This window comes from Geodermatophilus nigrescens (assembly GCF_900129495.1).
In the GTDB taxonomy this organism is placed as follows: Bacteria; Actinomycetota; Actinomycetes; order Mycobacteriales; family Geodermatophilaceae; genus Geodermatophilus; species Geodermatophilus nigrescens.
Genome location: NZ_FQVX01000001.1, coordinates 342,263 through 397,160, shown reverse-complemented (window position 1 = coordinate 397,160; position 54,898 = coordinate 342,263). Strand labels below are relative to the sequence as shown.

The 54,898-nt window shown below is 76.9% G+C and carries 59 protein-coding genes and 2 riboswitches (2 of these 61 cut by a window edge); of the genes, 30 read left to right on the top strand and 29 right to left on the bottom strand.

Annotated features, from left to right (window positions below; all coding sequences use genetic code 11):
* Window positions 1–488, top strand: the 3' portion of a protein-coding gene (locus BUE37_RS01905; protein ID WP_073418302.1) for an HAD family hydrolase. 364 nt of this gene lie to the left of the window's left edge; the window shows 488 of its 852 coding nt (coding positions 365–852); the start codon falls outside the window, past its left edge; its stop codon occupies window positions 486–488.
* 2 nt (window positions 489–490) lie between these two features.
* Here BUE37_RS01905 and BUE37_RS01900 read toward each other — a convergent pair whose 3' ends face one another.
* Entirely contained in the window at window positions 491–1,459 is a 969-nt protein-coding gene (locus tag BUE37_RS01900) for an aldo/keto reductase (protein WP_073418300.1), read from the bottom strand.
* A gap of 42 nt (window positions 1,460–1,501) precedes the next feature.
* Complete coding sequence (locus tag BUE37_RS01895; RefSeq protein ID WP_073419465.1) at window positions 1,502–2,293, bottom strand: Fic family protein; 792 nt, start codon at window positions 2,291–2,293, stop codon at window positions 1,502–1,504.
* A 64-nt stretch (window positions 2,294–2,357) separates the two neighbouring features.
* On the opposite strand from BUE37_RS01895, the gene BUE37_RS01890 reads away from it, so the two are divergent.
* The 3 genes from BUE37_RS01890 to BUE37_RS01880 are packed head-to-tail and all read left to right on the top strand — an operon-like array spanning window position 2,358 to window position 4,233.
* Entirely contained in the window at window positions 2,358–2,921 is a 564-nt protein-coding gene (locus BUE37_RS01890) for a histidine phosphatase family protein (protein WP_073418298.1), read from the top strand.
* Complete coding sequence (cobU, locus tag BUE37_RS01885) at window positions 2,918–3,439, top strand: bifunctional adenosylcobinamide kinase/adenosylcobinamide-phosphate guanylyltransferase (protein WP_073418296.1); 522 nt, start codon at window positions 2,918–2,920, stop codon at window positions 3,437–3,439. The genes BUE37_RS01890 and cobU overlap by 4 nt, the downstream gene beginning before the upstream one ends.
* Window positions 3,436–4,233: an adenosylcobinamide-GDP ribazoletransferase gene (locus BUE37_RS01880; RefSeq protein WP_139252789.1), complete on the top strand. Its 798-nt coding sequence runs from the start codon at window positions 3,436–3,438 to the stop codon at window positions 4,231–4,233. Before cobU ends, BUE37_RS01880 begins: the two co-directional genes overlap by 4 nt.
* A 71-nt stretch (window positions 4,234–4,304) precedes the next feature.
* Here BUE37_RS01880 and BUE37_RS24265 read toward each other — a convergent pair whose 3' ends face one another.
* From BUE37_RS24265 to BUE37_RS01860, 4 genes are all read right to left on the bottom strand, one after another.
* On the bottom strand, window positions 4,305–4,442 hold the full coding sequence (locus BUE37_RS24265; protein ID WP_245794239.1) for a hypothetical protein: 138 nt from the start codon (window positions 4,440–4,442) through the stop codon (window positions 4,305–4,307).
* A gap of 187 nt (window positions 4,443–4,629) precedes the next feature.
* Entirely contained in the window at window positions 4,630–8,247 is a 3,618-nt protein-coding gene (gene cobN, locus BUE37_RS01870) for a cobaltochelatase subunit CobN (RefSeq protein ID WP_073418294.1), read from the bottom strand.
* Between the two features lie 52 nt (window positions 8,248–8,299).
* Window positions 8,300–8,367: riboswitch (cobalamin riboswitch) on the bottom strand.
* Between the two features lie 52 nt (window positions 8,368–8,419).
* On the bottom strand, window positions 8,420–8,809 hold the full coding sequence (locus tag BUE37_RS01865) for a YunG family protein (protein WP_217651095.1): 390 nt from the start codon (window positions 8,807–8,809) through the stop codon (window positions 8,420–8,422).
* Between the two features lie 43 nt (window positions 8,810–8,852).
* Window positions 8,853–9,482 (bottom strand): TetR/AcrR family transcriptional regulator, encoded by a 630-nt coding sequence (locus tag BUE37_RS01860; protein WP_073418291.1) that lies wholly within the window; start codon window positions 9,480–9,482, stop codon window positions 8,853–8,855.
* Window positions 9,483–9,540: 58 nt separating this feature from the next.
* Between BUE37_RS01860 and BUE37_RS01855 the strand changes: the two genes are divergently transcribed.
* A complete protein-coding gene (locus BUE37_RS01855; protein ID WP_073418289.1) occupies window positions 9,541–10,242 on the top strand; it encodes a hemerythrin domain-containing protein in 702 nt (233 codons plus the stop codon).
* Window positions 10,239–10,691: a nitroreductase family deazaflavin-dependent oxidoreductase gene (locus tag BUE37_RS01850; protein WP_083628166.1), complete on the top strand. Its 453-nt coding sequence runs from the start codon at window positions 10,239–10,241 to the stop codon at window positions 10,689–10,691. Before BUE37_RS01855 ends, BUE37_RS01850 begins: the two co-directional genes overlap by 4 nt.
* A gap of 4 nt (window positions 10,692–10,695) precedes the next feature.
* On the opposite strand, the gene BUE37_RS01845 is transcribed toward BUE37_RS01850, so the two are convergent.
* On the bottom strand, window positions 10,696–12,561 hold the full coding sequence (locus tag BUE37_RS01845) for an ABC transporter ATP-binding protein (protein ID WP_217651149.1): 1,866 nt from the start codon (window positions 12,559–12,561) through the stop codon (window positions 10,696–10,698).
* A 95-nt stretch (window positions 12,562–12,656) separates the two neighbouring features.
* Window positions 12,657–12,986, bottom strand: a complete 330-nt coding sequence (locus BUE37_RS01840; RefSeq protein WP_245794238.1) for a tetratricopeptide repeat protein — start codon at window positions 12,984–12,986, stop codon at window positions 12,657–12,659.
* Window positions 12,987–13,138: 152 nt separating this feature from the next.
* Between BUE37_RS01840 and BUE37_RS01835 the strand changes: the two genes are divergently transcribed.
* From BUE37_RS01835 to cobG, 3 genes are read left to right on the top strand one after another with little or no spacing between them, the layout of a single operon-like run.
* Window positions 13,139–13,867, top strand: a complete 729-nt coding sequence (locus BUE37_RS01835; protein ID WP_073418285.1) for a DUF4383 domain-containing protein — start codon at window positions 13,139–13,141, stop codon at window positions 13,865–13,867.
* Between the two features lie 27 nt (window positions 13,868–13,894).
* Complete coding sequence (locus tag BUE37_RS01830; RefSeq protein WP_073418283.1) at window positions 13,895–14,836, top strand: pyridoxal-phosphate dependent enzyme; 942 nt, start codon at window positions 13,895–13,897, stop codon at window positions 14,834–14,836.
* 13 nt (window positions 14,837–14,849) lie between these two features.
* Window positions 14,850–16,007, top strand: a complete 1,158-nt coding sequence (gene cobG / locus BUE37_RS01825) for a precorrin-3B synthase (protein WP_073418281.1) — start codon at window positions 14,850–14,852, stop codon at window positions 16,005–16,007.
* Window positions 16,008–16,031: 24 nt separating this feature from the next.
* Here the strand turns inward: cobG and BUE37_RS01820 are convergent, their stop codons facing one another.
* Window positions 16,032–17,210, bottom strand: a complete 1,179-nt coding sequence (locus BUE37_RS01820) for a glucose-1-phosphate adenylyltransferase family protein (RefSeq protein WP_073418279.1) — start codon at window positions 17,208–17,210, stop codon at window positions 16,032–16,034.
* A gap of 44 nt (window positions 17,211–17,254) precedes the next feature.
* On the opposite strand from BUE37_RS01820, the gene BUE37_RS01815 reads away from it, so the two are divergent.
* Both BUE37_RS01815 and BUE37_RS01810 read left to right on the top strand, forming a co-directional pair.
* Window positions 17,255–17,875, top strand: coding sequence for a precorrin-8X methylmutase (locus BUE37_RS01815; protein WP_073418277.1), 621 nt, complete (start codon window positions 17,255–17,257; stop codon window positions 17,873–17,875).
* Entirely contained in the window at window positions 17,872–19,368 is a 1,497-nt protein-coding gene (locus BUE37_RS01810) for a precorrin-2 C(20)-methyltransferase (RefSeq protein WP_073418275.1), read from the top strand. The genes BUE37_RS01815 and BUE37_RS01810 overlap by 4 nt, the downstream gene beginning before the upstream one ends.
* Here BUE37_RS01810 and BUE37_RS22995 read toward each other — a convergent pair.
* Entirely contained in the window at window positions 19,356–21,062 is a 1,707-nt protein-coding gene (locus BUE37_RS22995) for an AAA family ATPase (protein ID WP_083628164.1), read from the bottom strand. The two genes, BUE37_RS01810 and BUE37_RS22995, sit on opposite strands and share 13 nt — an antisense overlap.
* 262 nt (window positions 21,063–21,324) lie before the next feature.
* On the opposite strand from BUE37_RS22995, the gene BUE37_RS01800 reads away from it, so the two are divergent.
* The gene (locus BUE37_RS01800) at window positions 21,325–22,563 is read left to right on the top strand and encodes an MFS transporter (RefSeq protein ID WP_245794237.1); all 1,239 of its coding nucleotides are present in this window, start codon (window positions 21,325–21,327) and stop codon (window positions 22,561–22,563) included.
* Between the two features lie 66 nt (window positions 22,564–22,629).
* On the opposite strand, the gene BUE37_RS01795 is transcribed toward BUE37_RS01800, so the two are convergent.
* The 6 genes from BUE37_RS01795 to BUE37_RS01770 are packed head-to-tail and all read right to left on the bottom strand — an operon-like array spanning window position 22,630 to window position 29,206.
* On the bottom strand, window positions 22,630–23,247 hold the full coding sequence (locus tag BUE37_RS01795; protein WP_073418269.1) for a flavodoxin family protein: 618 nt from the start codon (window positions 23,245–23,247) through the stop codon (window positions 22,630–22,632).
* A 37-nt stretch (window positions 23,248–23,284) separates the two neighbouring features.
* A complete protein-coding gene (locus BUE37_RS01790) occupies window positions 23,285–24,883 on the bottom strand; it encodes a GTPase (protein WP_139252788.1) in 1,599 nt (532 codons plus the stop codon).
* On the bottom strand, window positions 24,880–26,577 hold the full coding sequence (locus BUE37_RS01785; RefSeq protein WP_073418267.1) for a GTPase family protein: 1,698 nt from the start codon (window positions 26,575–26,577) through the stop codon (window positions 24,880–24,882). Before BUE37_RS01785 ends, BUE37_RS01790 begins: the two co-directional genes overlap by 4 nt.
* A gap of 29 nt (window positions 26,578–26,606) precedes the next feature.
* Window positions 26,607–27,269 (bottom strand): HAD hydrolase-like protein, encoded by a 663-nt coding sequence (locus BUE37_RS01780; RefSeq protein WP_073418265.1) that lies wholly within the window; start codon window positions 27,267–27,269, stop codon window positions 26,607–26,609.
* Between the two features lie 25 nt (window positions 27,270–27,294).
* The gene (locus BUE37_RS01775) at window positions 27,295–28,143 is read right to left on the bottom strand and encodes a CPBP family intramembrane glutamic endopeptidase (RefSeq protein ID WP_073418263.1); all 849 of its coding nucleotides are present in this window, start codon (window positions 28,141–28,143) and stop codon (window positions 27,295–27,297) included.
* A 37-nt stretch (window positions 28,144–28,180) separates the two neighbouring features.
* A complete protein-coding gene (locus BUE37_RS01770; RefSeq protein WP_073419459.1) occupies window positions 28,181–29,206 on the bottom strand; it encodes a helix-turn-helix transcriptional regulator in 1,026 nt (341 codons plus the stop codon).
* A gap of 103 nt (window positions 29,207–29,309) precedes the next feature.
* Here BUE37_RS01770 and BUE37_RS01765 point away from each other — a divergent pair, with 103 nt between their 5' ends.
* Window positions 29,310–29,777: a VOC family protein gene (locus BUE37_RS01765; protein ID WP_073418261.1), complete on the top strand. Its 468-nt coding sequence runs from the start codon at window positions 29,310–29,312 to the stop codon at window positions 29,775–29,777.
* A gap of 49 nt (window positions 29,778–29,826) precedes the next feature.
* On the opposite strand, the gene BUE37_RS01760 is transcribed toward BUE37_RS01765, so the two are convergent.
* From BUE37_RS01760 to BUE37_RS01745, 4 genes are read right to left on the bottom strand one after another with little or no spacing between them, the layout of a single operon-like run.
* Window positions 29,827–30,186, bottom strand: a complete 360-nt coding sequence (locus tag BUE37_RS01760; RefSeq protein WP_073418260.1) for a VOC family protein — start codon at window positions 30,184–30,186, stop codon at window positions 29,827–29,829.
* A 35-nt stretch (window positions 30,187–30,221) separates the two neighbouring features.
* The gene (locus BUE37_RS01755; RefSeq protein WP_073418258.1) at window positions 30,222–30,860 is read right to left on the bottom strand and encodes a LysE family translocator; all 639 of its coding nucleotides are present in this window, start codon (window positions 30,858–30,860) and stop codon (window positions 30,222–30,224) included.
* A gap of 42 nt (window positions 30,861–30,902) precedes the next feature.
* A complete protein-coding gene (locus BUE37_RS01750; RefSeq protein WP_073418257.1) occupies window positions 30,903–31,385 on the bottom strand; it encodes an FBP domain-containing protein in 483 nt (160 codons plus the stop codon).
* On the bottom strand, window positions 31,382–32,158 hold the full coding sequence (locus BUE37_RS01745) for a cobalt-precorrin-6A reductase (protein WP_073418255.1): 777 nt from the start codon (window positions 32,156–32,158) through the stop codon (window positions 31,382–31,384). The genes BUE37_RS01750 and BUE37_RS01745 overlap by 4 nt, the downstream gene beginning before the upstream one ends.
* Before the next feature lie 103 nt (window positions 32,159–32,261).
* Between BUE37_RS01745 and BUE37_RS01740 the strand changes: the two genes are divergently transcribed.
* Window positions 32,262–33,344 (top strand): cobalt-precorrin-5B (C(1))-methyltransferase, encoded by a 1,083-nt coding sequence (locus BUE37_RS01740; RefSeq protein WP_073418253.1) that lies wholly within the window; start codon window positions 32,262–32,264, stop codon window positions 33,342–33,344.
* Here BUE37_RS01740 and cobM read toward each other — a convergent pair.
* Genes cobM through def form a run of 3 tightly spaced genes read right to left on the bottom strand, consistent with a single transcriptional unit; the run spans window position 33,341 to window position 35,887 of the window.
* A complete protein-coding gene (gene cobM / locus BUE37_RS01735; RefSeq protein WP_073418251.1) occupies window positions 33,341–34,081 on the bottom strand; it encodes a precorrin-4 C(11)-methyltransferase in 741 nt (246 codons plus the stop codon). The genes BUE37_RS01740 and cobM overlap by 4 nt on opposite strands.
* Before the next feature lie 28 nt (window positions 34,082–34,109).
* Window positions 34,110–35,333 carry a precorrin-6y C5,15-methyltransferase (decarboxylating) subunit CbiE gene (cbiE, locus tag BUE37_RS01730; protein ID WP_083628162.1) on the bottom strand — a complete coding sequence of 408 codons (1,224 nt, stop codon included), beginning with the start codon at window positions 35,331–35,333 and terminating at the stop codon, window positions 34,110–34,112.
* Window positions 35,330–35,887 (bottom strand): peptide deformylase, encoded by a 558-nt coding sequence (def, locus tag BUE37_RS01725; protein ID WP_073418249.1) that lies wholly within the window; start codon window positions 35,885–35,887, stop codon window positions 35,330–35,332. The genes cbiE and def overlap by 4 nt, the downstream gene beginning before the upstream one ends.
* A gap of 40 nt (window positions 35,888–35,927) precedes the next feature.
* Here def and BUE37_RS01720 point away from each other — a divergent pair, with 40 nt between their 5' ends.
* The 7 genes from BUE37_RS01720 (at window position 35,928) to BUE37_RS01690 (ending at window position 42,893) form a co-directional block, all read left to right on the top strand.
* Window positions 35,928–36,875 carry a cobalamin biosynthesis protein gene (locus BUE37_RS01720; RefSeq protein WP_245794236.1) on the top strand — a complete coding sequence of 316 codons (948 nt, stop codon included), beginning with the start codon at window positions 35,928–35,930 and terminating at the stop codon, window positions 36,873–36,875.
* Between the two features lie 261 nt (window positions 36,876–37,136).
* Entirely contained in the window at window positions 37,137–38,588 is a 1,452-nt protein-coding gene (yczR, locus tag BUE37_RS01715; protein WP_073419457.1) for a MocR-like transcription factor YczR, read from the top strand.
* 170 nt (window positions 38,589–38,758) lie between these two features.
* Window positions 38,759–39,511, top strand: coding sequence for an ANTAR domain-containing protein (locus tag BUE37_RS01710; protein ID WP_073418245.1), 753 nt, complete (start codon window positions 38,759–38,761; stop codon window positions 39,509–39,511).
* A gap of 123 nt (window positions 39,512–39,634) precedes the next feature.
* Window positions 39,635–40,294, top strand: coding sequence for a lysophospholipid acyltransferase family protein (locus BUE37_RS01705; RefSeq protein WP_073418243.1), 660 nt, complete (start codon window positions 39,635–39,637; stop codon window positions 40,292–40,294).
* Window positions 40,291–41,799 carry a cobyric acid synthase gene (locus tag BUE37_RS01700; protein ID WP_073418241.1) on the top strand — a complete coding sequence of 503 codons (1,509 nt, stop codon included), beginning with the start codon at window positions 40,291–40,293 and terminating at the stop codon, window positions 41,797–41,799. Before BUE37_RS01705 ends, BUE37_RS01700 begins: the two co-directional genes overlap by 4 nt.
* 32 nt (window positions 41,800–41,831) lie before the next feature.
* Window positions 41,832–42,428 carry an MSMEG_1061 family FMN-dependent PPOX-type flavoprotein gene (locus BUE37_RS01695; protein WP_073418240.1) on the top strand — a complete coding sequence of 199 codons (597 nt, stop codon included), beginning with the start codon at window positions 41,832–41,834 and terminating at the stop codon, window positions 42,426–42,428.
* Window positions 42,429–42,467: 39 nt separating this feature from the next.
* Entirely contained in the window at window positions 42,468–42,893 is a 426-nt protein-coding gene (locus tag BUE37_RS01690; protein ID WP_073418238.1) for a VOC family protein, read from the top strand.
* A 2-nt stretch (window positions 42,894–42,895) separates the two neighbouring features.
* Here BUE37_RS01690 and BUE37_RS01685 read toward each other — a convergent pair whose 3' ends face one another.
* A complete protein-coding gene (locus tag BUE37_RS01685) occupies window positions 42,896–43,090 on the bottom strand; it encodes a hypothetical protein (protein ID WP_073418236.1) in 195 nt (64 codons plus the stop codon).
* A gap of 152 nt (window positions 43,091–43,242) precedes the next feature.
* Here BUE37_RS01685 and BUE37_RS01680 point away from each other — a divergent pair, with 152 nt between their 5' ends.
* The gene (locus BUE37_RS01680; RefSeq protein WP_073419456.1) at window positions 43,243–43,788 is read left to right on the top strand and encodes a type II toxin-antitoxin system PemK/MazF family toxin; all 546 of its coding nucleotides are present in this window, start codon (window positions 43,243–43,245) and stop codon (window positions 43,786–43,788) included.
* Between the two features lie 4 nt (window positions 43,789–43,792).
* On the opposite strand, the gene BUE37_RS01675 is transcribed toward BUE37_RS01680, so the two are convergent.
* The 5 genes from BUE37_RS01675 to BUE37_RS01655 form a co-directional block, all read right to left on the bottom strand.
* A complete protein-coding gene (locus tag BUE37_RS01675; RefSeq protein WP_073418234.1) occupies window positions 43,793–44,536 on the bottom strand; it encodes a maleylpyruvate isomerase family mycothiol-dependent enzyme in 744 nt (247 codons plus the stop codon).
* Between the two features lie 106 nt (window positions 44,537–44,642).
* A complete protein-coding gene (locus BUE37_RS01670) occupies window positions 44,643–44,927 on the bottom strand; it encodes a hypothetical protein (protein WP_245794235.1) in 285 nt (94 codons plus the stop codon).
* 58 nt (window positions 44,928–44,985) lie between these two features.
* Window positions 44,986–46,047, bottom strand: coding sequence for an AbrB family transcriptional regulator (locus BUE37_RS01665; protein WP_073418232.1), 1,062 nt, complete (start codon window positions 46,045–46,047; stop codon window positions 44,986–44,988).
* Window positions 46,044–46,337, bottom strand: coding sequence for a transcriptional regulator (locus BUE37_RS01660; protein WP_073418230.1), 294 nt, complete (start codon window positions 46,335–46,337; stop codon window positions 46,044–46,046). Before BUE37_RS01660 ends, BUE37_RS01665 begins: the two co-directional genes overlap by 4 nt.
* The gene (locus BUE37_RS01655; protein WP_073418229.1) at window positions 46,334–46,786 is read right to left on the bottom strand and encodes a hypothetical protein; all 453 of its coding nucleotides are present in this window, start codon (window positions 46,784–46,786) and stop codon (window positions 46,334–46,336) included. Before BUE37_RS01655 ends, BUE37_RS01660 begins: the two co-directional genes overlap by 4 nt.
* A 104-nt stretch (window positions 46,787–46,890) precedes the next feature.
* Window positions 46,891–46,974, top strand: a riboswitch (cobalamin riboswitch).
* Window positions 46,975–47,035: 61 nt separating this feature from the next.
* On the opposite strand from BUE37_RS01655, the gene BUE37_RS01650 reads away from it, so the two are divergent.
* The 8 genes in view from BUE37_RS01650 to cobC are tightly spaced (each overlapping or abutting the next) and all read left to right on the top strand, a layout consistent with a single transcriptional unit that may run on beyond the window.
* The gene (locus tag BUE37_RS01650; RefSeq protein ID WP_073418227.1) at window positions 47,036–49,063 is read left to right on the top strand and encodes a putative cobaltochelatase; all 2,028 of its coding nucleotides are present in this window, start codon (window positions 47,036–47,038) and stop codon (window positions 49,061–49,063) included.
* The gene (cobO, locus tag BUE37_RS01645) at window positions 49,063–49,677 is read left to right on the top strand and encodes a cob(I)yrinic acid a,c-diamide adenosyltransferase (protein WP_073418225.1); all 615 of its coding nucleotides are present in this window, start codon (window positions 49,063–49,065) and stop codon (window positions 49,675–49,677) included. Before BUE37_RS01650 ends, cobO begins: the two co-directional genes overlap by 1 nt.
* Window positions 49,674–51,065, top strand: a complete 1,392-nt coding sequence (locus BUE37_RS01640; protein ID WP_073418223.1) for a cobyrinic acid a,c-diamide synthase CobB — start codon at window positions 49,674–49,676, stop codon at window positions 51,063–51,065. Before cobO ends, BUE37_RS01640 begins: the two co-directional genes overlap by 4 nt.
* Window positions 51,052–51,744 carry an energy-coupling factor ABC transporter permease gene (locus BUE37_RS01635; protein ID WP_073418221.1) on the top strand — a complete coding sequence of 231 codons (693 nt, stop codon included), beginning with the start codon at window positions 51,052–51,054 and terminating at the stop codon, window positions 51,742–51,744. The genes BUE37_RS01640 and BUE37_RS01635 overlap by 14 nt, the downstream gene beginning before the upstream one ends.
* Window positions 51,741–52,049 carry an energy-coupling factor ABC transporter substrate-binding protein gene (locus BUE37_RS01630; protein ID WP_073418219.1) on the top strand — a complete coding sequence of 103 codons (309 nt, stop codon included), beginning with the start codon at window positions 51,741–51,743 and terminating at the stop codon, window positions 52,047–52,049. The genes BUE37_RS01635 and BUE37_RS01630 overlap by 4 nt, the downstream gene beginning before the upstream one ends.
* The gene (cbiQ, locus tag BUE37_RS01625) at window positions 52,046–52,783 is read left to right on the top strand and encodes a cobalt ECF transporter T component CbiQ (RefSeq protein WP_073418216.1); all 738 of its coding nucleotides are present in this window, start codon (window positions 52,046–52,048) and stop codon (window positions 52,781–52,783) included. The genes BUE37_RS01630 and cbiQ overlap by 4 nt, the downstream gene beginning before the upstream one ends.
* Entirely contained in the window at window positions 52,780–53,634 is an 855-nt protein-coding gene (locus tag BUE37_RS01620) for an energy-coupling factor ABC transporter ATP-binding protein (protein ID WP_073418214.1), read from the top strand. Before cbiQ ends, BUE37_RS01620 begins: the two co-directional genes overlap by 4 nt.
* Window positions 53,625–54,898, top strand: the 5' portion of a protein-coding gene (cobC, locus tag BUE37_RS01615; RefSeq protein WP_073418212.1) for an Rv2231c family histidinol phosphate aminotransferase CobC. It continues 247 nt past the right edge of the window; only the first 1,274 of its 1,521 coding nucleotides appear in the window; the start codon lies at window positions 53,625–53,627; the stop codon falls past the right edge of the window. Before BUE37_RS01620 ends, cobC begins: the two co-directional genes overlap by 10 nt.

Here is a 54,898-nt window from a genome sequence, read left to right as displayed (position 1 = left end):
TCGGGCCGATCGGCGAGATGCTCGGCGCCGACCGGGTGGTGGCCACCCGCATGGTGCGGGCCGAGGGCCGCTACACCGGGGAGATCGAGTTCTACGCCTACGGCGAGAACAAGGCCGAGGCGATGCGGCAGGTGGCCGCCGAGAGCGGCTACGACCTCGCCGACTGCTACGCCTACAGCGACTCGGTCACCGATCTGCCGATGCTCGCCGCCGTCGGGCACCCCACGGCCGTCAACCCCGACCGCGCGCTGCGGAAGGTGGCGGCCGAGCGCGGCTGGCCGGTGCTGGAGTTCACCCGGCCGGTGTCGATGCGCAGCCGCTTCGCCGTGCCGCCGGTTCCCGTGGTCACCGGCGCGGCGATGGGCGTGGGCGCCGCGGTGGCGGGGATCGCCTGGTACGCCCGCCGGCGCGCGCTGCGCGTCGTCGAGACCACGGCGGCCGTCGCGGCCCCGGTCCCGCCCGGACGCCGGCGTCGCCGCGGCGCCTGAGGTCAGACGCCCAGCCGCTCCCGCACGCCGTCGACGAGGGTCCGCGTGCCCGACACCGGGGTGAACGCCCGCGCCGCGGACGTCAGGGCCTCGCGCTCGTCCGCGCGCAGCTCGATCTCGCCGGCCGCCGCGTTCGCCTCCACCTGCTCCACGCTCGACGCCCCGGGGATCACCACGACCTGCGGCAGCGACACCAGCCAGGCCAGCGCGATCGTCCCGGGCCGCACGCCGTGGGCACCGGCGACCTCGCGCAGCACGTCGAGCAGCGGCTGCACGCGGCGCAGGTTCTCCGTGCCGAACAGCGGGTTGGCCGCCCGCACCCCGCCGGGCCGGTTCTCGGGTCCGTAGCGGCCGCCGAGCAGCCCCTGCGCCAGCGGGCTGTAGGCGATGACCACGCGCCCCTCGCGCTCGGCGAAGGGCACGAGGTCGTCGAGCGCGCCGGGCTTCGCCAGCGAGAAGTGCACCTGGTTGCTGATGACCGGCCGGCCGAGCGCGGCGTCGGCGGCCCGCCAGCGGTCCAGGGAGTAGTTGGAGACGCCGACGGCGCCGATCCGGCCCTCGTCGAGCAACGACCGCAGGCCCGTCATGGTGACGGTGTCGGGGACCAGCGGGTTGGGCTGGTGCACCTGGTACAGCGGCAGCCTCTCCAGCCCGAGCCGCCGGGCGCTGCCGGCCAGCCGGTTGCGCACGACGGGCGCGAAGGGCGCGACGGGGAAGAGCTTGGAGGCGACGACGACGTCGCCGCGCCGGTCGCCCAGCGCCTCGCCGAGGATCCGCTCGCTGCGGCCGAAGCCGTACACCTCGGCGGTGTCGAAGAGCGTGACGCCGAGCTCGAGTGCCCGGCGCACGATCTGTCCCGCCGCACCCGAGGCGTAGCCCTCGCCGTAGCCCCACTCGCGGGAGCCGAACTGCCAGGTGCCCAGACCGATGCGGCCGACCGGGCCCAGGCCGTCGACGTCGAGGGTGCGCATGCCGCCACTGTCCCCCGGCACCGCGGCGGCCGCAGGCGGAGCTCAGCCGCGCAGGATCGCCTCGGCGATCGCCAGGCCCTCCCGGGCGCCGAGCTCGGTGGCCCGGCAGCAGTGCACCAGCCACGCGGCGACGCCGTCGGGCCCGCCGGAGGCGTAGCCGGCGACCGCGTCGCGGTGGGCGTCGACGCCGAGCTCGAGGAAGCCGACCTCGGGCACCGACACCGCCTTGGGGTCCAGACCCCGGCCGATGGTGGTGAGCCGGCCGGCCGCGCGGGCGACCACGCCGTCGGCCGTGCCGAAGGGGGCCAGCGCCGCGAGCTCCCCGTGCACCAGCCCGGCGATCAGCACCGCCGGCACCGTCGACGTGCCGGTGACCAGTTGGAACAGCCCGTTCAGCCGCGGTCCCGCGTGCGGGGCGGGCCGGCCGAGCGCGGCACGGTCGGCGAGGTCGGCGGCGGCCAGCACGTGCAGCCGGGCGAGCACCTGCCCGGGCGCCCGGGCCCAGGTGTCGACCATCGCGCCGAGCCCGACCGACACCCGCAGCGACCCCTGCACCACCGGGTCCTCGACCGAGCCCGCGCGCAGCTCGGCCAGGGGCACGTCGACCCCGTCCAGCGCGGCCGAGGCGCGGGCGCCGCGCAGCGCGGACTCGGTGCTCACCTCGGCCGACCGGTTGCGCATCAGGCGGTGCGCCAGCAGCCGGTCGATGCCCGCGCGTGCGGCGTCGGCGGCCTCCCGGACGCCGGGCAGGTCGAGCAGCGGGGCCAGCGGGTCGGGACCGGCGGCGGCCCGGGGAGCGGGGCGGCCGGCGCCGGGACGGACGGGGATGGTCACCACCCGACGGTACGAGCACCGGCGCGGGCGCCCGCCGCCGCCTGCCCTAGGCTCGGCGACCACCATGGCGCGCCCGCTCACCCTCCTCCTCGTCCGCCACGGCCAGAGCGAGTGGAACGCCGCCGGGCTCATGCAGGGCCAGACGGCGCACGTGCCGCTCACCGAGCTCGGGCACCGGCAGGCGGCCGGCGCCGCCCGCGAGCTGGCCGCCCTCCGGCCCGGGGCGATGCTGTCGAGCGACCTGCGCCGCGCCGTGCAGACCGCCGAGCACTGCGCCGACGCCACGGGCCTGTCCTTCACCACCACCCCCGCGCTGCGCGAGCAGGGCTACGGCGTGCTCGAGGGCCGCCCGTCGCGCGAGCTGTGGGACGTCGTCGACTGGACCGACCCGCACTGGTCGGCCGAGGGCGGGGAGAGCCTGGCGCAGCTGCACGCGCGGGTCGGCGGCCTGCTGGCCGGGCTGACCGCGCGCCCGCCGGCCGACGTCGTCGCGCTGGTGACGCACGGCGACACCATCCGGGCCGCGCAGGCGGTGGTGGCGGGGCTCGGCCCCGCGGAGATGCCCGCGGTGACGCCGCACAACGGCACGGTGACGCGCCTGGAGCTGCCGGCGGTGCCGGCCGCGTGAGCAGGGTGCTCGTGCTCGGCGGCTCGCGGTCGGGCAAGTCCGCGCACGCCGAGTCGCTGGTCGCCGGCCGGGCCGACGTCGTCTACCTGGCCACCTCCGCCCCCGCGCCGGGCGACGAGGAGTGGGCGCGGCGGGTCGCCGAGCACCGGGCCCGCCGCCCGGCCGGCTGGGCGACGCTGGAGACGACCGCGCCGAGCGACCTGCTGCGCGGCGGCACGGTGCTCGTCGACAGCGTGACCACCTGGGTGGCCGCGCTCATGGACGAGACCGGCGTGTGGACCGACGAGCCCGGCGCCCTCGACCGGCTGGCCGGGCGGGTCGACGCGTTGGTCAACGCCTGGGCGATGACGCCGGCGCACGTGGTGGCGGTCAGCGACGAGGTGGGCCTCGGGGTGGTTCCCGAGTCGCGCGCCGGCCGGCTGTTCCGCGACACGCTCGGCGAGGTCAACCAGCGGCTGGCCGGCACCGCCGACGAGGTGTGGTTCGTCGTCGCCGGGCTGCCGCAGCGGCTGCGGTGACCGCGCCGCCGGAGCAGCCGCCGGGCAGCCGGCCGCGGTGGGCCGGCCCGCTGGAGTCCGCCGCGCTGCTGACCGTGCTGCGGGTCCCCGCGGCGGGGACGACGTCGACGCGCGGCGTACTGCCGTGGGCGCCGCTGGTCGGGCTGGTGCTCGGCGGGGCCGCGGCCGGTGCGGGGGTGCTCGGCGCACACCTGGTGTCACCGCTCGCGGGGGCCGTGGCGGCGCTCGCCCTGCTCGCGTGGCTCACCCGGGCGCTGCACCTCGACGGCCTGGCCGACACCGCCGACGGGCTCGGCCCGCTGCGCGGCCGGGAGCGGGCGCTGCAGGTGATGCACCAGGGCGACGTCGGCCCGTTCGGCGTGGTGACGCTCGTCCTCGTGCTGCTGCTGCAGGCCGCGGCCGGCGCGGCGCTGCTCGGGGTGGACGGCGGCTGGGTCGCGCTCTGGGCCGCGGTCGTCGTGGCCCGGCTGGCGATGGCGCGCACGGGCCTGCCCGGCGTCGCGACGGCGGAGGGTTCGGCGCTGGGCCGGGCGGTCGCCGGCACGGTCTCGGTGCCGTGGTTCGCCGGCTGGGTCGGACTGGTGCTCGCCGGCGCGGCCGGTGCGGGCTGGGCGGCCGGCGGGCCGGGGACCGCGGCGGCGCTGGCCGGCGCGACGGGAGCGGGCCTGCTCGCGGCCGAGGCCGTGCGCGCCCGCGCGACGGCCCGCATCGGCGGGGTCACCGGGGACGTGATGGGGGCGATGGGCGAGGCGGCGGCGACCGTCGTGCTGCTGGTCGCCGCCGCCGGGTGGTGACGTGCTGGAACGGCCCCGCTGCAGGGTCCCGCCGCGAGCGTGCGAGCGGTGGGGGGCAGCGGGGTCCTTCGTCAGCGCCGGCCGGTCAGCGAGCCGAGCAGGCGGCCCAGCCCGCCCGACGCCGCGGTGGTCGGCGCGCCGCGGCCCATCCGGCGGCTCGGGGTGCCCGTCGCCATGCGGGTGCGGCCCATGCCGCGGCCGGAGGCCATGCCCCGGCCGGTGGTCGCGCGGCCCGCGGCGGCGCGGCCTCCGGCGGCTCCGCGACGAGCCGTGGTCTCAGCAGTGCCCAGGAGTCGGTTGAGGATGCCCATGAGCGTCCGGTACCCGGCCGGGACCGCGGACCGCATCGTTCATGAACCCGTACCGCGCGCCGTCACCCTCCGCGACCGGACCGCCTCAGGCCGGCGCGCCCGACTGGGCCGGGGTCTCGCCGCCCTCGAGGTCGCCCTCCGTGTCGAGGTAGGCCTGCCGCAGCCCGGCCAGCAGCTCCGGGTCCGGCTCGGCCCACATGCCGCGGTCGACCGCCTCCAGCAGCCGCTCGGCGATCCCGTGCAGCGCCCACGGGTTGGACCGCTCCATGAACTCGCGGTTCTCCGGGTCGAGCACGTAGGTCTCGGTGAGCTTCTCGTACATCCAGTCGGCCACCACGCCGGTCGTGGCGTCGTAGCCGAACAGGTAGTCGACGGTCGCGGCCAGCTCGAAGGCGCCCTTGTAGCCGTGCCGGCGCATCGCCGACAGCCACTTCGGGTTGACCACCCGCGCCCGGAACACCCGCGAGGTCTCCTCGGTCAGCGACCGGGTGCGCACCTGCTCGGGCCGGGTCGAGTCGCCGATGTAGGCCGCCGGCGCACGCCCGGTCAGCGCGCGGACCGTGGCCACCATCCCGCCGTGGTACTGGAAGTAGTCGTCGGAGTCGGCGATGTCGTGCTCGCGGGTGTCGACGTTCTTCGCCGCCACCGCGATCCGCCGGTACGCCGCCTCCATGTCCGGCCGCGCCTGCACGCCGTCGAGGTCGCGGCCGTAGGCGTAGCCGCCCCACACCGCGTAGACCTCGGCGAGGTCGGCGTCGCCGCGCCAGTCGCGGGAGTCGATGAGCGACAGCAGCCCCGCCCCGTAGGCGCCGGGCTTGGAGCCGAACACCCGGGCGGTGGCCCGCCGCCGGTCGCCGTGCCCGGCGACGTCGGCGTCCACGTGGGCCTTCACGTAGTTCTCGTCGTCGGACTCCGAGGAGAGCCCCGCCACGAGCGTCACGGCGTCGTCGAGCATGGTCACCACGTGCGGGAAGGCGTCCCGGAAGAAGCCCGAGATGCGCACGGTGACGTCGATCCGCGGGCGGCCGAGCTCGGTCAGCGGCACCGCCTCCAGCGACGTCACCCGCCGCGACGCGTCGTCCCACACCGGGCGGACGCCGAGCAGCGCGAGCACCTCCGCGACGTCGTCGCCGGAGGTCCGCATCGCCGAGGTCCCCCACACCGACAGCCCGACCGAACGCGGCCACTCCCCCGTGTCGGCGCGGTAGCGCTCGAGCAGCGAGTCGGCCATCGCCTGGCCGGTCTCCCACGCCAGCCGCGAGGGCACCGCGCGCGGGTCGACCGAGTAGAAGTTCCGCCCGGTCGGGAGCACGTTGACCAGCCCGCGCAGCGGCGAGCCCGACGGCCCGGCCGGCACGTAGCCGCCGTCGAGGGCGTGCAGCGTGGCGTCGAGCTCGTCGGTGGTCCGCTCCAGCCGCGGCACCACCTCGTCGACGGCGAACCGCAGCACCGCCGCGACGCCCTCGTCCTCCCGCCCGAGCACCTCGCGCACCACCGGGCCGACGGCGCCGATCGTCCAGCCGGCGTCCTCCATGCCCGCGACGAGCGCCTCGGCCTGCGCCTCCACGGCGTCGGTGGCCGCGCGCCCGGCGGTGCCGTCCTCGGTCAGCCCCAGCGCCTCGCGCAGCCCCGGCAGCGCCACCGCGCCGCCCCAGATCTGCCGCGCCCGCAGCATCGCCAGCACCAGGTCCACCCGGTCGGAGCCCGACGGCGGGACGCCGAGGACGTGCAGGCCGTCGCGGATCTGCGAGTCCTTGATCTCGCAGAGCCAGCCGTCGACGTGCAGGATCATCTCGTCGAAGTGGTCGTCCTCCGGCCGCTCGGCCAGCCCCAGGTCGTGGTCGAGCTTGGCGGCCTGCAGCAGCGTCCAGATCTGCGCCCGGACGGCGGGCAGCTTCGCCGGGTCCATCGCCGCCACGTTGGCGTGCTCGTCGAGCAGCTGCTCCAGCCGGGCGATGTCGCCGTAGGAGTCGGCGCGGGCCATCGGCGGCACCATGTGGTCGACCAGCGTGGCGTGCGCGCGGCGTTTGGCCTGCGAACCCTCGCCCGGGTCGTTGACCAGGAACGGGTAGACCAGCGGCAGGTCGCCGATCGCGGCGTCGGGTCCGCAGGAGGCCGACAGCCCCACCGTCTTGCCCGGCAGCCACTCCATGTTGCCGTGCTTGCCGACGTGCACCAGCGCGTGCGCGCCGAACACCGACCGGAGCCACCAGTAGGCGGCCAGGTAGTGGTGCGAGGGCGGCAGGTCGGGGTCGTGGTAGATCGCGATCGGGTTCTCGCCGAAGCCGCGCGGCGGCTGCACCATCACGACGACGTTGCCGGCGCGCAGCGCCGCGAACACGATGTCGCCGCCGTCCACGAACAGCGAGCCCGGCGCCTCGCCCCAGTGCTCGACCATCGCGTCGCGGAGGTCCTGCGGCAGCGTGTCGAAGAAGCGCCGGTACTCCGCGGCCGGGATGCGCACCGGGTTGCCCGACAGCTGCTCCTCGGTCAGCCAGTCGGCGTCCTGCCCGCCGGCGGCGATGAGCGCGTGGAACAGCGCGTCGCCGTCGAGGTCGGCCACGCCGGGCAGCGCGCCGGGCCCGTCGAACGGGCCGATGTCGTAGCCCTGCCCCTGCATGGCGGCCAGCAGCCGGACCACCGACGCCGGGGTGTCCAGGCCGACGGCGTTGCCGATCCGCGCGTGCTTGGTCGGGTAGGCCGACAGCATCAGCACGACCCGGCGCTGCTCCGGCGGCGTGTGCCGCAGCCGGGCGTGCGCCACCGCGGTGCCGGCCACCCGCGCCGCCCGCTCGGGGTCGGCGACGTAGTGCGTCAGGCCGTCGGCGTCGGTCTCCTTGAAGGAGAACGGCACGCTGATCAGCCGGCCGTCGAACTCGGGGATGGCGACCTGGTTGCCGACGTCGAGCGGCGAGAGGCCGTCGTCGTCGGCCAGCCACTCCGCGCGCGGGCGGGTGAGGCACAGCCCCTGGACGACGGGCACGTCGAGCGCGGCGAGCTGGCCGACGTCCCAGGCGCCGTCGTCGCCGCCGGCCTGCGCGGTGGCCGGGCGGGAGCCGCCCGCGGCGAGCACCGTGACGACGAGCGCGTCGGCGGTGCGCAGCACGTCGAGCAGGTCGGCCGGGACGCTGCGCAGCGAGCTGACGAACACCGGCAGCGCCTGCCCGCCGGCGTCCTCGACCGCGGAGCACAGCGCCTCGACGAACGCGGTGTTCCCGGCCAGGTGGTGGGCCCGGTAGTAGAGGACGGCGATCCGCGGACCGTCCCCGCGGCGCGCCGGCCGCTCCAGCACGCCCCAGTCCGGCGCCACCGACGGCGGCTCGAAGCCCTCGCCGGTGAGCAGCACGGTGTCCGAGAGGAACCGGTGCAGCTGTACGAGGTTGTCCGGCCCGCCCTGCGCCAGGTAGCCGTGCGCCTCGGTGGCCACGCCCATCGGGACGGTGGACAGCTCCATCAGCTCGGCGTCGGGCACCTGTTCCCCGCCGAGGACGACGACCGGCGCGGGGCCGGCGAGCAGGGGCGCGAGCATCTCCTCGTACTGCCGCCGCACGCCGAGGATCCGGACGACGACGAGCTCCGCCCCCTCGGTCAGCGCCGCGATCCCGTCGGCGCCGAGCCGGACGGGGTTGCCCAGCCGCCAGTCGGCGCCACTGGCGCGGGCGGAGAGCAGGTCGGTGTCGCTGGTGGAGAGCAGGACGAACACGCCGCTTCCTCACTCGGGGTCCGCGCCCCGGGTCGTCGGGCACGGCAGCCGGAGTGTCTGGCTCCCCCGGTCGCCCGGGGTCACAGTGGCGGGACCGCGCCGGGTTTCCACCGGCTTCCTGCACGCACTGCCGTGATGGGGCGACGGTACCGCCCGGCCGCCGGGTGCCCGGCTAGCCGGGCACCTCACCGAGCCGGGTCAGCACCGCCGCCCGCAGCCGCAGGTACTGGTCGGCCGCGTAGCCGGGCAGCCCGGGCGGCCGGGCGACGACGCGCGGCGCCTGCACCGTCTCGGTGGGTGTGAACTGCTCCAGGGTGAGGTCGACCTCCCGGCCGTCGGGCAGCCGGTTCCACCAGTGCACGCCCTGCCGGGAGCCGTCGGGGTGCAGCACCTCGGCCAGCAGCAGGTCCCCACCGAACAGGTCGTGCAGCAGCAGGGCGGTGGGGCCGCACTGCCCGCGCGCGGGGTTGCCCGGCGTCCAGTCGGGCACGTCGGCCGGGTCGCAGGTCTCCCGGCACCAGGCGGCGCGGACGGCGGCGGTCACCTCGTCGAGCGTGGGCACGGGCGGCACCCTGCCAGCCGGGGACGACGCGGGGACGACGCGCTCAGCGCAGCAGCAGGCGCTCGACCGCACCGGGCAGCCAGTCGGCGTAGCGCTGCGGCGGCCAGCCACAGCCGCGGATCAGCCGGGACTGCGTCGCCGGGGAGAAGACCGACCAGAAGACGTCGACGGCGGACTCCAGGTCGAGGTCGTCGCGCAGGTCGTCGGCGAACGCCCGCACGAGCACGGTCATGTCGGCGCGGCGGCGGCGCTCGTACTCCGCGTAGGGCCCCGCCACCTCCGGGTCGGCCGCGGCCGCCGCGGCGAAGGCGTCCTGCATCGCGAGCGTGCCGGCCGCACTCTGCGACGCCAGCCGGTGCAGGGCGGCGAGCCGGCCTGCCCGGTCGGGCGCGGCGAGCAGGTCGGCGAACGGCCCGAGCTCCCGGACGGCGCGCTCGTCGTCGGAGCCGACCAGCGCCCGGTCGACGCAGGCCAGCAGCAGCGCCGCCTTCCCGCCCTGGGCGAAGACCGTGGGCAGCGAGACGCCGGCCGTCTCGGCGACCTCCCGCATGGTCGTCGCCGCGTAGCCCCGTTCGAGGAAGCAGCGGGTGGCCGCCTCCAGCACCTGGACGCGCGTGCGCCGGGCCTGCTCCTGGCGCAGATCGGAGCGGTAGACCCTCTTGCCCTCCCTCACCGGTCCACCATACCGTTCCGCTATTCATCTGACAGGCACTCAACCGAAAGGACTACCGGTGACCACCACGCACCCCGAGCAGATCCGCCTCGAGGGCCAGGCCGCCGCACCCGACGGCCCCATCGACCTCGTGGGCATGTTCGTCATGCACCGCGGCTTCCGGCGCGACCTCGAGGCGTTCGCCGCCGTCGTCCCGGCCGTCCCGGTCGCCGACCGGGCCCGCTGGCGCCGGCTGTCCCGCCGCTTCGCCCGGTTCGCGCGCTATCTGCACGCCCACCACTCCGGCGAGGACGCCGGGTTGTGGCCGCTGCTCGCCGAGCGCGGCGCCGACCCGGCCGTCCTCGACGCGCTGGAGGCCGAGCACGCGGGCATCGACCCGGCGCTGGCCGCCGTCGCCGCGGGCCTGCGGGAGCTGGCCGCCGGCCGCGGGGACTCCGCCGCCCGCGCGGAGCTCGCCGCGCAGGCCGTGGCGCTGCGGGACGGGCTGTCCGCCCACCTCGCCCACGAGGAGAGCGACGGCATGGAGCAGGTGCAGCGGCACCTCACGCCGGAGGACTGGGACCGGCTCGAGCGCGAGGTGTTCTCGAAGGAGTACCGCCCGCACGAGATGCTCGGCGCCCTCGGCTGGACGGTGTCGGCCATCCCCGACGACGTCGTCGGCCGCCTGCCCGTGCCGCACCCGGCGATGCTCGCCGTCGCCCGGTTCCTCGGCCGCCGCGCCGCCCGCGCCGACGCCCGCACGTTCGGGACCGCCCGGTGACCGCTCCCCTCTCCCGCGCCGACCGGGCGACCACCGTGCTGTCCCGCCACGTCGCCGCGCTGCACACCGCGCTGCTGCGCCGCACCGGCGGGCGGCTGGGCAACCGGTTCCGCGGCGGCGACGTCGTCCTGGTGACCTGCCGCGGCCGGATGTCGGGGCAGCCGCGCACGACGCCGCTGCTGCACGTGCGCGACGGGGCGGACGTCGTCGTCGCCGCGTCCAACGGCGGCATCGACGCCGAGCCCCAGTGGTGGCGCAACCTGCGGGCCGACCCGCGCGGGGAGGTCGAGGTCCGCGGCCGGCGGTGGGCGGTCACCGCGAGCGAGGTCGACGACGCCGACCGGCCCCGGCTGTGGGCGGCCCTGAGCGCCCGCTTCGACGGGTACGACGGCTACCAGGCGAGGGTGTCGCGCCGGATCGCCGTGGTGCGGCTGTCCCCCGCGGACTGAGCGGTCAGGCGGGCACCGGCTGCCCGAACTGGGTGCGGTACAGCTCGGCGTAGCGGCCGCCGAGGGCGAGCAGCTCCTCGTGCCGGCCGCGCTCGACCACCCGGCCGCGCTCGAGCACGAGGATCTGGTCGGCGGCGCGCACGGTGGACAGGCGGTGGGCGATCACGATCGCCGTCCGCCCGTCCAGCGCCTCGTCCAGCGCCTCCTGCACGGCGGCCTCGCTGGTGGCGTCGAGGTGCGCGGTGGCCTCGTCGAGCAGCACCACCCGCGGGCGGGCGAGCAGCAGCCGGGCGATGGTCAGCCGCTGCCGCTCGCCGCCGGAGAAGCGGTAGCCGCGCTCGCCGACGACGGTGTCCAGGCCCTCGGGCAGCGCCCGCACCAGGTCCCCGAGCCGCGCCCGGTCGAGCGCGTCGAGGAGCTCCGCGTCGGTCGCGCCGGGGGCGGCGAGCCGCAGGTTGTCCCGCAGCGACTCGTGGAACAGGTGGCCGTCCTGGGTGACCAGGCCGATGGTGGCGCGGATCGAGTCGGCGGTCAGGTCGCGCACGTCGACCCCGCCGAGCCGCACGGCCCCGGCGTCGACGTCGTAGAGGCGCGGCAGCAGCGCGGCGATCGTGGACTTGCCGGCGCCGGAGGAGCCGACGATCGCCAGCACCTCGCCCGGCCGCACGGTGAACGAGACGTCGTGCAGCACGTCGATCCCGCCGCGGCCGTCGAGCCGGGCGACGTCCTCCAGGGAGGCCAGCGAGACGCGGTCGGCGGCCGGGTAGGCGAAGGTGACGCCGTCGAGCTCCACCGCGACCGGCCCGTCGGGGACGGCGACGGCGCCGGGCCGCTCGCGCACCAGCGGGACCAGGTCGAGGACCTCGAAGACCCGCTCGAAGCTGACCAGCGCCGAGGCCACGTCGACCCGCGCGCTCGCCAGGGCGGTCAGCGGCGCGTAGAGCCGGGTGAGCAGCAGGGCCAGCGCGACGACGGCGCCGGGGTCGAGGTCGCCGCGCAGCGCGGAGGCGCCCCCGACGCCGTAGACCAGGGCGAGCGCCAGCGCCGACACCAGCGTCAGCGCGCTGATGAACGTCCACTGCACCATCGCCGTCCGGACGCCGACGTCGCGCACCGCCCGCGCCCGCGCGGCGAACCGCGCCGACTCCGCCGAGGGACGGCCGTAGAGCTTGACCAGCGTGGCGCCGGGCGCGGAGAAGCGCTCCGTCGTCTGGCCGGTCATCGCCGCGTTGGCCTCGGCGGCCACCCGGCGCAGGTCGGCCAGCTGCGCGCCGATCCGGCGCGCGGGCAGCAGGAACACCGGCAGCAGGAGCAGCGCCAGGACCGTCACCTGCCACGACAGCGTGAGCATGGCGACGAGCGCGAGCAGCAGCGTCACGGTGTTGCTGACGATCCCGGACAGGGTGTCGCTGAAGGCGCGCTGGGCCCCGAGGACGTCGTTGTCGAGCCGGGACACCAGCGCGCCGGTGCGCGTGCGGGTGAAGAAGGCCACCGGCATCCGCTGCACGTGGTCGAACACGGCGGTGCGCAGGTCGAGGATCAGTCCCTCGCCGAGGGTCGCCGACAGCCACCGGCCGAGCAGGCCCAGCGCCGTCCCCGCCAGGGCGAGGACGGCGATGAGCAGGGCCAGCCGGACGACGGTGCCGGTCTGACCGCCGTCGACGATCGCGTCGACCACCCGCCCGGCCAGCAGCGGCGTGGCGACGGCGAGCACCGCCTCGACGACGCCGACGGCCACGTAGGCGGTGATCCGCGCGCGGTGCGGGCGGGCGTGGGTCAGCACCCGCCGCAGCGTCGCCCGGCTGATCGCCCGCCGGCCGGACCGCGCGTGGGAGGCCCGCGAGAGCGCCGACCACGCCGTCATCTCCATGCTCACGCGGCGACGCTAGGACCTCAGGTCGACTTCAGGTCAACCTTTGTCCCGGGTTTAGCAAGGACGGTCGGCCGCCGGTCCGGCGAGAACGGTCAGGCGGCGCCCAGGGCGTCGGCCATGCGGTGGTGCGGCACGGCCTCCTCGCCGCGGCTCTGGCGCTCGAGCGTGCGGGCCAGCGCGCGGCGGGCCCACCCGTTGGCGGGCGCCAGCGCGACGAGCCGGCGCAGCGCGTCCTCGGAGCGCTGCAGCTGCGCCGAGCCGAAGTAGCTGCGCGCCAGGAGCTCCAGCGCCGCCTCGTTGCCCGGCTCGGCCGCCACGAGCGGCTCGAGGATCCGCGCGGCCTCGACCGGCTGCCCCATGGAGAAGAACAGGTCGGCGCGCAGGTAGTCGGAGTGCAGGTCGGTCTCGAACGGCTGGGTCACGCCCGCGGAACGGCGCGGGGCCCTCCGGTCTTCCCGGCGGCGACACGCCCGGCGGACAAACGGACGAGGAAGGACGGAACCAACTGCATCCGGACACCACCGAGTTGGGAACAACCGGTGTCAGCAGACCTCCGTCCCGAGGGAGCACGACCATGGCCCTGTCGCTGCACCGCCACCGGACCGCCGACCGCGCACCGGCGGCCACGCGCCCGCAGACCCCACCGCGCGAGCCGGGGGGAGCGGGGAACCGCGTCCTCGTGGTCCACCGCACCGGCGCCTTCGTCGTCGCCGGGGTCATCGCCCTGTTCGGCGTCCTCGGGCTCGCCAACGGCCTGGACTTCTTCTCCACCGACGGCGAGCGCGTCCTGGGGCTGTCGTCCAACGGCCTGCTGTCGACGATCTCGCTGGTCACCGCCGCGGTGCTCGTCTTCTCCGCCTTCCGCAGCCCGCGCACCGCCTCCACGGTGATGATCGTCATCGGTGCGCTGTTCCTGGTGTCGGCGCTGGCGAACCTGGCCGTGCTCAACACCGAGCTGAACTTCCTGGCGTTCGGCCTGAGCAACGTCGGCTTCTCCGTCGTCGCGGGCCTCGTACTGCTGTTCGTGGGCACCTACGGCCGGGTCAGCGGCCACCTGCCCCCCGACAGCCCCTACGCCCGCGAGCGCGACGACGAGGTGCCGCCGGTCCCGGCCGACGAGTACCCCTCCACGCCGGCCGAGTTCGCCGCCGAGCGGGCCATGCGCGAGGCCGAGGTCGCCGTCGTCCAGCACGTGGCCTCCTTCGAGCAGCGCCGCCGCGTCGACGCGATGGCGAGGGTGCAGACCCGCAAGGAGCGCCGCGAGGTCTGGATGTCCTTCGACCGCGCCCGCCGCGACGCCTGATCCCGCGGGGACCGGCACGATCCCCGCGTGACGGTCCCCCTCTCCGCCTGGCCCACCCCGCTGCACCCGGCGCCGCGGCTGTCCGCGGCGCTGGGTCTCGCGCCCGGCGACCTCGTCGTCAAGCGCGACGACCTGACCGACCTCGGCGGCGGCAACAAGGTGCGCAAGCTCGAGCACCTCGCCGCCGAGGCGGTCGCCGCCGGCGCGACCGTCCTGGTCACCTCGGGCGGCGTCCAGAGCAACCACGCCCGCATGACCGCCGCGGCCGCGGCGAGGCTCGGCCTGCGCGCCGTGCTGGTGCTGGGCGGCGAGCCGTCGGCGCAGCGCCCGGGCAACCTCGCCCTCGACGCCGCGCTCGGCGCCCGCGTCGTCGTGGTGCCGGACCCGGCCGCCGTCGAGGAGCGGGTCGCGGCGGTGGCCGCGGAGCTGCGGGCCGGCGGCGAGGTGCCCGCCGTCCTGCCGCTCGGAGGCTCGTCGGCCACCGGCGCCCGCGGCTACCTCGCCTGCGCCGCCGAGCTCGAGGAGCAGGCGCCCGGCGCCCGGCACGTGGTGGTGGCCGTCGGGTCGGGCGGCACGATGGCCGGCCTGGTCGCCGGGCTCGGCGCCGACCGGGTGCTCGGCGTGGACACCGGCGCGGTGCCCGACCCCGCCGAGCGGGTGGCCGGGCTGGTGACGGCGATCGGCGGGTCCGCGCAGGGGCTGCGGCTGCGCCGGGACCAGGTGGGCGACGGCTACGGCGCCCGCACCGACGCCGCCGTCACGGCCCTGCGCACCGCCGCCCGCACCGAGGGCCTGCTGCTCGACCCCGTCTACACCGCCAAGGCGCTGGCCGGGCTCGCCGCCGCGGTGGCCGACGGCTCGATCCGCCGCGGGGAGCGCACGGTGTTCGTGCACACCGGCGGGCTGCCGGGGCTGTTCGGGCACCCGGTCGCCGCGGAGCTGGCCGGTGAGGTGGTCCCGGCGTCGTAGCCTCGCTGGCGCGATGTCCACCCCCACGACGACCCCCCGCGCCCGCGCCGACGCCTGCCCCGGTGCCCTCCAGACGCACACGGCCGCCGACGGCGAACTCGCCCGCGTGCGGGTCCCCGGCGGCCTGCTGACCGCGACGCAGCTGCGCGCCCTCGCCGCCGCCGCCCGCGACCTGGGCACCGGCGCGCTGGAGATGACCAGCCGCGGCAACCTGCAGCTGCGCGGCCTGGCGCCGGCCGGCGTCCCCCGGCTGGGCGAGGCCCTCGCCGCCGCGGGCCTGCTGCCGAGCGAGACGCACGAGCGGGTGCGCAACGTCCTGGCCAGCGTGCTCACCGGGCGCGCCGGCGGGCTGCTCGACGCCCGGCCGTGGGTGGCCGCCCTCGACGAGGGGCTGCGCGCCGACCCCGCCCTGGCCGCGCTGCCCGGCCGGTACCTCGCCACCCTCGACGACGGCCGCGGCGACGTCAGCGGCCTCGGCGGCGACGTCGGCCTGCTGGCGCTGCCCGGCGGCGACGTCGCCCTGCTGCTCGACGGCGCCGACAGCGGCCTGCGCGCCGGCCCGGACGACGCCGTCGCCCTGCTGCTCGACGCCACCCGCGCGTTCCTCGCCGAGCGCGCGGCGCAGGGCGGCACCGCGTGGCGGCTGGCCGAGCTCGACGACGGCCCGGCGCGGGTGGCCGCGCGGCTGCCCGGGCCGCGGGTCGCGCCGGTCGCCGTCCCCGCCGCGCCGGAGAGCGGGCCGGTCGGCGCGGAGACCCAGCCCGACGGGCGCACCGCGCTGGTCGGCGCGGTGCCGCTGGGCCTGCTGTCGGCGGCACAGGCGGAGCTGCTCGCGTCGCTGGCCGGCGAGGTGCAGCTGACGCCGTGGCGCAGCATCGTCGTCCCCGACCTCGCGGAGGACCGCGTGGACGACGCCGCCGTCGACCTGTTCCGCACCGGGATGGTCTTCGACGCCGAGAGCCCGTGGGCGCGGGTGACCGCCTGCGCCGGCCGGCCCGGCTGCGCGCGGTCGCTGGCCGACGTGCGCGCCGACGCCGCGGCCGCGGTCGCCGCCGGGACGGTGCCCGGCGACGTCCGCGTGCACTGGGCGGGCTGCGAGCGGCGCTGCGGCCGGCCGCGCGGCGAGGTGCTCGACGTCGTCGCGACGCCGGAGGGCTACCGCGTCGACTGAGGGCCGACCGCGCTACGAAGGCCCTCAGTCCTCGTCCGGGTCGGGGTAGCGGGCGCCCGCCGGGACCTCCGCGCCCTCGGGCACCTCGACGCGGCGCCCGACGAGCGTGATGTCGCCGTCGCCGCCGACCGTGGCGCCACGGCCCACCACGACGCCGTCGTCGACCACCGAGCGGGTCACCGTGGAGCCCGACCGCACGCGCGCACCGGGCAGCAGCACCGAGTCGACGACGGTCGCGCCCGCCTCCACCACCACGCCCGGCGAGAGCACCGAGCCGCGCACGTTGCCCGAGACCCGGGTGCCGCCGGACAGCAGGCTGTTCTCGATCTGGCCGTCGTCGAGGACCCGTGCGGCGCTGTGCCGGCCGCCGCGGGTGTGGATCGGCCAGCGCGGCGCGTCGAGGTCGATCGGCGGCTCGTCGGTGAGGAACTCCTGGTGCGCCGACCAGTACGAGTCCACCGTCCCGACGTCGCGCCAGTAGCCGCCCAGCGGGTACGCCCGCGCCCCGCCGTCGCGGGTCTGCGCCGGCAGCAGGTGGGTGCCGAGGTCCTCCAGCCCCTCCTCGCCGACCTCCGACTGCAGCTCCTCGAGCCGGTCGAGGGTCGGGCCCGGGTCGAAGACGAAGACCTCGTTGGTGGCGGTGGTGGTGGCCGGCTCGTCGGGCTTGTAGGCGTAGCCGGTCACCCGCTCGCCGTCGACCTCGACGATCCCGTAGCGCGAGGCGTCGTCGGCGGCGACCTCGGTGGTCACCATCGTCACCTCCGCGTCCGACTGCAGGTGCGCCTCGGCGACCTCGCGGTAGTCGAGCTCGTAGACGGCGTCGGCGCTGACGACGACGAGCGCGTCGGCGCCGAACGCCCGGATCAGCTCGGCCTGCCGCCACAGCGAGTTCGCCGTCCCGGTGTTCCAGCCCCCGCGCTCGGTGCCCTGGAACGGCGGCAGCGTCATCAGCCCGCCGGTGGTGCGGTCGAGGTCCCAGGGCCGGCCGTTGGCGAGGTGGTCGGCCAGCGAGGCCGGGTGCTGCTGGATCGACACCCACACGTCGGGGATGCCCGAGTGCTGGCAGTTGCTCAGCGGGAAGTCGATGAGCCGGTAGACCCCGGCGAACGGGACGGCGGGCTTGGCGCGGTGCTCGGTGAGCAGCTGCAGCCGGCCGCCGGCGCCACCGGCGAGGACGAGGACGAGCAGGCGGGGGAGGGCCATGCGCCCGCGCTACCCGTTCCGGCCGGGACGTAGCCTCCTGCCCGATGTACGAGTACGAGAAGGACGGCGCCGAGATCTACCGGCAGTCGTTCGCGACCATCCGCGCCGAGGCCGACCTCGCCGGCCTGCCCGAGGACCTCGCCCGGGTGGTCGTGCGCATGATCCACGCCTGCGGCCAGGTCGACCTCGTGGCCGACGTGCTCGCCAGCGACGGCGTGGTGGCCGGCGCCCGCGCCGCCCTCGACGCCGGCGCGCCGGTGCTGTGCGACGCGCAGATGGTGGCCTCCGGCGTCACCCGGCGCCGCCTGCCCAAGGACAACGACGTCGTCTGCACGCTGAACGACCCGCGCGTCCCGGCGCTGGCGGCCGACCTCGGCACCACCCGCACCGCGGCGGCGCTGGAGCTGTGGCGCGACCGCCTCGACGGCGCCGTCGTGGCGATCGGCAACGCCCCCACCGCGCTGTTCCACCTGCTGGAGATGGTCGCCGCGGGCGCGCCCCGCCCGGCCGCCGTGCTCGGCGTCCCGGTCGGCTTCATCGGCGCGGCGGAGTCCAAGGAGGCGCTGGCCGCCTCCGACCTGCCGTTCCTCGTCGTCCGCGGCCGGCGCGGCGGCAGCGCCATGACCGCCGCGGCGGTCAACGCGATCGCGAGCGACGTCGAGTGAGCGGGCGCCTGTACGGCGTCGGGCTCGGCCCCGGCGACCCCGAGCTGGTCACCGTCAAGGCGGCCCGGCTCATCGGCGCGGCCAACGTCGTCGCCTTCCACGCCGCCCGGCACGGCCGCTCGGTGGCCCGCTCGCTCGCCGAGCCCTACCTGCGCGCGGGCCAGGTCGAGGAGCTGCTGGTCTACCCGGTGACCACCGAGGGCACCGACCACCCCGGCGGCTACCAGGGCGCGATCGACGAGTTCTACGAGGCCGCCGCCGCCCGGCTGGCCGCCCACCTCGACGCCGGCCGCGACGTCGTCGTGCTCGCCGAGGGCGACCCGTTCTTCTACGGGTCCTACATGCACATGCACAAGCGGCTCGCGCACCGGTACCCGACCGAGGTGGTGCCCGGCGTGACCAGCGTCAGCGGCGCCGCCGCCGTCGTCGGGCGGCCGCTGGTCGAGCGCGACGAGGTGCTCACCGTGCTGCCCGGCACGCTGCCCGCCGACGAGCTCGCCGAGTGGCTGGCCACCACCGACTCCGCCGCGGTGATGAAGCTCGGCCGCACGTTCGGCCAGGTCCGCGAGGCGTTCGAGGCCGCGGGCGTGCTCGACCGGGCGCTCTACGTGGAGCGGGCCACCACCGACCGGCAGCGCACGATGCCGCTGGCCGACGTCGACCCGGAGACGGTCCCCTACTTCTCCCTCGCCCTGCTGCCGAGTCCGCTCACCGGGCCGGGCAACGCGCCCGCCCCGGCGGACGACGAGGCCGTGCGCGCCGGCGAGGTCGTCGTCGTGGGCCTGGGCCCGGGCGCGCGCGGGTGGACGACGCCGGAGGCCGCCGACGCGGTCGCCGCCGCCGACGACCTGGTCGGTTACGGCCCCTACCTGGACCGCGTGCCGACCAACCCGCGGCAGGTGCGGCACGCCAGCGACAACCGGGTGGAGGCGCAGCGGGCCGCGCACGCGCTCGAGCTGGCCCGCGCCGGCCGCCGGGTGGCGGTGGTCTCCAGCGGCGACCCCGGCGTCTTCGCCATGGCCGCCGCGGTGCTGGAGGTGGCCGCGCAGCCCGAGCACGCCGGCGTGCGCGTGCGCGTGCTGCCCGGCCTGACCGCCGCGCAGGCGGTGGCCTCCCGCGTCGGGGCGCCGCTGGGCCACGACTTCGCCGTCATCAGCCTCTCCGACGTCCTCAAGCCCCTCGACGTCGTCCTCGACCGGCTGCGCGCCGCCGCCGCGGCCGACCTGGTGATCGCCGTCTACAACCCGCGGTCGAAGGCGCGCCCCGACCAGCTCGGCAAGGCCCGCGAGACGCTGCTCGAGGTGCGCGACCCGGAGACCGTGGTGGTCGTCGGCCGCGACGTCGGCGGGCCGGAGGAGCGGGTCACCGTGACGACGCTCGGCGAGCTCGACCCGGAGACGGTCGACATGCGCTGCCTGGTGATCGTCGGGTCGTCGCAGACGCGGGTGACGCCGTCCGGGCAGGTCTTCACCTCGCGCCGCTACCCCGGCTGACCGTCGCGAGGGTGGCCGACTGGCAACATGCCATTCGCGCTCACAATCAGTGCAGTAAGGGCGTCAACCCTGGCCTCTAAGCCGTGCTGCCCTACGATCCCTTCGCCCCAGGCCTCAACGACTCGTCGAGCGATCTTGACCTTGTCGATGAACGGTTCACCAGGACCTCGAGGGACCGCTTGATCAAACTGACCGATCGGAGTCGCAACATCCCGACCTGAGACCTCACTGAACGCGTCCGCAAAGATGTCCGCCGGTATGTAGTTCTCGATCTCGCGCCCGTCCGTAACCCACGCAAGGGACGACGGATCGGATGACAATTCGTCGACGACTCGAGCCTTGGTGGAATTGATCCCTGCAGTCGATTGGCGTCTATCGCTGTCAATGACGACAGCCATAGATCTATTCAGCCGGTGGAGACGAATAAAGTCGTCGACATCCTCATCGTGAGCAGATAGGTGAGCGAGCAGGCGTCCTCCGTAGAACATTACGGAATAATGGACATGCTCAAGAAGTCGACGGTCCGCCTGGGCAATCCAATGTCGTATATAAATACGATCACTGGGCCCTTCAACCCATATCACAAAGTTCGCTTGCAGTAGGTCCGACGGCCGGTACCCTAAGTCCGCACAGATTCGACTAAGGGCAGCCGGACTCTCGGCGCGGACAGCGCTCGTCCCTTCGACTGTTAGTCGAAGGTGATAAGTGCTCGACGCAGGAAGGTCGAACAAATGTGCGGAGTGGGTAGCAATCACATATTGGTTCTGCTCTTGAGTGGACAGATATACCCCCAGCTTCCTTTGGAGTAAAGGATGTAGGTGGACTTCAGGCTCCTCAATAGCGAGGACATGTCCTTCGAACAACGTTGCGACAGCCGCCATGATGATCACCTGGTGGATCCCTGTCCCTAGATTTTCCAAGGGAAGGTGACGCCCGGCTTGCTGGACCAGCAGTAGATCAGGATCGCGCGCGACGGACAGGGTCGCTGAGTCGTCCTCAAGTACACGGCGAAGGAATCCGTTCACCGCATCGAACTTCCTTCTGTCAGCTCGTCGCGTCGGTCCCGACTGTTCATAACGAGCGAGGGTCTCAACAAGGTCAGAACCCTCCGGCGTGAATTCACGAGTATTGGAGTCGTGTCGGATTTGCCGGAACGCCTCAATAACCCTGACCGGCGGCAGCGTCTTTAGCGGATCAAAGGGTTGAATAACCTCCAAGAGCACGTCCGAAGGCGGGCCAGTGACATGGCCCGATCCCTCAAGAACGACATCCCGAAGCTCCCTAGAACTGGGGTTGGTGAGTCCCAATAGGGCGTTGAACCACTCGTCGTCGAAATCCCACTTAGGAGCCCCCGGAAGCTTCTTGTATACGAACCAGGCAACACCGTCTCCCTCGCCGGGCAATCCCTTGCCCGTGGCGCGCAGCAGGCGGCGGACAATTGATATGTTGCGAGGATTGCTGCCAGCTTTACCCATGAGTTTAGATACGACGTCGTCGTCGAAGCGAAAGGCGATGGACATGCGCGTCGCTATGCCCAGTTCTTCATTCTCATCTCCGCGAGGCACATCGAGCGCTCCGAGCGGCTCCGGATCCCTCCGCAGGAAGTCTCGTATAAAGCGTAGAGTATTGGATTTACCGGAATTATTCTGCCCGGCCAGGAGCGTGATAGTCGCTAGGTCGCTGAAGTAGGTCATGTCCGCACCGAAAGATCTGTAACCACTTATCCCAAATCCTGCTAAAAGCACTCAAGCCCTCCCAATCGAGACCAGTGAGCGGCACATATCGCTTCCGGAGCCCCGCCTAAGCGGCGTGTGCAGCTCGGTGCCCCCCCCAGTGTGAGGGAAGTATCTCGATGGCGCGTCGCGGCATGCGGCACGGACGGCTAAGGCCACAGGCAACCGACGAGCAGCGGCCAGTCGAGCAGCCGTTGCAGGAATAGCTCAATAGGCTCATGACTTGCAGCGGAACGTGCCCCGCCTCTCCCGCTCCGCCGCCTTCTGGTCGGTGGCCGGGCTGCTCGTGGTGGTGCTGGCCGCCTCGGGCGTCCCGTCACCGCTGTACCGGGTCTACCAGGAGGAGTTCGGCTTCGGCGCCGGGCTGCTGACGCTGGTGTTCGGCATCTACGCGTTCGCGCTGCTGGGCGCGCTGCTCGTCGTCGGCAGCCTGTCCGACCACGTGGGACGGCGGCCGGTGCTCGCCGCCGGGCTGCTGCTGCAGGCCGTCGCGATGGCGGTGTTCCTCGCCGCCGACGGCGTGGGCTGGCTGCTCGTGGCGCGCACGCTGCAGGGGCTGTCCACCGGGGCGCTGACCGGCGCGCTCGGCGCGACCCTGCTGGACCTGCAGCGGCCCTCGGCGCGGCCGCTGGGTGCCCTGCTCAACAGCGTCTCCCCCGGCCTCGGGCTGGCGCTCGGCGCGATGGGCGCGGGGCTCGCCATCGAGGGCCTGGCCGAGCCGACGCCGTGGGTGTTCGGGGTGCTGACCGTCGTCTTCGTGCTCGGCGCGGGCCTGGCCCGGCTGCTGCCGGAGACCTCGCCGCGGGTGCCCGGCGCGCTGGCCTCGCTGCGGCCGCGCGTGGAGGTGCCGCGCCCGCAGCGCCGGGCCTTCGCCGTCGCGGTGCCCTGCCTGGTGGCGCTGTGGGCGATGGGCGGGCTGGTGCTCTCCCTCGGCCCGTCGCTGACCGCCGGGGTCTTCGGCGCGAGCGGCCACCTCGCCGGCAGCCTGCTCATCCTCTGCATGCAGGGTGCGGCCGCGGTCGGCGGCGTGCTGGCCCGCGACCTCGCGCCGCGCCGGGCGATGGGCGGCGGCTGCCTGGTGTTCGCCGTCGCGGTCGGCGGCCTGCTCGTCGCGCTGGCCACCGGCTCCCTGTGGCTGTTCTTCGTCGCCTCGGGCCTGGCCGGGCTCGGCTTCGGCGCCGCGTTCCTCGGCGCGGTGGCCACGGTGACCGCCGGCGTCGCGCCTGGTTCCCGCGCGGGCCTGCTGTCGAGCGTGTTCGTCGTCGGCTACCTGGCCTTCAGCATCCCGGCGATCGTCGCGGGGATCGTGTCCGGCCCGGTGGGCCTGCGGGCGACCGCGGAGGTCTACGGCGCCGTCGTCATCGTGCTGGCGCTGGGCGCCGCGCTCGGGCTGCGGCTCTCACACCGCCGCGCGCCCGCCGCGGCCCCCGCCGACGAGCCGTCGGAGCCGCTGGCCGCCTGACGCGAGGGCGACGGTGTGCGCGGACGTGCAGTCCCGTGTACGAGAGGTGCACGTCCGCGCACGCTGTCAGCGCCCCGGGTAGGGCTGCGCCTTCAGCGCCTGCGCCAGGTGGGCGGCGTTCTCCGCGAGCGTCTTCGTCGTCGACGCGACCGCCTCGGGGGTCTCCTCGAGGTCGTTGTAGTCGCGGCTGCCCATCGCCTCGTCGTTCCAGTAGACGGCGCCCTGGGCGGGGATCGTGAAGCCGATGTCGTTGAGGCCCTGGAACAGGTCCGCGGTGATCTTGTGGGCGCCGTCCTCGTTGCCCACCACGCACGCCACCGCGACCTTGCCGGTGACCAGCGGGCGGCCCGAGTCGTCGGTCTCCGACAGCTCGCCGTCGAGGCGCTCGAGCACCCGCTGGGCGACGCTGCTCATGTGGCCGACCCAGGTCGGCGTCGAGACCACCAGGACGTCGGCGGCCATCATCCGCTCGCGGATGGCGGGCCAGGCGTCGCCCTCCCCCATGTCCACCTCCACGCCGGGCTTCACGTCGTGGTCGACGACGCGGACGACGTCGGAGGTGAAGCCGTGCTCCCCGAGCGCGTCGAGGACCTGGCGGGCCATGAGCTCGCTGGACGACGGCGCGGGGGACGGCTTGAGGCTGCAGATCAGGGCCAGGGCACGGGGGGACGCGGACTCGGTCATGCTCCCCACCTGCCCAGACGCGGGCAGGTGTCACACATCAGGATCGTGCGCGACCGACCGCGGCGCAGAACCGCTCGTGCTCGGCGCGCGTCTCGGCCAGCGGTGCCAGCACCTCGTCGTCGGCCACCTCGGCCACCCGGGCGGTGAGCCGGCGGCGCGCCGTGCGCGCCCGTCTGCGGGCGCCCGCGGCCACCAGCGGCCGGCACACCAGCGCCAGCAGCAGCCCGGCGAGCAGGCCGAGCCCGAGCAGCAGCGTGGGCAGCGGGATGCCCTGCACCCGGGGCAGCGGGACGACGTCGTCGAGCTGCAGCAGCCCCAGGACGACGAGGCCGACGAGCCACAGCGCGCCGGCCAGCGCGACGAGCGCGAGCAGCCACTGCAGGCCGCCCACCCCGCGCTGCCACAGCGGCACCCGGTCGGAGCCGAGGTCGGTGCCGGCGACGGCGCGGTCGAGCCGGTCGGGCAGCCGCCCGCCGGTGTCGTCGGAGGTGCGGCGCAGCTCGTCGCGCCAGGCCGGGGGCAGCCCGCGGCCGGCGTCGTCGCGGGCCTGCCGGAGGGCGGCGTCCATGCCGGCCCGCTGCACCGCGCCGGCCTGCGGCAGCGACGTCCGGGCCCGCTCGTCGCCGAGGTGCAGCCGGTCGAGCGGGTCGGCGCGCAGCTTGCGGGTCCATCGCAGCAGCGGCCAGCCGGTGTGCGCGGTCCCGCTGCGCCGGGCCGACCGCTCGACGGCGGCCACCACGGCCGGCACGCCCGCGGCGTCGGCCAGCGCGCCGGTCAGCTCCTCGCGGGCCGCCCGCCCCGGCCCGCGGTCGCGCCCGGCGTCGGGGGTGCAGTGCGCGGCCAGCGCGCCCGCGGCCGCCCGCGCGTCGGCGGTGAGGCGGTCGGTGGCCGCCTTCCGCGCCGACACCCGGCGGGCGAGCTCCGCGCGCAACTGCGGCAGCCCCAGGCCGCTCGGCGCGGCCGTGGGGAGCACCGGCACCCCGGCGAGGCCCTCCTCGTCGAGCAGCCGGCGCAGGTCGGCCAGGCAGGCGGCCGCGGCCGCCTCGTCGAGCCGGTCGACCTGGTTGAGCACCACCAGCAGCACGCCGGAGTGCCCGGCCAGCGGCGCGAGGTAGCGGGTGTGCACGGCGTCGTCGGCGTACTTCTGCGGGTCGAGCACCCACACGAGGACGTCGACGAGCTGCACCAGCCGGTCGACCTCCAGCCGGTTCTCCAGCCGCACGCTGTCGTGGTCGGGCAGGTCGAGCAGCACCATGCCGTCCAGCGCCGGGTCGGGGTCGGCCACGCGGTGCCGCCGCGGCACCTCCAGCCAGTCGAGCAGCCGGTCCGCGCCGTGCGCGTCGGAGGAGGGCTCCCCCCACACGCTGGCGTGCGCGACGCCGGTGGTCGGCCGCCGCACGCCCGGGGTGCTCACCTGCGCCCCGGACAGCGCGTTGAACAGCGTGGACTTGCCGCTGCCGGTGGCCCCGGCCAGGGCGACGACGGTGGCGTCGCCCAGCGCCTCGCGGGCCCCGGCCTTCGCCAGCAGCGCCCGCGCGGTGCCCACCTCCGGCACCTCCAGGCGCCCCTCGGCGACCTCGACCGCCTCGCGCAGCGCCGCCAGCCGGTCGGGCAGCGCCAGCTCCCGCGCCCTCACGCCGACCTCCGCGCGGCGGCCAGCGCGGCGACGGCGGCGCGCAGCCGCCCCGCCGCGTCGGGGGCGTCGGACACCGGCGCCAGCAGCTCGTCGAAGCGGTCCTGCTCGCCGCGCAGCAGCCGGTCGGCGCGGGCGTCGAGGTCCTCGCGGGCGCGGGCGGCCAGCTCCCGCACCGCGGCGTCGCCGAACACCGCCTCGAGCACCCGCTGCCCGACCGCCGTCGTGCCGCCGGCGATGGCCAGCTCGGCGCCCGACAGCCCCGCCGTCGAGGCGAAGACGGCGACCATCACCACCGCGCCGGCGCCGTTGATCCCCCAGGACAGCAGCCGCGCCTGCGAGCGCTTGCCCGCGCCCTGCTCCCGCACCAGCTCCAGCACGTACCCCTGCCAGTCGCGGACCTCCTCGGCGGCGGCCGGCGCCAGGTCCGGCGAGGCCGACCCCAGCGCCTCCTCGTGGCCGGCCACCAGCGCCCCGCCGCCGGGCAGCGAGCGCCACGCGGTCACGGTGCGCTCGGCGGCCCGGTCGGCCTCCGCCCGCAGCAGCGTCTCGACGCCGGACTCCAGCGCGCCCGACAACGAGTCCGCCGTCGACGGCCGGCCGGTGAGCGCGGCGCCCAGCCGGTCGCGCAGCCGGCCCACCCGGTTCTGCAGCGAGCGCATCCACTCGCCGGTGCCCACGAAGTCCTGCCAGCGGGCCAGCACCTCGCCGCGCAGCAGGCTGCCGTTGCCCACGCCCTCCCCCACCGCGTCGCGGGCGCCGTCGTAGGCGGCGTCTGCGGCGTCGGCCAGCGCCGCGGCGGCCCCGGCCTGCTCGTCGACGCCGGCGGCGACCGCGGCCACCCGCCCGTCGAGGCTCTCCAGGGCGCCGGCCAGCGTCTGCCGGACGACGGCGGCGCGCTGCTCCTGGTCGGCGGCCAGCCCGCGCAGCCAGTCGCGCAGCGGCGCCACCTGGTCCTCGGGCAGGAACCCGTCGCGCAGCGGCCGCTCCTCCACCACGAACAGCCGCGCCGTCCCGAGCCCGCCGCGCTGCAGCATCCCGGCGAGGTCGGCGGCCACCTCGGTCACCGCCTCCGGCGGCGTGCGGTCCAGGACGACGGCCAGCGCGGTGCCCCGCTCCTGCGCCGTGCGCAGCAGGTCCCACGGGACGGCGTCGGCGTAGCGGGCCGCCGTCGTCACGAACACCCACAGGTCGGCCGCCGACAGCAGCTGGCCGGCGAGGTCCCGGTTGGCCTCCACCACCGAGTCGACGTCGGGCGCGTCGATGAGCGCCAGCCCGGCGGGCAGCGCGTCGCTCGGCACCAGCCGGATCCCGCCGCTGACGTCGCCCTCGCCGGTGGTGCGCGGCAGCCCGGGCAGCACGCGGTCGCCGGAGAACGCCGCGACGTCGGCCGGTGAGCAGACCAGCACGGGGGCGCGCGTGGTCGGGCGCAGCACGCCGGGGACGGTCACCCGGGCGCCGAGCACGCTGTTGACCAGCGTGGACTTGCCCGCGCCGGTGGACCCGCCGACGACGGCGAGCAGCGGCGCGTCGAGGTCGCGCAGCCGGGGCAGCAGGTAGTCGTCGACCTGGTCGACCACCGCCCGCGCCGTGCGCGCCGTCGTCTCCCGGCCCGGCGTGGCCAGCTCCAGGGGCGCGGCGGCGACCGCGTCGCGCACCTCCTGGAGCGCGTCGGTCAGCAGCACGGGTCCGGTCACGTCCGATACGTAGCCCGGCGGGGGGCCGGCTACCCGTCGAGGGCGGCCAGCGCGGCCGGGACGTCCCCCGGGAGGGCGGCGACGGCGGCCGCGCCCGCGGCGGTCAGCTCCGCCGGGCCGCCCGGTCCCCACCCGGCGCCCACGCACGGCAGCCCGTGCGCGGCCGCGCCGAGGACGTCGTGCTCGCGGTCGCCGACCAGCGCCACGGGACGCGCGGCGGGATGGGCGGCCAGCGCCGCGGCGACCACCTGGTCCTTGTGCCGGACCGCGCCGTCGAGGGTGGCGCCGTGCACGCTCGCGAACGCGCGCAGCAGTCCGACGTGCGACAGCACCCGGACGGCGAAGGGCTGCGGCTTGCTGGTGGCGACGGCGAGCACCGCGCCGCCCGCGCGCAGGTCGCGCAGCAGGCCCGGGACCCCGTCGTACACCGCGACGTCGAGCAGCGCGCCGGCCGAGTAGTGCGCCCGGTACGCCGTCACGGCGCGGTCGACGTCGGCGCCGCGCAGGCCGAACACCGTGGCGAAGCCGTCCTGCAGCGGCGGGCCGACCATCGCGCGCAGCTGCGCGGGCGTCGGCTCCGGGAGGCCCAGCCCCGCGGCCGCGACCCGGACCGAGTCCCAGATGCCGGGCGTGGAGTCGACGAGGGTGCCGTCGAGGTCGAACAGGACGAGCGGGGTCGCGGCGGGCTGCACCCCGGGATGGTCCCCGACGGCCGGGTCAGGCCGGGGAGGCGCTCCCGGTGCGCTCGCCGGCCCGGCCGCGGACCAGGAAGACGGCGACGAGCGCGAAGGCCATGAACGCGAAGGTGCCGACCGAGGCCAGCGTCGACCAGCCGGAGGCGGTCTGCGCGCCGACCGCCTCGTCGACGCCGCCGGTGGCGAGGATCGTCGTCGGGTCGGTGAGGCCGTGCAGGACGATCGCGGTCCAGATCGTGCCGGTGACCCGCATCGCCAGGTACATGCACATGCCGAAGCAGAAGGTGTAGCCCACCGTCGCGAGGACGGTCCGCAGCTCCATGCCCTGGATGAGGTTGACCAGGTGCATGAGCGCGAACAGCAGCGAGGACACGACCGCGACGAAGCGCTCGCCGTGCCCGGCGTCGCGCAGCATCTCCACCGCCAGCCCGCGGGTGGCCAGCTCCTCCGCGACGCCGATGCAGACGCCCAGCAGCGCCAGCACCGCGATCTCCCCGCCGGTCCAGCCGTCCCGGTCGACGGCACCGGCGTGCCCCACGACCACGGCGAGGACCAGCACCGGGGCGATCCACATCCACCGCCGGCCGGCGACGGGCTGGCGCCCGAACACGGCCGGGAGCCACCCCACCCGCCAGGTGAACGCGAGGAGAGCCAGGGCGCCGATCCCGATGGGCAGCACCAGCGCGAAGAAGGTGCTCCCGGGGTCGGCCACCACGTTCTCGTCGTCGATCCGGTCGCCGGCCAGCAGGCCGACCACCTGCGAGACGGCCACGTAGAACACGAGGTACCCGGCGACCAGGGCGAACGCCTTCCAGGTCGCCGGCCGGTCCCAGGAGCCCGTCCGCGAGGACCTGGTCTGGCTCTCGGTCACACTCGGAGCCTGGCAGCTCGCTGAGCGCGACGACAGGTCACCGCCCGCGCCGATGCGCCCGCAGGCGCACTTCCTCGTTCCGCATGTCCGGGCCGCCGGCGGCGCGGGCCGCGCGGGCGGCCAGGGCGGCGAAGGCGTCACGCAGCTCCGGCGGGCCGACCACCTCGACGTCGGCGTCGAACCGCGCGAGCGACGCCGCGAGACCCGTCCACGACCACGAGCCCAGGCGCACCCGGCAGCGGTCCTCCCCGGCCGGCTCGACCGTGCCGTCGCCCACGAACGGGACGACGTCGGCGGCCGGAAGGTCCAGCAGCACCTCGCCGCGGCACGGCCAGGCGTCGGGCCCGGCGGAGCCCCTGAGGCGGGCCGACAGCCACGCGCCGGCGTCGCCGCCGGGGACCTCCCGCGGCACGAAGCGGGGCCCGTTCGGCATGCGCAGGCGGATGCGGTCGGCGCGGAACGACCGCCAGTCGCCGCGGCCGGGGTCCCAGGCGACGAGGTACCAGCGGCCGGCGCGCGCGACGAGGGCGTGCGGCTGCACCTGCCGGGGCGGGCGCAGCTCCCCGTCGGCGGGGGCGCCGTGGTCGAAGCGGAGCTCCTCCCGGGCGCGGACGGCGGCGCTGATCGCCAGGAGCACCTGCGGGTCGGCGGGCGCGTCGGCGCGGGCGACGACCGTCGCCTCGAAGCCCTCCACCCGGCCGCGCAGCCGCGCGGGCAGCACCTGCCCGAGCGTGGCCAGCGCCCGCACCGCCGCCTCCCCGACCGCGGCCCCGCTGACGACGGCGGCCCGCAGCGCCACGGCCAGCGCGACCGCCTGCTCGTCGTCGAACAGCAGGGGCGGCAGCCGCGACCCGGCGTCGAGCCGGTAGCCGCCGTCGGGCCCGCGGACCGCCCGCACGGGGTAGCCGAGCTCCCGCAGCCGGTCGACGTCGCGGCGCAGGGTGCGCTCGCTGACCCCCAGCCGCTCGCGCAGCACCGGTCCGGGCCAGTCGCGGCGCGCCTGCAGGAGCGACAGCAGGGCGAGCAGGCGCCCGGAGGCAGCGGGGGCGGAGGTCGTCGGCACGCCGTCCATCCTGCCGGGAGAACCGGCCGTTCCCTGACCTGTACCGCCGACAGAGTGGTCCTCGTCGCCGGAGACGCCGGCGGCACCGAGACCAGGAGCACCCGTGACCGTGCAGACCGTCGCCCACCTCAACTTCTCCGGCCAGGCCCGCGCGGCGCTGGACTTCTACGCGTCCGTGTTCGGCGGTCAGGTCGTCGCCGTCACCTACGGCGACGCCGGCATGCCGCGGGACCTGCCCGGCGCGGACCTCGTCGTCTTCGGCCAGGTCGTGGGCGCGGACGGCTTCTCCGTCATGGCCTACGACGTCCCGGGCCGGCCGCCGGCCGCGCCGGGGACGGCGACCCCCCGCGCGCGGCGGGAGAACGGCACGACGCTCACCGACGAGCCCTTCTTCCTCTCCGTCCGCGGCGGGACGGTCGAGGAGGTGCAGGAGCTGTGGGACCGGCTGGTCGTCGGCGCCGCCGTGATCGAGGCCTACGGTCCGTCGGCGTGGGCGCCGGCGTCGGGGATGCTCACCGACCGGTTCGGCGTCACCTGGATCCTCGACGTGGCCGCCCCGTACGCCGGCTGACCGTCCCCGGGCGGCTGACCCCGGGGCCGGCCGCCCGTCGGGGAACGGCTCAGGCGGTGGCCCACACGCCCAGCACGTTGCCCGCCGGGTCGGCGAAGGTGAACCGCCGCCCGCCGGGGAAGGCGTAGGGGCCCTCCACGACCCGGCCGCCGGCGCGGGTCACGGCCTCGGCGGAGGCGTTGAGGTCGGCGGAGAACAGCAGCACCAGCGGGCCGCCGGGGGCCGTCCGGTCGGCCAGCCGCAGGCCGCCGACCTCCGTGTCGCCGTCGCCGCGGATGCCCGAGTACGCCGGGCCGTAGGAGGTGAACCGCCAGCCGAACGCCTCGCCGTAGAAGCGCTCGGCGGCGGCCAGGTCGGTCACGGGGAGCTCGACGTAGTCGATGGCGTGGTGCCGCTGCGTGCCGGTCATGGCGGCAGCCTGCCCGGCGGTGCCGACAGGACCGGTCAGCGGCTCGAGACGGCGACGCGCAGCCCCAGCGCCACCAGCACCGTGCCGCTCACGCCCTCGAGCCAGGTGCGCACCCGCGGCCGCCGGAACCACGCCCCGGCCCGCGCGACCCCGGCCGCCAGCGACAGGTACAGGACGGTCTCCAGCGCCACCTGCACCAGCGCGAGCAGCGCCGTGGTGGCGAACAGCGGCCGGTCGGCGGGCACGAACTGCGGGTAGAAGGCGACCATGAAGACGGCGGCCTTCGGGTTGGCCAGCTGCACCAGCACGCCCTCGCCGAACGCGGCCCACCCGCCGCGGCGCGGCCCCGGGCCGGCACCGGCCGCCGCCCGGCCGGCCCGGTGCTCCCGCCAGGCCGCCCGCAGCGCCTGCACCCCGAGCCAGACCAGGACGACGGCGCCGACGCCCCTGAGCACCCAGAACGCGGCCTCGGAGGCGGCCACGAGGCCCGCGACCCCGGCCGCGGCCAGCAGCGCCCAGGCGTACAGCCCCGCCTCGAGGCCGAGGACCGTCGGGACGGCGGCGCGGAACCCGCCGACCGCGGCGCGGCGCAGGATCAGCGCCACCGCCGGCCCCGGGGACACGGCGATCAGCAGGACGGCCAGCAGGAACGCCGGCTCCGCGATCGACTCCACGCCGCGGATGGTGGCACCGGCCGGGGCCGGCGCTCGACCCGATTACCGGAGCACGGCGGCGAGGAACTCCTCCACCCGATGGCGCAGCTCGGCGGCGAGCTCCTCGCCCACCTCGGCCGGGTCGCGCTCGCGCAGCCACGGCGGGATGTCGGTGCGGACGCGGGCGGCGCAGCCCAGGTCGGCGCAGACGTAGGTGCCCACGGTGTTGCCGTTGCGGCCGGCCTCCCCGGCGCGGCGGGCGGTGAACAGCGAGACGGCGTCGCCGGGCTGCGTCGAGCGGCAGAGCAGGCACATGACCGTCCGGCGGGCCGACATCCGCGACTCCGCGGCGCGCAGCGCGATGCCCACCGGCCGGCCCTCCCGCTGGACGACGAGGTAGCCGCGCAGCGGCGCCTTCGGGTCGCGCCAGCCGAGCACGTCGAGGGTGCCCCACGGCAGGTCGCCGAGGTCGCGCGGCAGCGTGGCGGAGTTCGCCTCGCCCTTCGAGCAGTTCACGAAGGAGCGCCGCACCTGCTGCTCGGTCATCGGTTCCACGAGGGACCATCCTGCGTTCCGGCACCGACCGGTCTCAACGCATTTACCCACCCCACCGCCTCCTCGACGGTGGTCACCACCGCCACGCCCCGGGGCAGCGGCGGGCGGCGGACCAGCACCACGGGCAGCCCGAGCCGGCGCGCCGCATCCAGCTTGGCCTCGGTCATCGACCCGCCGGAGTCCTTGGTGACGACGACGTCGACGCCGTGCTCGCGCATCAGCGCCGTCTCCTCGTCCTCGGTGAACGGGCCGCGCGCCAGCAACAGCACCGCGCCGGCCGGCAGCGGCTCGTCGGGCGGGTCGACGGCGCGCACCAGCACCCGCCCGGGCAGCACCGCGAAGGCGCCGACGCCCTGCCGCCCGGTGGTGAGGAACACGGTGCCGGCGCCGGAGACCGCCGCGGCGGCGTCGGCGAGCGAGTCGACGTACGTCCAGCGGTCCCCCGGTCCCGGCGTCCAGCCCGGGCGCTGCAGCCTGAGCAGCGGGGTGCCGGAGCGCACCGCGGCGGCCGCCGCGGAGGCGGTGATGCGGGCGGCGAACGGGTGGGTGGCGTCGACGACGGCGCGCGGCCGGTGCGTCGCCAGCCACTCGGCCAGCCCGTCGGCCCCGCCGAACCCGCCCACCCGCACGTCGCCCTCGGGCAGCACCGGGTCTGCCACCCGCCCGGCGAGGCTGGACAGGACGTCGACGCCGCCGGCCACCAGCGCCGCGGCCAGCCGCCGGGCCTCTCCCGTGCCGCCGAGCACCAGCACCTGCCCGCTCACGATGCCTTCCCGCTCCCGCGGGGCGCTCCGCTCCTCGCTCGTTCCTCGCTGCGATGCTCACGCCCCTGTCCGCTCATGCTGCCCGCCCGGGGATCATGGGGCGGTGAGCAGGGACGGCGCCTCCGGGCTGCGGCACGGCTGGACCACCGGCGCGTGCGCGACGGCGGCCACCACCGCGGCCTACACCGCGCTGCTCACCGGCGAGTTCCCCGACCCGGTGACCATCGACCTGCCGAACGACCGGCACCCGGCCTTCGCGCTGGCCCGCGAGTCGCTGGAGCCCGGGGCGGCCACCGCCGGGATCGTCAAGGACGCCGGCGACGACCCCGACGTCACCCACGGCGCGCTGGTGAGCGTGCGGGTGACCCACGGCGAGCCGGGCCGCGGGGTGGTGTTCCGGGCCGGCGAGGGCGTGGGCACGGTGACCAAGCCCGGGCTGCCACTGGCGGTCGGCGAGCCCGCGATCAACCCGATGCCGCGGCAATTCATGGGCGAGCACGTCGCGGCGGTGGCGGCGCGGCACGGCGGCAGCGGCGACGTCGTCGTCGAGGTGTCCATCGAGAACGGCGCGGAGCTCGCGCGGAGGACGTGGAACCCGCGGCTGGGCATCCTCGGCGGGCTGTCGGTGCTCGGCACGACCGGCGTCGTCGTCCCGTACTCCTGCTCCTCGTGGATCGACTCGATCCGCCGCGGCATCGACGTCGCCCGGGCCGCCGGGCGGGAGCACGTGGCCGGGTGCACCGGCTCCACCAGCGAGAGGACGGTGCAGGAGCTCCACGGCCTGCCCGAGGACGCGCTGCTCGACATGGGCGACTTCGCGGGCGCCGTGCTCAAGTACCTGCGCCGCCACCCGGTGCCGCGGCTGACCGTGGCCGGCGGCATCGGCAAGCTGGCCAAGCTCGCCGACGGCCACCTCGACCTGCACTCCGGCCGCTCGCAGGTGTCCTTCGACTCCCTCGCCGCGCGGGTGGCCGCCGCGGGCGGGTCGCCGGAGCTCGTCGCGGGCGTGCGCGGGGCGAACACCGCGCTCGACGCGCTGCGGCAGTGCCAGGCGGCCGGGCTGCCGCTGGGCGACCTGGTGGCCGCCGGCGCCCGGGAGACGGCGCTGGGGGTGCTGCGCGGGGCGCCCGTCGCGGTCGACGTCGTGGTGATCGACCGTGCGGGCGCGGTGGTCGGGCGCGGCTAGCGGCATCTCGTCGTCGAGTAGAGGTGGCTGTCGGGGAACTCCCCCGCGGTGAGCACCGGGCCGACGACGACGACCGCCGTCCGCCGGACCCCCGCCGCCTCGACCTGCCCGGCGATGTCGGCGAGCGTGCCGCGCAGCACGAGCTCGTCGTCGCGGCTGGCCCGGGCGACGACGGCGACCGGGCCGTCGGCCCCGTAGTGCTCGGCCAGCAGCGGCGCGAGCTCGGCCATCCGCTGCACGGCCAGGTGCAGCACGAGCGTGGCGCCGGTGGCGGCGTACGCGGCGAGCTCCTCCCCCGGCGGCATCGGCGTCGAGCGGGCGCTGGTGCGGGTGAGGACGACGGTCTGCCCGACGCCGGGCACGGTCAGCTCCCGCTTGAGCGACGCGGCCGCGGCGGCGAACGCGGGCACGCCGGGGACGACGTCGTAGGGGACGCCCGCGGCGTCGAGCCGGCGCATCTGCTCGGCCATGGCGCTGTAGACCGACGGGTCGCCGGAGTGCAGCCGGGCGACGTCGTGGCCGGCCTCGTGCGCGGCGACCAGCTCGGCGGTGATCCGGTCGAGATCCAGGTCGGCGGTGTCGACCAGCCGGGCGCCGGGCGGAGCGGAGTCGAGCAGCTCGCGGGGCACCAGCGCACCGGCGTAGAGGCAGACGGGGGCGCGCGCGATGATCCGCGCCGCCCGGAGGGTGACCAGGTCGGCGGCGCCGGGCCCCGCCCCGATGAAGAACACGGTCATGACAGGGCCTTTGTAGCGCTCTTGGCCCTCACCAGCGGGTCACCGACCAGATCGTCACGGGCATCGCCGGCTTCCAGCCGGTGAACGAGCCGACCGGCTCGGCGCGCGAGACCTCCACGCGCACGAGATCGCCGCCGACCTTCGCGTGCCACTGCGCGAGCACCGCCTCGCTCTCCACCGTGACGGCGTTGGCCACCATCCGCCCGCCCGGCGGGAGCGCGTCCCAGCACGTCTCCACCAGCAGCGGCGTCGTCAGCCCGCCGCCGATGAACACCGCGTCGGGGGCACCGAGCCGGGTGAGCACCTCCGGCGCGTGGCCGTGCACCACCCGCAGGTAGGGGACGCCGAGGCGCGCGGCGTTGCGCGCGATCCGCTCGGCGCGCTCCTCGGAGGCCTCGACGGCGACCGCGCGGCAGGTGGGGTGCGCGCGCATCCACTCGATGCCGATCGACCCCGACCCGGCGCCGACGTCCCACAGCAGCTGCCCGGGCACCGCGGCCAGCCGCGACAGCGTCACCGCGCGCACCTCGGCCCGGGTGAGCTGCCCGTCGGACTCGTAGGCGCCGTCGGGCAGGCCGGGCGTGGTGGGCAGCGGCATGGTGCCGCGGTCGGCCCGGCACTCGACGGCGGTGACGACGAGCGCGGGCGCCGGCTGCGACCAGGTGGCCGCGGTGCCGGTGCGCACCTCCTCGTCGGGGCCGCCGAGCCCGCCGAGCACCGTGACCAGGCTCTGGCCGTAGCCGCGGCCGGCCAGCAGCGCGGCCACCTGGGCGGGCGTCTCGCCGTCGGACCCGAGCACCAGCAGCCGCCGCCCGGGCTGCACGTGCGGGTGCAGCAGCTCCAGCGGCCGCCCGACCAGGCTGACCACCTCGGTGTCCTCCACCGCCCAGCCCAGCCGGGCGCAGGCCAGCGACACCGACGACGGCGCCGGCAGCACCCGCACCCGCTCGGCGCCGAGCAGCCGGGTCAGCGTGGTGCCGATGCCCGAGAGCATCGGGTCGCCGCTGGCCAGCACGACGACCGCCCGGCCGGCGTGCTCCTCGACCAGCCCGGGCAGCGCCTCGGTGAGCGGCGAGGGCCAGGGCACCCGCTCGGCGGCGACCTCGTCGGGGACCAGGTCCAGCTGCCGGGCGCTGCCGAACAGCACCTCGGCCCGCTCGACCTCGGCGCGGGAGGTGGGGGCCAGCCCGTCCCAGCCGTCGGCGCCGATGCCGACGACGACGACCGGGGCGGCCGGCACGGTCTCGCTCACGCCGGCAGCTCGCCCTCGGGCCCGGCCGCCTCGGCCAGCAGCCGCTCGCGCAGGTCCTCCGGCAGCCGGTCGACGTAGACGACGCCGTCGAGGTGGTCGACCTCGTGCTGCAGGCACCGCGCGGCCATGCCGGTGGCCTCGATGGTGACCGGCTTCCCCTTCACGTCGACGCCGTCGACGCGGGCGCGGAAGGCCCGGGCCAGCTCGGCGTAGGGGCCGGGCACCGACAGGCAGCCCTCCTCGGTGACCTCCTCGGCGGGCTCGCCGTCGGCCGGGGGCAGCACCGTGAGCTCCGGGTTGACCACGTACCCGACGACGTCCTCGCCCGCGGCGTCCGGGCAGTCGATCACGAAGACCCGCGCGTCGACGCCGATCTGGTTGGCCGCCAGGCCCACGCCGTCGGCCTCGCGCATCGAGGCGAACATGTCGAGCACGAGCCGGCGCAGCCGCTCGTCGAACCCGGTGACCGGGACGGTCGGGCGGTGCAGCACCTCGTTGCTGCCGTAGGTGACGATCGGCCGGGCGACGCCGTCGTAACGGCCGGGCAGGCGCATGGCCGCGATCCTAGGAAGCGGCCTGGGCAGGATGGTCGCCGTGCCGCTCCGCAGAGACGTCCCCACCGCCGCAGGCCTGGCACTCGGCGCGGCCGCGGACCTGCTGCTGGCCGACCCGGCCCGGCGGCACCCGGTGGCCGCGTTCGGCTCGCTCGCCGCGGCGCTGGAGCGGCGGGTGTGGCGCGACGCGCGGCCGGCGGGCGCCGCCCACGCGCTGGTGCTGGTCGCCGGCGCCGCGGGCCTGGGCGCGGCGGCCGACCGGGCCACGGCCGGGCGGCCGGTGCTGCGCACCGCGGCGGTCGCCGCCACCACGTGGACGGTGCTCGGCGGCACGTCGCTCGGCCGGGCGGCGGCCGCGATGGCCGGCGCCCTGGAGGCCGGCGACCTGCCCGGGGCCCGGGCGCTGCTGCCCACGCTGGCCGGCCGCGACCCCTCGTCCCTCGACGCCGGTGAGCTGGCCCGCGCCACCGTGGAGTCGGTCGCGGAGAACACCTCCGACGCCGCCGTCGCGCCGCTGGTGTGGGGCGCACTCGCGGGCCTGCCCGGGCTGCTCGGCTACCGCGCGGTCAACACCCTCGACGCGATGGTCGGCCACCGCTCGCCGCGGTACGCCCGCTTCGGCTGGGCCGCCGCGCGGGCCGACGACGTCGCCAACTGGCTGCCCGCCCGGCTCACCGCCGCGCTCACCGTGGCCGTGGCCCCGCTCGCCGGCGGGTCGCCGCGGGAGGCGCTGCGCACCTGGTGGCGCGACGGCGCCGCCCACCCCAGCCCGAACGCCGGCCGCTGCGAGGCCGCGGCGGCCGGCGCCCTGGGGCTGCGGCTGGGCGGGCGCAACGTCTACGGCAGCCGGGTCGAGGACCGGCCGGTGCTCGGCGACGGCCGCGCGCCGGAGAGCAGCGACGTCGGCCGGGCGGTGCGCCTGTCGCGGGCGGTGTGGCTGGCCGCGGCGGCCCTCGCCGTGGCGAGCAGGGCCGCCCGGCGCGGCTGAGGCCGGGTCAGCGGCCCGCGCCCGTGCAGGGCGCCGCGCGCCCCGGAGGTCACCGGGAAGCCCGCCGGGTCGAGGCGGGGGTGGCTGCGCGGCGGGTCGGCGGGACCGCGGCCGCCGCGCACGGCGACGACGAGCGTGGTCACCGACAGGGCGCCGAGAGCCAGCAGGAACAGCAGCAGGAGGACTGCACTCGAGGTCATGGGGGAACAGTGGCACCGTCGCCACTGGACCGGAGCGGTCCAATCCGGCATGGTGGCCTGCATGCCACCGGGGACCGAGCAGTCCACTCCCGCCGAGTTGGCGGGTCTCGTCGGCCCGCTGACCGACCTGCCGGGCCCGCGCTACGCCGGGCTGGCGCGCCGGGTCCGCGAGCTGGTGGCGCTCGGGCAGCTGCCGCCGGGCACCCGCCTGCCGGCCGAGCGCGACCTCGCCGCGGCGCTGGGCGTGAGCCGGGTGACCGTCGCCTCGGCCTACCGGCTGCTGCGCGAGGAGGGCGCGGTGAGCACGCGGCACGGCGCGGGCACCGTCGTCGAGACGCCGCCCGTCGACGCCGTGTGGTCCGCGCCGACGACGGACCCCGAGGTGCTCGACCTCGCCCACGCCGCCCCCGAGGCGGCGCCCCAGCTGGTGCCCGCCTACGAGCGCGCGCTCGCCCGGCTGCCGGGAGTGGTCGCCGGGCACGGCTACGCGCCGAGCGGCCTGCCCGAGCTGCGCGCCGCCATCGCCGACCGGTACACCGCCCGCGGCCTGCCCACCGACCCCGACCAGGTGGTGGTCACCGCCGGCACCGGCGACGCCACCGCGCTCGTCGTGGAGGTGCTGCTGCAGCCCGGTGACCGCGTGCTCGTCGAGCACCCCACCTACCCGGGCGCGGTCCAGCTGGTCACCGCCGCCGGGGGGCGGTGCGTGCCGGTCGCGGTCGACGCCCGCGACCCCGACGCCGTCGTCGGCGCGGCACACCTGGCCACCCGGCAGAGCAGCCCGCGGCTGGCCTTCCTCATGCCCGACTTCTCCAACCCCAGCGGCGCGCGGCTGTCGGCCGCCGGCCGCCGGCGGCTGGCCGCCACGCTCTGGCAGCAGGGTGTGCTCGCCATCGTCGACGAGGTCACCGCCGAGCTGTGGCTCGACGACGACGCCGGCCCGCTGCCGCCCTACGCCGCCGGGCTGCCGGACGCCGCGACGGTGACCGTCGGTGGCCTGTCGAAGTCGGTGTGGGGCGGGCTGCGCATCGGCTGGCTGCGCACCGACGCCGCGCTGGCCGCCTCGCTCGGCGCCGCGCTGGGCCGCCGGCAGCTGTCGGTCGGCCCGCTCGACCAGCTCGCCGCCGCCGCGCTCGTGCGCGACCTCGACCCGGTGCTGGCCGGGCGCCGGCAGCTGCTGCGGGAGCGCCGCGAGGTGCTCCTCGCCGAGGCCGCCGCGCGGCTGCCGCACTGGACCGTCCCGCGCCCGTCCGGCGGGCTGTCGGCGTGGTGCACGCTGCCGCCGGGCCGCAGCTCCGCCGCCCTCGCGGCCGCCGCGGCCCCGCTGGGCCTACTCCTCGCCGAGGGGCGCGCCTTCGGCACCGGCACCGCCTTCGACGACCACCTGCGGCTGCCGTTCACGCTGCCGCCGGCCCGGCTGCGCACCGCCGTCGCCACCCTCGCCGCCGTCGACTCCGCCCTGGCCGGGGGGCCGGTCGCGCGCCATCCGGCGCGGCCCGTCACGGTGGTGTGAGGCGAAACGGACGCGCCCGTCCGGTGCGGGTGCGCGCCGTGCGCACCGGGTCTACCGTCCGGGGTGTCCCGAGCGGCCGGGACCTCGTCCCGGCTCTTCCGCAGGTGGTCGAACAAGCGGCTGCGCGGCGCTCTCCCCGGCCGACGCCGGGGTGCCCGACGGAGTTGGTCATGACCTCGACACAGCCTCGCCCTGTCCGGACCCACCCCCGTCCCCCGCGGACGGCCGCACCGCCGCTGCCCCGCCCGCCGGCGCCCTCCCCCCTGGTCTCCCGCCGCACCCGGGTCGCCGCGCGCTGGCGCTACGACCGCGCCACCGGCGAGTGGCAGTGGTCGGAGGAGATGTGCGTCCTCCACGGGCTCCCGCCCTCGGGCGCCACGCCGAGCACCGAGGTGCTCGTGGCCGCCCAGCACCCCGACGACCGGCCCCGCACCATCGACGCGCTGTCCGCGGCGGTCACCGCCGGCCAGGCGTTCTGCCTGTCCGTGCGGCTGCGCCTGCCCGGGACCGCCCAGCGCACCGTGGTGCTGCTCGGCGAGCCACGCCTCGACGGCGAGGGGCGGGTGGCCGGCGTCGAGGGCCTCGTCGTCGACAACCCCGCCGTGGGCGCCGGCGCCCCCGGCCCCGCGGCCGTGGACCGGGTGCTGGAGCTCGAGACCGAGCTCGCCCAGCTGCGCACCGCGATGACCAGCCGGGCGCCCATCGAGCAGGCCAAGGGCGTGCTGATGCTGCTCACCGGCTGCGGGGAGCAGCCTGCCTTCGACCTGCTGGCGCACATCTCCAGCCACGTGCACCGCAAGGTCCGCGACGTCGCGCTGGACCTGGTCGCCTCGGCGTCGGGCGGCCGCCCGCTGTCCCCGCAGGTGCGCGAGATCCTGCGCGACGCCTGCCCGCCGGGCGCCGCCGGTCACCCGGGCGGCTAGGACCGCGCCGGCCCGTTCCTCCCCCGACGCACCCTCCCCTGCCGCGGTCGCCTCCCCCGCGGCAGGGGAGGATGCCCCGGGTCCCGGTGGCCGGTGCCGGGACGCCACGAGGGAGGGGGCGGCGTGTTCTACCTCGTCGCGCGGTTCGTGCTCAAGCCGCTGTTCTGGCTGCTGTTCCGGCCGCGCGTGAGCGGCCGGGCCCACGTCCCGGACGACGGGCCGTTCATCATCGCGAGCAACCACCTGTCCTTCATCGACAGCATCGCCATCCCGCTGGCGTCCCCGCGGCGGGTGCACTACCTGGCCAAGGCCGAGTACTTCACCCGCTCCGGGCCCGGTGGCTGGCTCACCCGCACCCTGTTCACGGCGCTGGGGGCCATGCCGGTCGAGCGGGAGACCTCCCGCGCGGCGCAGGAGGCCCTCGACACCGCGCTCGGCGTGCTGCGCCGCGGCGAGGGCTTCGGCATCTACCCGGAGGGCACCCGCTCGCGCGACGGCCGCCTGGCACGCGGGAAGACCGGCGTCGCCTGGCTGGCGCTGACGGCCGACTGCCCCGTCGTCCCGGTGGCCGTCGCCGGGACCGACCGCGTGCAGCCGGTCGACTCCCGCTGGCCGCGCCCGCACCGGGTGTCGATCACCTTCGGGGCGGCGCTCGAGTTCCCCGAGCACCGCGGTCAGGCCGCCAAGGGCCGCCCGCGCCGCGAGGTCACCGACCGGATCATGGAGGCGATCGCCGACCTGTCCGGGCAGGAGAAGGCCGGCTGGGGGCAGCCGGCCGCATGAGCGGGGCCCTGCTCGTCGCCGGGACGACGTCGGACGCCGGCAAGTCGGTGGTCACGGCGGGCATCTGCCGCTGGCTGGCCCGCCAGGGCGTGCGCGTCGCGCCCTTCAAGGCGCAGAACATGAGCAACAACTCCATGGTCACCGCCGACGGCGCGGAGATCGGCCGGGCGCAGGTCATGCAGGCGCAGGCCGCCGGGGTGGAGCCCGAGGCCGCGATGAACCCGGTGCTGCTCAAGCCCGGCGGCGACGACGCCAGCCAGGTCGTCGTCCTGGGCCGGCCGGTGGCCGAGGTGACCGCGCTGTCCTACCGGCCGATGAAGGCCGCGCTGCTCGAGCAGGTGCTGGCCAGCCTCGCCGACCTGCGGTCGCGCTTCGACGTCGTGGTGTGCGAGGGCGCGGGCTCCCCCACCGAGATCAACCTGCGCGCCGACGACATCGCGAACATGGGCCTGGCCACCGCGGCCGGCCTGCCCGTCGTCGTGGTCGGCGACATCGACCGCGGCGGGGTGTTCCCCGCGCTGTACGGCACGGTCGCGCTCATGCCGCCCGCCGACCAGCGGCTGGTGGCCGGCTTCCTCGTGAACAAGTTCCGCGGCGACGTGCGCCTCCTGCGCCCCGGCCTCGACCGGCTGACCGCGCTCACCGGCCGGCCGACGCTCGGCGTGCTGCCGTGGCTGCCCGGCGCCGCCCTCGACGTCGAGGACTCCCTCGGCGTGCCCACCGGCGTCTCCTCGGCCGGGCCGCCGCACGGCGAGGAGGTGCTGCGCGTCTCGGTGGCCCGGCTGCCGCGGCTGTCGAACTTCACCGACCTCGACGCGCTGGCCGCCGAGCCGGGCGTGCTGGTCCGCTACGCCACCCGGCCCGAGGAGCTCGCCGACGCCGACCTGGTGGTGCTGCCCGGCACCCGGGCGACCGTGTCCGACCTGGCGTGGCTGCGCGCCACCGGGCTGGCCGAGGCGGTCGGCCGCCGCGCCGCGGAGGGCCGGCCGGTGCTCGGCATCTGCGGCGGGCACCAGATGCTCGCCCGCACGATCACCGACGACGTCGAGTCGCGGGCGGGCACCGTGGCCGGGCTGGGGCTCCTGCCGGCCGACGTCTCCTTCGCGCGGGAGAAGACGCTCGGCCGCCCGTCCGGCGAGGCCCTCGGGCACCCGGTGCGCGGCTACGAGATCCACCACGGCGTCGTCACCTACGCGGACGGGGCCGAGCCGTTCCTCGACGGCGGTCGCGCCGGCGCGGTGTGGGGCACCACCTGGCACGGCGCGCTGGAGAACGACGGCTTCCGCCGCGCCTTCCTGGCCGAGGTGGCGCGGGCGGCGGGCCGGCGGTTCGTGCCGGCCCCGGACACCTCGTTCGCCGCGGTCCGCGAGCAGCGGCTCGACGCCCTCGGCGACCTGGTGGCCGAGCACGCCGACACCGCGGCGCTGTGGCGGCTGCTCGAGGAGGGCCCGCCCGACGGCCTGCCGCTGCTCCCGCCGGGCGGCTCGTCCGGGGCGGCGAGGTAGGACGGCCTCGCCTCCCGGGCTACCGTCGGACCGTGCAGCCCGACCCGGTCCTGGCCTCCTACCGCCCGCCCTCGCAGCTGGTGCTGGACAAGGAGATCGACCACCTCGACGTCCACTGCCGGGCCCTCGTGGGCCTGTCGCCGTTCCTCACCCTGGCGACGGCGGACGCCGACGGGTTCCCCGAGGTGTCCCCGCGGGGCGGCGACCCGGGCTTCGTCAAGGTGCTCGACGAGCACCGCCTCGTGCTGCCCGACCGGCAGGGCAACAACCGGCTCGACAGCCTGCGCAAGGTCGCCGGGAACCCCAGGGTGGCGCTGCTGTTCTTCGTGCCGGGTCTGGAGGAGACGCTCAAGGTGTTCGGCACCGCCGAGCTGCTGGCGCCGGACGCGCTCGGCGTCGACCTCACCGAGTTCGGCCGGGCCCCGCGCTCGGTCATGGTGGTGACCGTCCAGCGGGCCTACCTGCACTGCGCGAAGGCGGTCATGCGCTCGGGGCTGTGGGACCCGGCGAGCCGGATCGACCGCGCCGCCCTCCCCCCGTTCGGCGTGATGATCCGCGACCACTGCGGGCTGGAGACGCCGCTGCCCGACGACGCGGTCATCCGGGCCGACCTCGCGCTGGAGCTCTGAGCGCCCGGTCCTGTCGGGGCGTCCTGCCAGGCTGCGGCCATGGCGACCGACTTCCAGGTGACGATCGACGCGACCGAGCCGCACGCGCTGGCCGACTGGTGGGCCGAGGCCCTCGGCTGGTCGGTGGAGGCCCAGGACGAGTCCCTCATCCGCGGCACGGTGGCGGCCGGGCACGCGTCGGAGGCCGACACGACCACCCACCGCGGCAGGCTCGTCTGGGCGGTGGGCGCGGCCATCACCTCGCCCGACCCCGGCCGGCCGCGGGTGCTGTTCCAGCGCGTGCCGGAGGCCAAGACGGTCAAGAACCGCGTCCACCTCGACGTCCGCGTGGGCGACGAGCGCCGCGAGGCCGAGGTGGCCCGCCTGCTGGGCATGGGCGCCACCGAGCTGTGGCGGTCCTCGCAGGGCCCGTTCACGTGGGCCACGCTCGCCGACCCGGAGGGCAACGAGTTCTGCGTGGCCTGAGGTCAGGCGGAGAGGTCGCGCGCCAGGCGGCGGGACACCACAGTGCGCTCGGCGATCCGGCGCACCCGGTCGCGGCGGCGCGTGCGCCCGCCGGCGAGGTAGCGCGCGTCCTCCACCAGCTGGAACGCGGCGAGCACGCTGGCACGCGGCTCGCGTACGAGTGAGACGGTCGCGACGACGGGCTGGGCCGAGGTCATGGGAGCCCCCTCTCCCGGGGAGCGATGGCTGCGCGCCCCGTAACGCAATGGTGCCCAGGAACCACGCTCCGGAACCAGAACTGGCCCGAATTGGTACCGGTGTGACGGACGGGACAGATGTGACGGCGTCGGGGGTCTCCTACGGTGCCTCCATGGCCCGCCCGAGCCGCCTCGTCGACACCGTCCTCTCGCTCCTCCGCGCCGCCACCGCCACGCCGGCCCGCGCGGCCCGGGCCGCCCGCCCGGGCCGCCGCCGGGCCCCCTCGCAGCCGGCGTCCCGACCGGCCCCGCACGGGCCGGGCGCGACGCCGGGCGCCGTCGACACGGAGTACCGGCCCCGCGCCGACGGGCACCCCGACCCCGGCGAGGTCGTGTGGGCCTGGGTGCCCTACGACGAGGGCGACGGCCGCGGCAAGGACCGGCCGGTGCTCGTGGTCGGCCGCCGCGGCGCGGAGCTGGTCGGTCTGATGCTCACCAGCAAGGACCACGACCGCGACGCCGCCGACGAGGCCCGGCACGGGCGCACCTGGATGGACGTCGGCAGCGGCGGCTGGGACCGGCAGGGCCGCCCGAGCGAGGTGCGCCTGGACCGGCTGCTGGTCCTCGACCCCGGGACCGTGCGCCGCGAGGGCGCCGCGCTGGACCGGGCGGTGTTCGACCGGGTCGTGGCCGCGGCCCGCCGGACCCAGGGTTGGTGACCCGCTAGAAGGGGACCTGCTGCGCGAGCAGTCCGGCGCCGGTGCCGCGGCCGGACAGCACCCGGCAGAACTCCACGGCATCGCACTCGACGTCCTCACCGCCCGCCCCCGCGGACCACGCGCCGCCCGCCGGGCCGGTGAGCCGCAGCCGGAACGGGCGCCCGTGCCGCTGCGCCCACTCCCGCACGACGTCGGCGACCAGGACGCCGTCGTGCTCCGGCGTGAGGACGGGCTCGCGGCCGGTGGCGCGGGCGACGTCGGCCCGGTGCATCCAGGTGTCGCGGGTGAGGACGACGTCGAGCAGGTACCCGAGCGACCACCACTCCCGCCGGCCGCCCACTCCCTGCGCCTCGGGCAGCGGCAGCCGGCCGACGACCCGGGCGAGCCGGCGTCGGCCGCGGGCGGCCCGCGGTCCGACGTCGGCGAGGGCGGCCACCAGCTCCGGCACCGGGAGGTGCGCCTGCTCGCGGACCTGCAGCGCGGTCAGGGAGTCGACGCCGCCGCCCGCGCGGGCCGCGGCCGCGTTCTGGCGCACGAACTGCCCGGGCGAGGCGACCATCCGGGCCATCCCGAGGACGTGCCCCGCCATGGCCCGCACGTCCCAGCCGGGGCAGTCGGTCGGCCGCGCCCACTCGCCGGGTCCGAGGCCGGCGACCAGGTCGGCGAAGCGGCCGTACTCCGTGGCGGCCAGGCGCACGGCCTCGTCCCGGTCCAGGACGGCGGTGCGGCCCACGGCGAGCGAGGTCATGGCTGCTCCCTCCGCCGGCGCGGGCGGTCGGGAGCGCGGGCCCGCACCGTGCCGGGGATGGTCGTCCCGGCGGGCAGCGGGGACAAGGGGTCCCGGGCCGGGCCGCTCAGTCGGCGCGCGCGGAGTCCCGCCGGTCCTGGGGCGCGCGCTGGCGCAGGTGGTAGACGCCGGCCTGGCCGGGCAGCGGCTGGAGGTCGTAGCGGGAGACGACCTTCGGGCCGTCGTGCAGGTGCACGTGCGTGACCGTCGGCAGCGGGTCGCCGTGGCGCGCGGCGCGGATCTCCACCCGGCCGTCGAGCGGGCCGCCCACGAACAGCAGGACGGCGTCCTCGGACGGGGCTGCGGTGGGGTCGACGTCGGTCAGCTCGGGCTCCTCCCTCGGCGCGGTCACCCGGACCAGGGTAGGCGGCCCGCGCCCCGCCTCCGGCCCTGCGCCCGGTCCGCCGCGCTCAGGTCCGCCGCAGCCGCCGGGCCACGAGCGGGGCGGCGAGCAGCATCACGAACAGCCGCAGCACCTGGACGGCGAGCACGAAGGTGGCGTCGGCGCCGGTCCCGGTGGCCGTGGCGAGGACGGCGTAGAGCCCGCCGGGCGTCGTCGCGAGGTAGCCGTCGAGCCGGCTGACGCCGGTGGACGCCGCCAGCACCTCGCCGAGGCCCGCGCAGGCGAGCACCAGCCCCACGATGATCGCCAGCGCGAGCGGCAGCGCCCGCCCGACGGTGCGCAGGCTCGCCACGGTGAAGCGCAGCCCCACCTGCAGGCCGATGAGCAGGAACGCCGCCGCCTCGACCGCCGCCGGCACGTCAGCGCCGCCGGAGAGCCCGGACAGGTCGGCCGCGGCGGCCAGAAGCAGCGGGCCCAGCAGCGCCGGCACCGGCAGCCGCACGAGGCGGGCGAGCGGGTAGCCGGCCAGGGCACAGGCGGCGGTGAACAGCAGCCCGGCCGGCCAGCCCGGGCCGTCCGGCGTCGCGGCCGTGGTCCCGGCCCCCGGGTCGGCGCCGTAGACCGCCGTGGCCACCACGGGCATGAGCACGACGATCAGCAGCACCCGCAGGTACTGCAGGACCGCCACCATCCGGTCGTCGGCGCCGAGGTCGCGGGCCATCGCGGTGATGCCCGACGCCCCGCCGGCGATCATCGCGAAGGCTCCGGTCACCGGGCTGATCCCCGGCTGCAGCCGCAGCAGCAGGCCGGCGCCGACCGTCAGCAGCAGCGTGGCGAGGGTGACCAGCAGGACCGGCACCGCGTCCTCGCCGATCGCGGCGAGGGTGTCGAGGTCGACCAGCGCGCCGATGGAGACCCCGACGACGGCCTGGGCCGCCATCGTCCCCGCGCGGGGGACGTCGAGCGCCCGGCGCCCGGCCAGCCCGCGGACCAGGCCGGCCAGCAGCCCGCCGAACAGCGCGGGCGACGGGACGCCGGCGAGGTCGAGCAGGACCGCGGCGCCTGCCGCCCCGGCGACGACCAGCGCGCCGTCGGCGAGCCGCCGGGGGTCGGGGCGGGCGGCCCTCACAGGCCGGCGATGCGGCGCAGCTCGGCGACGTGCGCGTCGAAGGCCCGGCGTCCCTCGCGGGTGAGCGACAGGCTGGTGCGCTGCCGGCTGGCGACGGTCGTCTTGCTCACCGCCACGTAGCCGGCCTCCTCGAGCTGCTTGACGTGCTTGGACAGCACCGAGTCGCTCACACCCACGCGGTCGCGCACGGTGGCGAACTCCATCGTGTCGACGACGGCGAGCAGGCCGCAGATCTGCAGGCGCGGCGGCGGGTGGATGACCGCGTCGAAGTGCGGCGCCACGGCCGTCACAGCCCGCCCCCGCTGCGGAGCTCGGCGGCCCAGCGGCGGCCGTAGACGCGGCTGAGCAGGCCGGCGGCGAGACCGAGCACCGCACCCGCCGGGACCATGACCCAGTGCTGGTCGAAGCCGACCGCCAGCACGAACGCCGGGACCAGGACGACGAGGACGAAGGCGCCCCAGGCGGCCATGACGCGCGGCGGGGTGTCCAGCCAGAGCCCCGTGCGGCGCCGGTAGGTGGAGACCAGAGCGCCGAGCCCCGCGCCGAAGAGCAGCAGCGCCGGGAAGGTCACCCAGAGGGAGTCGAGGGCGTAGGAGGCGAGGAAGCCGAACAGCAGCAGCCCGAGGGCGACGTCGTACCACCAGGGCTGCACGACCCGGTCGGCGAGCGCCTCCCGGTCGGAGCGCAGGGCGGCGAGCTGCGCGGCGGCGGTCTCGCGGTCGATGGCGTCGTTTTCCATACCGGAAAGTGTGGACTGTCTCTTTCCGTTCCGTCAAGTCACTGCCCGCCCTGCCGCGCCGGAGTGTCGCGTGGTTCCATGACCGGGCCACAGCGACGGCAGTGGAGGAAGCCCGGTGCGACTCCGGCGCGGTCCCGCCACTGTGACCCGGACGCCTCGCCCGAGGCGCCCCGGGGAGTCAGGAACTCCCGCCGCCGCCTCCTGCCACCTCCGGGCGTGGACACCCGGGGAGAGGACCCGTGCACCCGCATGACGTATCCCTTCGGTGCCGTCGTCGGCATGGACGACATGCGGCTGGCCCTGCTGCTCAACGCCGTCTCCCCCGCCATCGGCGGCGTGCTGGTGCGCGGGGAGAAGGGCACGGCCAAGTCGACGACGGTGCGCGCGCTGGCCGCCGTCCTCCCGCCGGTCGCCGTCGTGCCCGGCTGCCGCTTCGCCTGCGACCCGGCCGCGCCCGACCCCGCCTGCCCCGACGGCCCGCACGAGCCCGGCGCGCCCGCGCAGACCCGGCCCGCGCGGCTGGTCGAGCTGCCGGTCGGGGCGTCGGAGGACCGCGTCGTCGGCTCGCTGGACCTCGAGCGGGCGCTCACCGAGGGCGTGAAGGCCTTCGAGCCGGGGCTCCTCGCCGCCGCGCACCGCGGCGTCCTCTACGTCGACGAGGTCAACCTGCTGCACGACCACCTCGTCGACCTGCTGCTCGACGCCGCCGCGCTCGGCACCGCCTACGTGGAACGCGAGGGCGTCTCGGTGCGGCACGCGGCCCGGTTCCTGCTGGTCGGGACGATGAACCCCGAGGAGGGCGAGCTGCGCCCGCAGCTGCTCGACCGGTTCGGCCTGACCGTCGAGGTGGCCGCGCCGCGCGACCCGGCGGTGCGCGCCGAGGTGGTCCGCCGGCGGTTCGCGTACGACGCCGACCCGGCCGGCTTCGCCGCGGCGTGGGCCGGCGAGGAGGCCGCGCTGGCGGAGCGGATCGCCGGCGCCCGGGCGCGGCTGCCGCACGTCGTCCTCTCCGACGCCGCGCTGCAGCAGGTCACCGCCGTCTGCGCCGCCTTCGACGTCGACGGGCTGCGCGCCGACCTGGTCACCGCCCGCGCCGCCGTCGCGCACGCCGCCTGGGCCGGCCGCGACGAGGTCACCGAGGACGACGTCCGGGTGGCCGCCCGCCTCGCCCTCCCCCACCGCCGGCGGCGCAACCCCTTCGACGCGCCCGGCCTCGACGACGACACGCTCGACCAGGCGCTCGAGGACTCCCGCCCCGAGCCCGGGCCCGACGAGGACCCGCCGCCGCCCCCGAACGGCCCCGACGACGACGGCGGCGGCGCGCCCCCGCCCCGGGACGACACCCCGCGCCCGGACGGCGACCCCTCCCCGGCGGAGGAGGGCCGATCGCGCGACGACGGCCCTCCCGACGACGGCGAGGGACGCGGTGGAGCGCCGGCGGGCGAGCGGGCCGCGGTCGCGCCGTCGGACCCGTTCCGCGCGCGCCGCCTCGAGGTGCCCGGCGTGGGCGCCGGCGCGGCCGGGCGGCGGTCGAAGGCGCGCGCCGAGCGCGGCCGGGTCGTGGGCTCCGTGCGCCCGAACGGCCCGGTGACCCGGCTGCACCTGGTCGGCACCGTGCTCGCCGCCGCGCCGCACCAGACCGCGCGCGGCCGCACCGGCCCCGGCCTGCGGGTGGCCCGCGAGGACCTGCGCCAGGCCACGCTCGAGGGCCGCGAGGGCAACCTCGTGCTGTTCGTCGTCGACGCCAGCGGGTCGATGGGCTCGCGGGCGCGGATGGGCGCGGTCAAGGGCGCGGTGCTGTCGCTGCTGCTCGACGCCTACCAGCGCCGCGACAAGGTCGGCCTGGTCACCTTCCGCGGCGCCGACGCCGGCCTCGCGCTGCCGCCCACCTGGTCGGTCGAGGCCGCGGCGGCCCGGCTGCGCGAGCTGCCCACCGGCGGGCGCACCCCGCTGGCCGCCGGCCTGCTGCGCGCCGCGGACACGCTCCGGGTGGAGCGGGTGCGCGACCCGCAGCGCCGGCCGCTGCTGGTCGTCGTCACCGACGGCCGCGCCACCGGGCCGCGCGGCACCGACGCCCTCGGCGCCGCGCACGCGGCCGCGCAGCGGCTGGCCGCCGACGGCACCGCCGCGGTGGTCGTCGACTGCGAGTCCGGGCCGGTCCGCCTGGGCCTGGCCGGCGTGCTGGGCGCGCACCTGGGCGCGCAGACGCTGCGGCTGGAGGAGCTCGCGGCCGAGTCGCTCGCCGCCACCGTCCGCTCCGTGCGAGAGGCCGCCTGATGCCGCAGGGACAGGTCGCCGTCGTCCCGCAGGACGGGCTGACGACGCGGCAGCGCCGCAACCGGCCGCTGCTCGCCGTCCACACCGGGTCGATGAAGGGCAAGTCGACCGCCGCGTTCGGCATGGCGATGCGGGCGTGGAACCAGGGCTGGTCGATCGCGGTCTACCAGTTCGTCAAGAGCGCCAAGTGGAAGGTCGGCGAGGAGAACGCCCTCACCGCGCTCGGCCGGCTGCACGAGCAGACCGGCGAGGGCGGGCCGGTGGTCTGGCACAAGATGGGCTCGGGCTGGAGCTGGTCGCGCCGGCAGGGCACCGAGGTCGACCACGCCGCCGACGCCGCCGAGGGGTGGGCGCAGATCAAGCGCGACCTCGCCGCGGAGGCGCACCGCTTCTACGTCCTCGACGAGTTCACCTACCCGCTGAAGTGGGGCTGGGTGGACGTCGACGACGTCGTCGAGACGCTCGTGCACCGCCCGGGCACCCAGCACGTCGTCGTCACCGGGCGGGACGCCCCGCCCGCGCTGGTCGAGGCGGCCGACCTCGTCGTGGAGATGACGAAGGTGAAGCACCCGATGGACGCGGGCCAGAAGGGCCAGCGGGGGATCGAGTGGTGAACCCGCCGCGCCTGGTGGTCGCCGCCCCGTCGAGCAACGCGGGCAAGACGTCGGTGACCACGGGGCTGGTCGCGGCGCTCACCGCCCGCGGGCTCACCGTCTCGCCGCACAAGGTCGGCCCCGACTACATCGACCCCGGCTACGCCGGCCTGGCCGTCGGGCGCCCGGGCCGCAACCTCGACCCGTGGCTGGTCGGCGAGGAGCGGATCGCGCCGCTGTTCCTGCACGGCGCCCGCGGGGCCGACGTCGCCGTCGTCGAGGGGGTCATGGGCCTGTTCGACGGCGCCACGCACCCGCAGGTGGAGCCGGGGTTCGCCTCGACGGCGCACGTCGCGGGCCTGCTGCGCGCGCCGGTCGTGCTCGTCGTGGACGCCTCCTCGCAGGCGCGCAGCGTGGCGGCTCTGGTGCACGGGTTCGCCACCTTCGACCCCACGGTGCGCATCGGCGGCGTGGTGCTCAACCGGGTCGGCAGCGACCGGCACGAGGCGATCCTGCGCGAGGCGCTCGGCGCCGCCGGGGTGCCCGTGCTCGGCGCGCTGCGGCGGATGGAGTCGCTGGCCACGCCGTCGCGGCACCTGGGCCTGGTGCCCGCGGCGGAGCGCTCGGCCGAGGCACTGGCCACCGTGCGGCGCCTCGGCGAGGTGGTGGCCGCCGGCGTCGACCTCGAGGCCGTGCTGCGGCTGGCCCGCACCGCCCCCCCGCTGGCCGCGACGCCGTGGGACCCCGCCGCCGAGGTCACCCCCGTGGCCGGGCGGCCGCGGATCGCCGTCGCCGGCGGGCCCGCGTTCACCTTCGGCTACGCCGAGGACACCGAGCTGCTCACCGCGGCCGGCGCCGAGGTGGTGACGGTCGACCCGCTGCGCGACGAGGCGCTGCCCGAGCGCACCGCCGGGCTCGTCGTCGGCGGCGGCTTCCCCGAGGTCTACGCCGACGCGCTGTCGGCCAACGAGACCCTGCGGGCCGACGTCGCCGCGCTCGCCGCCCGCGGCGGCCCGATCGCCGCCGAGTGCGCCGGGCTGCTTTACCTGTCCCGCGAGCTCGACGGCGCGCCGATGTGCGGCGTCCTCGACGTCGCCACGTCCATGACCCCGCGGCTGACGCTGGGCTACCGCGCCGCGGTGGCGGTCACCGACAGCGTGCTGGCCCCGGCCGGCACGCGGGTGCGCGGCCACGAGTTCCACCGCACCACCGCCACCCCGCCCGCGGGCACGACGCCGGCCTGGCAGTGGTCGGCGGCCGGGCCCGAGGGGTTCGTCGCCGGCTCGGTGCACGCCTCCTACCTGCACCTCAACCGCGCCGGCAGCCCGCAGCTCGCCGAGCGCCTCGTCACCGCCTGCGCCGCCGCGGCCGCGCGCGCCGACCGATCGGAGTCGCATGCACATCGCTGAGGGCTTCCTCCCGGCTCCGCACGCCATCGGCTGGACGGTCGCCGCCGCCCCCTTCGTCGTCCACGGCGCCCGCGCGGTGGTCAGGGAGGTGCGCGAGCGCCCGGAGTCCACCCTGCTGCTCGGCGCTGCCGGGGCGTTCACGTTCGTGCTCAGCGCGATCAAGCTGCCCTCGGTCACCGGCAGCTCCAGCCACCCGACCGGCACCGGGGCCGGGGCGGTGCTGTTCCGGCCGCCGGTGATGGCGCTGCTCGGCACGGTGGTGCTGCTGTTCCAGGCGCTGCTGCTCGCGCACGGCGGGCTGACGACGCTGGGCGCCAACGCGTTCGCCTTCGCCGTCGTCGGGCCGTGGGCCGGGTACGGCGCCTACCGGCTGGCCCGGTCGCTGGGCGCGGGCCTGCTGCCGGGCGTCTTCGTCGCCCTCGCGCTCGCCGACCTCGCCACCTACGTCACGACGTCGCTGCAGCTCGCGCTGGCCTTCCCCGACGCCGCCGGCGGGTTCGCCGGCGCGGCGGCCAAGTTCCTCGGCGTCTTCGCCCTCACCCAGGTGCCGCTGGCGGTCGCCGAGGGCCTGCTCGGCGTGCTGCTGTTCCGGGTGCTGACGGTCAACGCCCGCCCCGAGCTCGAGCGGCTCGGCCTGCTCCGCCCCGCTCCCCTCGCGACGACGGAGGAGGTCCGATGACCCGCCGCCGCGTCGTCACCGCGCTGCTCGTGCTCGCGGTGGTGGCCCTGTTCGCGCTGCCGCTGGTGCTCGACGGCGGCGCCTCCGAGTACGCCGGCACCGACAGCCTGGCCACCGGGACGATCGAGGAGTCCGGCTACACGCCGTGGTTCGAGTCGGTCTTCAGCCCGTCGTCGAGCGAGGTCGAGTCCGGCCTGTTCGCGCTGCAGGCCGCGCTCGGCGGCGGCGTGCTCGGCTACGTCCTCGGGCGGCTGCGCGGCCGCCGGCAGGCCCGGGAGGCGAACCCGCCCGTCGAGGCGCCGTGACGGGCCTGGCGGTCGACGACGCCGCCTGGGCCAGCGCCTGGCGCACCCGCTCGCCGCTGGACAAGCTCGCCCTGTCCGCCGGGCTCGTCGTCTGCGCGCTCGTGCTGCCGGTGTGGCCCGGCGGCGTGCTCGTGGCGCTGGCCGCCGTCGCGCTGGCGCTGGGCCCCGCCCGCGTGCCGGCCCGCACGTTCGGGCGGGCGGTGCGCTGGCCGCTGGCCTTCGTCGCCGTCGGCGCGGTCACCGCCGTCGTGTCCGTCGACGGCGGCGGCCTGGGCTGGGCGCCCGACGCCGCCACCCGCGCCGGCGAGCTGGTCGGGCACTCGGTCGCCGGCGGCGCCGCGGTGCTCCTGCTCGCCACCACCACGCCGATGAGCGACCTGCTGCCGGCGCTGACGAGACTGCGCGTCCCGGCGGCCGTCGTCGAGGTCGCGTCGGTGACCTACCGGCTGCTGTTCGTGCTGCTGGAGAGCCTGCGCACCATCCGCGAGGCGCAGACCGCCCGGATGGGCCACGCCGGCTGGCGGCGGTCGCTGCGCTCGTCGGGGGCGCTGGCCGCCGCGGTGCTCACCCGCTCCTGGGACCGCGCCCGCCGCCTGCAGGAGGGCCTCGCCGGCCGCGGGATGGAGACCGGCCTGCGCGTGCTGCCCGAGGCCCGCCCCTCGTCGCCGGCGTTCCTCGCCGCGACCGGCGCGGGTCTCGCCGCCCTCGTCGCCGTCGGGGTCGTCGGCGCATGAGCCACCGCAGCCTGACCGCCGACGGGCTCGTCGTCGGCTACGAGCGCGGCCGGCGGGTGCTCGACGGCGCCTCGCTGTCGATCCCCGCCGGGCGGCGGCTGGCGGTGCTGGGCGCGAACGGGTCGGGCAAGACGACGCTGCTGCGCTGCCTGTCCGGGGCACTGCGCCCCGACGCCGGCGCGGTCGCCGTCGACGGCGCGCTGCTGCGGCACACCCGCGGCGGGCTGCGCGCGCACCGGCAGGAGGTGCAGCTGGTCCTGCAGGACCCCGACGACCAGCTGTTCAGCGCCTCGGTCGCCCAGGACGTCTCCTTCGGCCCGCTCAACCTCGGCCTGACCGACGACGAGGTGCGCACCCGGGTGGCCGAGGCGCTGGAGCTGCTCGCCGTCGACGGCCTGGCCGCCCGGCCCACCCACCAGCTGTCCTACGGCGAGCGCAAGCGCGTCGCGATCGCCGGCGCCGTCGCCATGCGCCCCTGCGTGCTGCTGCTCGACGAGCCGACGGCCGGCCTCGACCCCTCCGCCGTCGCCGAGGCGCTGGCCGCGCTGACCCGGCTGCAGGCGTCCGGGTCGACGGTCGTCATGAGCACCCACGACGTCGACCTGGCGCTCGCCTGGGCCGACGAGGTGGCCGTCGTCGTCGACCGGCGGGTGGTCCAGGGCGCCCCCGCGGCCCTCCTCGCCGACGACGACCTGCTCGCCCGCGCGCGGCTGGGCCGGCCCTGGGCGCTGAGCGTGGGCACCCGGCTGCGCGCGCTCGGGCTGCTCCCCGACGACGCGCCGCTCCCCCGCGACGCCGCCGCGCTGCTCGCCGCGCTCCCCGACCGCCCGGGCGTCTCCCCGTGGACGTGACCGTCGGCGTCGGCGCGGTCGCGGGGGTGTCGGCCGACGAGGTGCTCGCCGCCGTCGACGCCGCGCTGCCGGCGGGCGCCCGGGTGGCCGCACTGGCCACCCTCGACACGCGCGCCGCCGAGCCGGGCCTGGCCGCCGCCGCGGCCGCCCGCGGCTGGCCGCTGACCGGGCACCCGGCCGTGCTGCTCGCCGCCGTGCCCGTCCCGACGCCGTCCGCCCGGGTGGCGGCCGCGGTCGGGACGCCGTCGGTGGCCGAGGCCGCGGCGCTGCTCGGCGGCGATCTGCTCGTGGTGCCCAAGACCGCGCACGGGCGGGTCACCGTGGCGGTGTCCGCGGTGGATGGGGGGCCGGAGGCCCTCCGGACGCCGTGGACGGACGGGCTCCACGAGACGGGGGGACGGCACCTGGACGCGGGCGGAGCCCGGAGGGCGACAGTGGATCTCGACCACCACGGCGACCTCGACCTCGCGCCCGGCCTCACCGACCTCGCCGTGAACGTCCGCGCCGGCACCCCGCCGCCGTGGCTGCGGGAGGTGCTGCGGCGGGCGCTGGACGACGTCGCCGCCTATCCCGACCTGCGCCCGGCCCGCGCCGCGGTCGCCGCCGCGCACGGCCGCGACCCCGCCGAGGTGTTGCCCACCGCCGGCGCCGCCGAGGCGTTCGTGCTGCTCGCGCGGGCGCTGCGGCCCCGCCGGGCGGTGGTGGTGCACCCGTCGTTCACCGAGCCCGAGGCGGCGCTGCGCGCGGCCGGGCACCCCGTCGAGCGGCTGCTGCTGGAGCCGCCGGCGTACCGGCTGGACCCGGCGGCGGTCCCCGCGGACGCCGACCTCGTCGTCCTCGGCAACCCGACCAACCCGACGTCGGTGCTGCACCCCGCGGACGACGTCGCCGCGCTCGCCCGCCCCGGCCGCGTGCTGCTGGTCGACGAGGCGTTCGCCGACACCGTGCCCGGCGAGCCGGAGTCGCTCGCGGCCCGCACCGACCTGCCCGGGCTGGTCGTGGTGCGCAGCCTGACCAAGACGTGGGGCCTGGCCGGGCTGCGCGTCGGCTACGCGCTGGGCCCGCGCGACCTGGTCGCCGCGATGGCCGAGGCGCAGCCGCACTGGCCGCTGTCGACCCCGGCGATCGCCGCGCTGGCCGCCTGCACCACCCCGGCCGCGCGGGCCGAGGCCGACGCGGCCGCCCGCGAGCTCGCCAGGCACCGGGCCGCGCTGCTGGCCGCGCTCCCGCCCGGGCTCGTGGTCGCCGGGCCCCGCTCCTCGTT

Bases quoted from the DNA above. Each gene is read 5' to 3' on its own strand.
- BUE37_RS01900 (WP_073418300.1), bottom strand. From the start codon at position 1,459: ATGCGCACCCTCGACGTCGACGGCCTGGGCCCGGTCGGCCGCATCGGT.
- BUE37_RS01890 (WP_073418298.1), top strand. From the start codon at position 2,358: ATGGCGCGCCCGCTCACCCTCCTCCTCGTCCGCCACGGCCAGAGCGAG.
- BUE37_RS24265 (WP_245794239.1), bottom strand. From the start codon at position 4,442: ATGGCCTCCGGCCGCGGCATGGGCCGCACCCGCATGGCGACGGGCACC.
- BUE37_RS01845 (WP_217651149.1), bottom strand. From the start codon at position 12,561: ATGGAGATGACGGCGTGGTCGGCGCTCTCGCGGGCCTCCCACGCGCGG.
- BUE37_RS01835 (WP_073418285.1), top strand. From the start codon at position 13,139: ATGGCCCTGTCGCTGCACCGCCACCGGACCGCCGACCGCGCACCGGCG.
- cobG (WP_073418281.1), top strand. From the start codon at position 14,850: ATGTCCACCCCCACGACGACCCCCCGCGCCCGCGCCGACGCCTGCCCC.
- BUE37_RS01820 (WP_073418279.1), bottom strand. From the start codon at position 17,210: ATGGCCCTCCCCCGCCTGCTCGTCCTCGTCCTCGCCGGTGGCGCCGGC.
- BUE37_RS01815 (WP_073418277.1), top strand. From the start codon at position 17,255: ATGTACGAGTACGAGAAGGACGGCGCCGAGATCTACCGGCAGTCGTTC.
- BUE37_RS22995 (WP_083628164.1), bottom strand. From the start codon at position 21,062: ATGACCTACTTCAGCGACCTAGCGACTATCACGCTCCTGGCCGGGCAG.
- BUE37_RS01795 (WP_073418269.1), bottom strand. From the start codon at position 23,247: ATGACCGAGTCCGCGTCCCCCCGTGCCCTGGCCCTGATCTGCAGCCTC.
- BUE37_RS01760 (WP_073418260.1), bottom strand. From the start codon at position 30,186: ATGACCGGCACGCAGCGGCACCACGCCATCGACTACGTCGAGCTCCCC.
- BUE37_RS01750 (WP_073418257.1), bottom strand. From the start codon at position 31,385: ATGACCGAGCAGCAGGTGCGGCGCTCCTTCGTGAACTGCTCGAAGGGC.
- cobM (WP_073418251.1), bottom strand. From the start codon at position 34,081: ATGACCGTGTTCTTCATCGGGGCGGGGCCCGGCGCCGCCGACCTGGTC.
- def (WP_073418249.1), bottom strand. From the start codon at position 35,887: ATGCGCCTGCCCGGCCGTTACGACGGCGTCGCCCGGCCGATCGTCACC.
- yczR (WP_073419457.1), top strand. From the start codon at position 37,137: ATGCCACCGGGGACCGAGCAGTCCACTCCCGCCGAGTTGGCGGGTCTC.
- BUE37_RS01710 (WP_073418245.1), top strand. From the start codon at position 38,759: ATGACCTCGACACAGCCTCGCCCTGTCCGGACCCACCCCCGTCCCCCG.
- BUE37_RS01700 (WP_073418241.1), top strand. From the start codon at position 40,291: ATGAGCGGGGCCCTGCTCGTCGCCGGGACGACGTCGGACGCCGGCAAG.
- BUE37_RS01690 (WP_073418238.1), top strand. From the start codon at position 42,468: ATGGCGACCGACTTCCAGGTGACGATCGACGCGACCGAGCCGCACGCG.
- BUE37_RS01685 (WP_073418236.1), bottom strand. From the start codon at position 43,090: ATGACCTCGGCCCAGCCCGTCGTCGCGACCGTCTCACTCGTACGCGAG.
- BUE37_RS01680 (WP_073419456.1), top strand. From the start codon at position 43,243: ATGGCCCGCCCGAGCCGCCTCGTCGACACCGTCCTCTCGCTCCTCCGC.
- BUE37_RS01675 (WP_073418234.1), bottom strand. From the start codon at position 44,536: ATGACCTCGCTCGCCGTGGGCCGCACCGCCGTCCTGGACCGGGACGAG.
- BUE37_RS01655 (WP_073418229.1), bottom strand. From the start codon at position 46,786: ATGGAAAACGACGCCATCGACCGCGAGACCGCCGCCGCGCAGCTCGCC.
- BUE37_RS01650 (WP_073418227.1), top strand. From the start codon at position 47,036: ATGACGTATCCCTTCGGTGCCGTCGTCGGCATGGACGACATGCGGCTG.
- cobO (WP_073418225.1), top strand. From the start codon at position 49,063: ATGCCGCAGGGACAGGTCGCCGTCGTCCCGCAGGACGGGCTGACGACG.
- BUE37_RS01635 (WP_073418221.1), top strand. From the start codon at position 51,052: ATGCACATCGCTGAGGGCTTCCTCCCGGCTCCGCACGCCATCGGCTGG.
- BUE37_RS01630 (WP_073418219.1), top strand. From the start codon at position 51,741: ATGACCCGCCGCCGCGTCGTCACCGCGCTGCTCGTGCTCGCGGTGGTG.
- BUE37_RS01620 (WP_073418214.1), top strand. From the start codon at position 52,780: ATGAGCCACCGCAGCCTGACCGCCGACGGGCTCGTCGTCGGCTACGAG.